Raw genomic sequence first — 57,671 nt, 5'->3', positions numbered from 1 at the left:
CGCAGGATGGTCGTCCACGAGGGACCGGATGCCTCGGTGAGCGCCCGCGTCGCGAGCAGACGCGCCGTCATGTCGGTGCGCTCGATCGCGCGGCCGAGCGTCAGGAACTGCCATGCCTCGTCCCGGCTCGTCGACGAGTCCGTCACGCCGATCGCGAGTGCGGAGCGCTCGCGCACCCACTGGAAGAACTCGTGCGCCTTCTCGTTGTTGATGCGCCGCGGCATCCGCGAGTACGTCGTGTTGAGCGTCTCCCAGATCTCCGTCGAGACGATCTCTCGCGCGCGGCGCGCGTTCTCGCGGGCAGACTGCAGGGCGTAAGCGATGCTCGACGGGTTCGTCCGATCGACGGCGAGGCTCGTCAGCACGTCACCGCGCGTGACCTCGACGTCCGCGGGCGGCGGGAACGAGCCCATCACTCCCATGAGCGAACGGCAGGCGGTGTCCTCGTCGATCCAGGGGTCCTCGAGAAGCAGCTGCAGGTGCACGTCGAGGATGCGCGCAGTGCCGTCCGCGCGCTCGATGTAGCGCCCGATCCAGAACAGGCTCTCCGCGATGCGGCTCAGCATGCCGTCACCCCCGACTGCTGCTGCTGCTCCTGCTGCTCCGAGAGCGGACCGGCGTCACGGGGTGCCTGGTCGGGCGAGGCCTGCGCGTCGTAGATGATCGGAATCGCCTGCGTGACGGATGCCTGGTCGGCGACCAGGCCCGCAAGTCCTCCCGGCTCGTGCGGACCCCGGACGCTCCGCTGCGGTGCGTCGCCGCCGACGATCCAGGTGTCCTTCGAGCCGCCGCCCTGCGACGAGTTCACGACGAGCTGTCCCTCCGGCAGGGCGACCCGGGTGAGGCCGCCCGGCAGCACCCAGATGTCGTCGCCGCTGTTGACGGCGAAGGGACGCAGGTCGGCGTGCCGGGGACGCATGCCGTCCTCGACGAGGGTCGGGATGGTTGAGAGCATGACCACGGGCTGGGCGATCCACCCTCGCGGATCCTTGATGAGCTTCTTCCGCAGCTTCTCGAGTTCGGCGGGCGAGGCATCCGGTCCGACGACGAGCCCCTTGCCGCCGGAGCCGTCGACGGGCTTGACGACGAGCTCGTGCAGCCGGTCCAGCACCTCTTCGAGCGCAGCCGGCTCTTCGAGGCGCCAGGTGTCGACGTTGCCGAGCAGCGGTTCCTCGGAGAGGTAGTACCGGATGAGATCCGGGACGTACGTGTAGAGCAGCTTGTCGTCGGCGACGCCGTTTCCCACCGCGTTCGCGATCGTGACGTTGCCCAGCCGTGCGGCGAGCATGAGTCCGGGCGCGCCGAGCATCGAGTCGGCGCGGAACTGCAGCGGATCGATGAAGTCGTCGTCGACGCGACGGTAGATGACATCCACCCGCTTGGGACCGCGCGTCGTGCGCATGAACACCTTGCCGCCCAGGCACTGCAGGTCGCGCCCCTCGACGAGTTCGACGCCCATGAGGCGGGCGAGCAGCGTGTGCTCGAAATAGGCCGAGTTGTAGACGCCGGGCGTGAGAACCACGACGTTCGGGTCTTCGACGCCGGGAGGGGCCGAGTTGCGCAGGGCGTGCAGCAGCTTGTTCGGGTAGTCGCCGACCGGCTGCACCCGCATCGAGTGGAAGAGCTCGGGCAGCGTCTGCGCCATGACGCGTCGGTTCGAGATCACGTAGCTGACGCCCGACGGCACGCGCACGTTGTCTTCGAGCACGCGCATCTCACCGTGTTCGTCGCGGATCAGGTCGATGCCGGCGACCTGGATGCGCACGCCGTTGGCGGAGTGGATGCCGGCCGCCTGCCGATAGAAATACTGCGACGATGCGATGAGAGCGGCCGGGAGCACGCCGTCACGCACGCAGTACTGGTGACCGTAGGCGTCGTCGAGGAACGCCTCGAGCGCGCGCACGCGCTGCTTGACGCCCGCCTCGACGCGCGACCACTCGTCGAAGTCGATGACGCGGGGCACGGCGTCCAGGGGGAATGGCCGCTCCTCGCCCGCGAAGTCGAACGTCACGCCCTGCGCAAGATACGAGCTCGCGAGCGATTCGGTGCGGCCGCGCAGCTCTTCCTGCGTGAGCTGCGCGAGCGCCTGATAGAGCTCTCGATACGCTGCCCGGGACGGAGCCGCCTCGCCCGCACGCACGGGATGCTCGAACATCTCGTCGAACGCGGGAACGCCCGACACCGTCTTGCGCGGCGCCAGCGTGGAGCCGTAGCCGTCGAACAGATCGCCCATGCAGTGAGCCTAGTCGCGGGCGTGTTTCCGGAGTGTGTCGGGATGCCTCGGCACCGCGAGGTTCACACCGGACGCTCACCCGGCGGCTCTAAGCTCCGCACGTGGACACCGATGCACGCACCGCACCGGCGAGGCTGGGAGCCCTCGCAGGCGTCGCGGCGGTGATGCTCGGAGCGGGCCTCGGCGAGCTCACGGCACTCGCCGTCACGCCATCGTCGAGCCCCGTCGCCTCGATCGGAGGCGCCCTGATCGACGCCGCCCCGGGCTGGGCCAAAGACGCCGCGATCTCCCTCTTCGGCACGAACGACAAGGCTGCCCTCCTCACGGGGATCGCGATCGTCCTGTGCGCGGTCGCCTGCGCCGCCGGATGGCTCGAACTGCGGCGACCGCCGTGGGGTCGCATCCTCGCCCTCGCCCTCGGCGCGATCGGCGTCGCGGCCGCCGTCACGCGCGCCCAGGCATCCATCCTGTGGGCGCTCCCTTCGGTGGTCGCGGGCGTCGCAGCTGCGGTAGCCCTCGGCGCTCTCGCGCGACGTGCGCGCGGCGCCACCGGCACGGATGACGGGACCGGGGCGGATGCCGCGAGTGGCGCCGACCGCCGGACGTTCCTCGTCTGGTCCGGCGTCGCGACCGTCGCCGGAGCGCTCGCGCTCGTCGGCGGGGGGCTCGTGCGCGCGGGCAGTCAGGCGGCATCCGCCGTGCGCAGCGCGATCCGCCTGCCGCAGCCCGTCGCTCCCGTCACGGTGCCCGCCGCCGCGGAACTGGGTCTTCCCGGTCTCGCCGCGTACGTGACGCCGAACGATCGCTTCTACCGCATCGACACCGCGCTGGTCGTGCCCCAGATCGACCCCTCCGAATGGCGGCTGCGCATCCACGGCCTCGTCGCGCAGGAGGTGACGCTCACGTGGGACGAACTGCTCGCGCTCCCGCTCGAAGAGAGCGTCGCGACCCTCGCGTGCGTATCGAACGAGGTCGGCGGCGATCTCATCTCGAACGCGGTGTGGCTCGGCTGCCCGATCAGAGAGCTCCTCGCCCGCGCGGAGCCGGCCGCGGAGGCGGACATGGTGCTCTCGACGTCGATCGACGGGTTCACGGCATCCACCCCTCTCGAAGCGCTCACCGACGACCGAGCGGCGATCCTCGCGGTCGGCATGAACGGCGAGCCCCTCCCCGCCGAACACGGCTTCCCGGTGCGGATGGTCGTGCCAGGACTGTACGGCTACGTTTCGGCGACCAAGTGGGTCGTCGATCTCGAGGTGACGCGCTTCGCGGATCGCACGGCGTACTGGACCGACCGAGGCTGGTCGCCGCTCGGTCCGGTCAAGCTGCAATCGCGCATCGACGTCCCCCGCGCGGGAACGCGTGTGGATGCCGGTGACACCGTCATCGCGGGCGTCGCCTGGCAGCAGCACGTCGGTGTCGCGGGGGTCGAGGTGCAGGTCGACGACGGCCCCTGGCAGACGGCTGCTCTCGCGTCCGCGGTCTCAGGCGACACCTGGGTGCAGTGGTCGCTGGCATGGCGGGCGACGACCGGCATCCACACGATCCGCTGCCGCGCGGCCTCGGCGACGGGAGAGACGCAGACCGGCACAGTCACGGGCGTCGTGCCCGACGGCGCGACCGGCTGGCACGAGGTGCGGGTCGAGGTCGGCTGATCGCGCCGCGCTCAGCCCGCGAGCACGAGCCGCAACTGCTCGACGGCCCAGTCCAGTTCCGTCGCGCGGACGACGAGCGGCGGAGCGATGCGGATCGTCTGCCCGTGCGTGTCTTTCACGAGCACGCCGCGGGCGAGGAGCTTCTCGGCGATCTCGCGACCCGTGCCGACCGCCGGATCGATGTCGACGCCCGCCCAGAGGCCCGCGACGCGGATGCCGGTGACGCCGGCGCCCACGAGAGCCTGCAGCGCCGCCTCGAGGTGCTCCCCGAGGGCGTGCGCGCGAGTCTGGAACTCGCCCGACGCGAGCATGTCGACGACCTGACGCCCGACGGCGCACGCGAGCGGGTTGCCGCCGAAGGTGGATCCGTGCTCGCCGGATCGGATGACCCCGAGAATGTCGGCGTTCGCGACGACCGCCGAGAGCGGCACGATGCCGCCGCCGAGCGCCTTGCCGAGCAGGTACACGTCGGGGACCACGTCCTCGCGGTCGCACGCGAACGTCGTGCCGACGCGCGCGAGTCCCGACTGGATCTCGTCGGCGATGAAGAGTACGTTCCGCTCGTCGCAGATCTCGCGGATGCGGCGCAGGTACCCCTCCGGCGGGATCACGACGCCCGCCTCACCCTGGATCGGCTCGACGAGGACGGCCGCCGTGTTCTCGTCGATCGCTAGGGCGAGGGCCTCGGCATCCCCGTACGGCACCGAGACGAAGCCGGGCGCGAAGGGGCCGAACCCGTCCCGCGCCTGCGGGTCGTCGCTGAAGCCCACGATCGTCGTCGTGCGACCGTGGAAGTTGCCGTCGGCGACGACGATCGTCGCCTGTCCCTCCGGCACGCCCTTGACGCGATACGCCCAGGCCCGCGCCACCTTGATGCCCGTCTCGACGGCTTCGGCGCCCGTGTTCATGGGCAGCACCATGTCCTTGCCGCACAGCTCCGCGAGCGCCGTGGCGAACGGCCCGAGCTGGTCGTTATGGAACGCCCGACTCGTGAGCGTCACGCGCCCGAGCTGCGCCGTCGCCGCGGCGATGAGGGCGGGATGCCGGTGACCGAAGTTGAGCGCGGAGTATGCCGACAGGAGGTCGAGGTAGCGCTTGCCTTCGACGTCCGTGACCCACGCCCCCTCGCCGTGCGCGACGACGACGGGCAGCGGGTGGTAGTTGCGCGCGAGGTGCGCGTTCTCTGCCGCGATGAGGGTGTCCGTGAGCGCGTCGGTGATCGGGGTCATCGCTTTCCTCGCAGTTCGAGTGTGCAGCACTTGATGCCGCCGCCGCCGAGCAGCAGCTCGGACAGGTCGACGAGAACGGGGTTGTAGCCGCGCGCGCGCAGTTGGGCCTCGAAACCGTTCGCGCGCGGCGAGATGAAGACGTTGTAGCCGTCGGATGCGGAATTGAGGCCGAACACGGCGCCATCCGCGTCGGACACCTGAATGGCGTGGGGGTAGCGCTCGGCGAGAACGCGACGCGACGCGTCGTCGAACGCCGTCGGCAGGTACGCGATGTTCGCCTTCTCGGCGCCGCCCGCCCCTTCGACGGGATCGAGAACCGAGATCGCCGTGTCGAGGTGGTAGAAGCGCGGATCGATGAGGCGCAGCGACACGACCTCTCGCCCGAAGACCTCGGCGACTTCGCGGTGGCTGTCGCCGACGGATCGGAATCCCGTGCCCGCGAGGATCACGTCGCCCACGAGCAGGAAGTCGCCCTCGCCCTCCTGTACCGCGACCGGCTCCACCACGTCGAAGCCGCGGCGGGCGAACCAGTCCATGAAGGGCCGCTCCTCGCCTCGGCGCTCGTCGACGCGGAAGCGCACTCCGAGCGCCGTGCCGTCGATGACGAACCCGCCATTGGCGGTGTAGACCATGTCGGGCAGGCCCGGGACGGGGTCAATGAGCTCGACGTCGTGCCCGAGCGCGACGTACGTGTCGTAGAGCGTCTGCCACTGCGCGACGGCCTTGGCCGTGTCGGTGGGGTTGCGCGGCTCCATCCACGGGTTGATCGTGTAGCTCACCGTGAAATGGTCCGGCCGGCACATCAGATAGCGTCGGTGCTGCTGAATGCGCTGCGGTGCGGGCTCAGCCTGTCGATCAGTGGCCATCTCGCTCCTCATGTCCTCGGGGCGGGCGCGCGGCATCCATTCTGTCAGACGCGACCTCCCCCGCGCTGAGCTCCGGAGAGTAAGTTTCTTCTGTATGGGGCGTCGTTCGGGAGACGAGACCCGCGCACTGCTGCTGCGGGTGGGGATGCAGATGCTGCTCGAACGCGGCGTGTCGGCAGGGGTCCAGCACATACGCCTGCAAGAGGTGCTGCGCCGGGTGGGCCTCACGACCGGCGCCGCCTACCGGCTCTGGGGTGACCAGGAGGACTACCAGCGCGATCTCGCCGTGGCGATGGTGCAGCTGCGCCTGAGCGGTCCGACGGACTACGTGCGGGCAGCGGTCGACGACCTCATCGCAGCCGGCGCCCCCGGCAACGACGTGATCCGCGCCGCGGCGGACGCGCACGTGCGCACCACGTTCGCCGACGCGGACGCAGACGACCCCGCGACCGCCCTCGACGCCCAGCAGTTCCTCATCTCGCTCGCTCTGCGCACGACGGCGCGGACGTGGCCGGAGCTCCGGGATGCCGCCAACGAACGCCACCGCGAATCCATCGCCGCGTTCGCGGAGTTCTACGCGTATCTGATGGAGGCGTACGGGCTGCGGATGAAAACGCCCCTGACGATCGCCGACTTCACCGAGGCAATGGCGGCGATGGGCGAGGGCTTCGCCATCCGCGCCCTGGAAGGGCTGGAGCACCCGCGATACACCTGCACGGACGGCGAAGAGGTCCCCACAGGCGAGTGGACGCTGTTCGCGTTAGGGGTCCGAGCCCTGGTGAACGAGTTCATGACGCCCGTCGGGGCGGGGGCGGCTCGCACCGCAGGCTGACGGCGGGCGGGCGGGAGCTCTGGAGCCGAGAACCCCCAACCCCAGAGCGACACTCCCCCCGGTGTGTCAAACGACAGCGGATCAGGGACTCCGCGATGCGGTCGTCCAACTGTCGCCATCGGCGCTCCCCAGATGCGCCACTCACATGCTGACTCCCGTCGGACGCCCACGCCAGAAAGATAAGTTCTTTCTTCTATCGGCGTCTTGCTGCACCGCATCCATCAACCCGCAGGCGTCAGATGACCGCCTCGCTCCACCGATCCGGGTTGCCGAAGCGATGCGCCGTGATCGACACGGACTGCTCGTGCAGGAAGGGCAGCAGCTCGAGGCGACCGGCGGTCGTGACCTCGTGGGCGTACAGCGCGAGGTCGGGGTCGCCCCCGGTCGCGGCGGCGAGCGCCTCCTGCAGCGCCTCGGACGTCGCGGGCGCACCCGCACGCCCGACGACGCGCACGCGACCGGTGCCCCCCGCGCTGCGCTCGTGGCGCACGCGGGCGATCCACTCGTCGTCGGTCTCGACGAAGACCGGCGCGTCGAGTTCTCCGAGCGCGCGTCGCACCGGGCCGGGGAGGCCGACGGGAGCGCTCAGGCTGAACTGTCCGCCCGCACGCACACCCGCGACAACCACGCGCAGGACGGACTGCCATGTGGCATCGGCCGTGGCCCGCACCGCGACCGGCACGGATCGGTACCGGAAGAGATTCCGCTCCACCCCGAGCCGCGACACGTCGCGCACGCGACCGAACTCGCGGTCCCACATGACGGCATCCGACAGCGCGCCGCGGCGCAGCCACTCGAACCCTTCGTAATCGAGTGAGGGCTGCGCCGCCTCGATGAGGTCGGTGATGCGGGTGTCGAGCCCACGCAGGTGCAGCGTCGATGACGGCGCCCCGCCCGACGTCGCCCGCCACGAACCGAGGCCGATCAGGTAGTTCGGGCCGCCCGCCTTGGTCCCCGCGCCCACCGAGGAGCGCTTCCATCCGCCGAACGGCTGGCGCTGCACGATCGCCCCCGTGATGCCGCGGTTGACGTAGAGGTTGCCCGCCTGCACCTCATCGAGCCAGAGTTCGAGGTCGGCCGGGTCCTGCGTGTAAAGCCCCGCCGTCAGTCCGTACGCGACTGCGTTCTGCAGGTCGATCGCCTCCGCGAGCGACGACGCGTGCATCACACCCATGACGGGGCCGAAGAACTCCTCGAGGTGCATGCGCGAGCCGGGCCTCACCCCCGTGCGGATGCCGGGGCGCCACAGCCGCTCGGAGTACTCGGCGGGCGCGCCGTCGACGAGGCGCGGCTCGACGAGCCATTGCTCGCCCTCATCGAGCGTCGTGAGCGCCCACGCGAGCTTGCCCTGCGGCGGCTCGATGACGGGGCCGACCTCGCTGCGCGGGTCGGAGGGCGGGCCGACGCGCAGCGACTCGGTGGCATCCACCAGCTGCCGCGCGAAGCGCGCGGAGCGCGCGACAGGCCCGACGAGGATCGCGAGCGACGCCGCCGAACACTTCTGGCCCGCATGCCCGAAGGCGCTCTTGACGAGGTCGGATGCCGCGAGGTCGAGATCGGCCGACGGCATGACGATCATCGCGTTCTTGCCGCTCGTCTCGGCGAGGAGCGGCAAGTCGGGGCGCCACGAGCGGAAGAGCGCCGCCGTCTCCCACGAGCCGGTGAGGATGACGCGGTCGACCCTCTCGTGGGCGATGAGCTGGCGCCCGAGCTCGCCCTCGTCGATGTCGACGAGGGCGAGGACGTCGCGCGGGATGCCGGCGGCATCCAGCGCCTCCCAGACCGCCTCGGCGACCACGGCGGCGCAGCGTCGCGCCGGCGGCGCCGGCTTGAACACGACGCCCGAGCCCGCCGCGAGAGCAGCCAGCACGCCGCCGGCGGGGATCGCGATGGGGAAGTTCCACGGTGGCGTGACGACCGTGAGGCGGGCGGGAACGAAGACGGCGCCGGGCACGCGGTCGAGTTCCTTCGCCGTCGCGGCGTAGTAGGAGGCGAAGTCGACCGCCTCGCTCACCTCGACGTCGGCTTCGGCGAAGACTTTGCCCGTCTCGGACGCGGCGACCTCGATGAGCTCACCGCGACGACTCTCCAGCGCGCGGGCGACGGCCTGGAGGACGGCGCTGCGCTCGGCGGCGGGGCGCGCACCCCACCCCTCGGCGGCGTGGCGCACGCTCTGCACGACCTCCTCGAGCGATTCCTCGCTGTCGACCCGCGCCGCGGCGATCGTCTCATCGCCCGCCGTCGAGGTCTCGACGCGCGCGAGGATCCGGGCGGACCACGCCCGGTTCGCGGGAAGAGCGGGGTCGCTGTCGGGTGCGTTGGCGAAGCCGACGGCGCCGGATGCCACGGCTCCGGATTCGCGCGCCGAGAACACCGCGGTCTCCACCCAGTCGTCACCGAAGCCGGCGGGCTCGTCGGCGTCGTCCTCGTCCTCGCCGCGCGCGGCCGCGCGCGCGATCGACAGAACCGCCTGCGTGAGGTCGCCGTCTTCGGCGCCGGGGCGGGTGAGGGCGGGCGCAGCAGCCTCGGGCACGGCGGTGCGGTCCTGGCGGCGGTTCGGCTCCGCCGGCAGCGACGGGTCGTGGGCACGCGCGACGGAGGCGAGGAAGCGGTCGCGCTCCCGCGCGAACATCGCCTCATCCGTCCCGAGCTCGAACACAGCGGAGAGGAAGTTGTCACTCGACGCGTTCTCCTCGAGGCGCCGAACGAGGTAGCTGATCGCGACGTCGAACTCGTCGGGCCGCACGACCGGAACGTACAGCAGAACGTGCCCGACCTCGCGCGCGACCGCATCGACCTGCCCCTGGGCCATACCGAGCAGCATCTCGAACTCGATCGCCTCCCGCACGCCGCGCTCCCCCGCGAGCAGCCACGCGTAGGCGATGTCGAAGAGGTTGTGTCCGGCGACGCCGAGACGCACCGCGCGGGTGTGCTCGGGCCGCAGCGCTTCGTCGAGGCAGCGCAGATAGGAGGCATCCGAGTCGAGCTTGGACGCGTGCGTCGCCTGCTCCCAGCCGTGCATCACGGCATCCACGTGTTCCATCGCGAGGTTCGCGCCCTTCACGAGGCGCACCTTGATGCGGGCGCCGCCCGCGTCGACGCGCTCCTGTGCCCATGCCGTGAGCCGGCGGAGCGCAGGCAGGGCGTCGGGGAGGTACGCCTGCAGCACGATGCCCGCCTCGAGGCCCGTGAGGCGCGGGTCTTCGAGGATGCGGGTGAAGACCGCGATCGTGAGGTCGAGGTCGCGGTACTCCTCCATGTCGAGGTTGAGGAAGGTGCCGTCCGACGCCGCGGTCAGGTAAAGCGGGAGCAGGCGTTCGACGACGGCATCCACCGTCTCGTCGAAGGCCCACATCGAGATGTGGCTCACGATCGCCGAGACCTTGACCGAGACGTAGTCGACGTCGCTCCGCCGGACGAGGTCGTGGATGCCGTCGAGGCGGCGGCGCGCTTCCTTCTCGCCGAGCACCGCCTCGCCGAGGAGGTTGAGGTTCAGTCGCGCACCCGACTCGCGGATCGTGGCGAGCGCGGGGCCGAGCTTGTCGGGTCGGGCGTCGACGACGAGGTGCCCGACCATCTCGCGGAGCACGCGGCGGGCGATCGGCACGACGGGGGCCGGCAGCACCGGCGCGACGGCACCGCCCGTGCGGACGGCGGCGCGAAGATACCACGGCAGGAAGTCGGGGACGAGCGGAGCGACGCGCTGCAGGTTGGATGCCGCGGCGGCGAGCGACTCGGGGCGCATGACGCCGTCGACGAAGCCGATCGTGAAGGGCAGACCGTTCGGATCCTTGAGCACCCCGGCGAGTCGCTCCGCGGCGGGGTTCACCGGCGCGTCCGCCGACTCGGTGACCCAGCGCTGCGCGAGCGCGACGGCCTGATCGGCGAGGTCGGGGGCGGCGTCGTGTGGGGTCACGGTCCCAGACTGCACTGTCGTCATGCGTTCAGGATGCAGCACGCGTACAGTTCGACAAAAGCGACCTTTTATAACCAGTATTGTTCGTTCTCACCAACGTTTCGAAGAGGGTCAATGTTCGAACTGCGCCGCCTCCGCCTGCTCCACGAGCTGGCACTCCGGGGTACGCTCGCCGCCGTCGCCGACGCGCTCTCCTACAGCCCCTCGACGATCTCGCAGCAGCTCGCGTTGCTCGAGCGCGAGGCCGGCGTCGCGCTCCTCGCACCCGACGGACGTCGCGTGCGGCTGACCGCGCACGGAGCGGCGCTCGCCGAGCACGCCGCGCGCGCTCTCGACGCCGACGAGAAGATCCGCGCAGACCTCGAACTGCTGCAACCGGGCATCGCGCCCGTGCGCGTCGCCGTTCTCCAGACGGCGGCGCGCACGATCATCCCCGCCGCGCTCACGCTCCTCGCCGAGCGCGCCCCCGCTCTGCGGGTCGAGTTGTCCGAGGTTCCCCCCGAGGAAGGCCTCTTCGAGCTGTCGGCGCGTGGCTTCGATCTCGCAATCGCCGAACAGTATCCGGGCCTCACGCGCGCGCACCGGCCCGACCTCGAGAGGCATGTGCTGGGCAGCGACCCCATGCGGCTCGCGACCGCGCGCGGGACCGCCGCACGGATCGGTGACCGCGCACCGCTCGCCGCACTCGCGGGGCATCCATGGGTCATGGAGCCCGCAGGTACGGCGGCGCGGGACTGGGCTGTGCAGCAATGCCGCGCTGCAGGGTTCGAGCCCGAGGTGCGTTTCGAACTCGCCGACCTCGGCGCGCACGTCGCCCTCATCGCCGCGGGACGCGCCGTGGGGATGCTGCCCGACCTCCTGTTCGTCGGCACGCGTTCGCCTCTGGCGCTCGGAGCGCTGCCGGGTGATCCCGCACGCGAGATCTTCACCGCGACCCGCCGCGCGAGCGCTGGTCGACTCGGCATCCAGCTCGTGCAGGAGGCGATCGAGGAGGCTTTCGCCGCCCGGAGCTGACGGCGGGCTCGGCGGTCGGCTACTCCCAGACGCTCGGCGCGGGAGCCTTCGTGGAGGGGAGGGCGGAGCCCGCGGCCCAGTCGCTGATCCAGTCGGGCAGCGGAGGCGTGTCGTCGGGGCGGCCGAGCGCGGCGAAGAGTTCGTCGGTGTTGACGACGCCGCCGCTCTTACGCAGGAACCGGGCGCGCACGATCATCTCTGCGTAGACCTCGCCCCCGACGACCGCACGGTGGATCTGGTAGACGGCCTTGTCGTCGTGTCCGAGGATGCGGGATTCGACCGTGAAGCGCTGCCACAACTCGAGCGACTTGCGGAAGGTGACCGACTCGCTCGCGACGACGGCGTACCAGTCGCGCGCATTCATCGCGTCCCAGATTCCTGTGCGGATGAGCAGGTCGAAGCGCCCCAGATCGAACAGCGACGCGTAGCGCCCGTTGTTCATGTGCATGAGCAGATCGATGTCGGTGGGGAGGGTCGTGAGCCGCACCCGCCCGACGGAGTGGGGCGCGATCGGGCCGCGGCGACGCAGCAGGGTCTTCGCGCGCCAGATCGTCAGGAGAGTCCGCCACCACACATTCACTCGCCGGAGACTAGCCGATTTGGCGTGCGCGCGGGCCGGACGTAGAGTCTGGCCATGGAAGCCGAGCTGAAGACCGACATCGTCGTCCGTCCCGTTCGCGACGTGGATGCCGAGGCCCTGGGGCGCGTGCACGCCACCTGCTGGCATGAGACCTACGACCACCTGATCAGCAAGGCGGCCCTCGAGAACGTCTCGCCCAAGCGCCTCGCCGAGCTCTGGACCCACTGGGCCGCGCAGGGCCCGGAGTTCAAGATGTTCGCCGCGCTGTCCGACGGCGAGATCGTCGGCTTCGTCGGGTCGGGTCCCGCGCGCGACCGCGACGCCCTGCGGGGGCGCGAGCTGTACTTCATCTACCTGCTCGACGCGTTCCACGGCACGGGCACGGGGCAGCGCCTGTTCGATGCCGCCGTCGAGAAGGACGAGCCCGTCTACCTCTGGGTCGCCGACGACAACCCCCGTGCGCACCGCTTCTACACGCGCAACGGCTTCACCCTCGACGGGGCGACCCACACCGAGCCGTTCCTCGGCGAGACGCTGACCGAAGTCCGCTTCGTTCGCTGACGCGCTGTACTCCGCAGAATCGCACGTACTCCGCAGCAGGAAGGGATTCCGCTGCGGAGTACGTCACATTCTGCGGAGTTGAGACGTCCTCAACGGCCGCTGACCGTGCCGAACAACCGCGCGATCGGCGCGAGCACCAGCGGACGCGCCGCGATCCACCCGCCGGCGATGACCGCGAGGGATGCCACGAACATCCAGAACCCCGTCCAGTTGTCGGCATAGGCGACACCGTCGACCGAGCCCTGCGCGGCATACATGTGGTTGAGGTTCCGGAGGGCCCCGGTCGCCAGGACGAGCGCCACGTGGATGATGATGAACACGACGAAGTAGAGCATCACGGGGAAGTGCACCTTGCGCGCCCACTCGATGGGGTACGCGGCGCTGAGCTTCGCATTCTGCTTCGGCCACAGGCCGCTCATGCGGAATCCCGTCGCGATTGCGAGGGGCGCGGCGAGGAACACCGTGGAGAAGTACGCGATCTGCTGCAGCGCGTTGTAGTTCACCCAGCCGTTCTCGGTCGGCCAGTCGAGAGAGACGTACTGCAGGGCCGCTGACAGCGCGTTGGGGAAGACTTCCCAGCTCGTCGGAACGATCCGCATCCACTGCCCGGTCGCGAACAGCAGGACGACGAACACCGCGCCGTTGACGATCCAGAGCAGGTCGAGAGACTGGTGGAACCAGATCGTGAGGCTGACTTTCCCCTTCTTGTCGCGCCGCGGCGTCCAGAAGACGGCGGGCCGCTTCTCGGCGCGGATCGTGAGGCCCGTCCGGATGATCAGCACCATCAGGAACACGTTGAAGAAATGCTGCCACCCGAGCCACGCCGGGATGCCGACAGGGGCACCCTCGGGCAGGTGGTACTCGCCGGGGTAGGTCACCAGGAAGTCCTGCATGAACGAAAGGCTCAGGAACCAGCGGACGAGCACGACCGCCATGCCCGCGGCGAAGAGCAGCCCCGCACCGCCGACGATGACCGCACCCGCCCACTGCCCCTTCGTGAAGGGCCCGTAACGCTTCGGCTCGGGCGCGGCCTGCGGACGGTGCGTCGCCGCCCGCCCCGGCCACACCGTACGCGTGAACGGCAGCGGCGCCCGCGGCCCCTCCGCCACAACCCCCGAGGGTGCGCTCGTTTGAGCCGAGGGTGCACTCGTTTGAGCCGAAGGTGCACTCGTTTGAGCCGAAGGTGCACTCGTTTGAGCCGAAGGTGCATTCGTAGCAGTGGAGGCGGTGCCGGCGGGCGGCCACGGGTCTCCCCCCGCGAGGCGCGGAAGGCCCCGACGCAGTTCGGCGCCCGCCGCTTCGGTAGCGGCGTTGTGCGGGTGAGTGGCCGCGGCACCCACGGTTCGGCGGTTCTGAGCGGAGGACGCGGCATCGCCGGAGGCTTCGATCGCGGCGTCTTGCGGGTGCGTAAGCGTCGCACCCGCCGTTTGGCGCGACTGAGCGGATGCCGGGGCGCCAGCCCCCGCAGCCCGTAGAGCCGGCGGCCACGGCTCCCCGCCCGGCATCCGCGGCAGCCCGCGCCGCAGCGCGACCGGCGATGCACCTTCGGGGGAAACGGATACACCCTCGGAGAAAACAAGTGCACCCTCGGGCGGCGCTTGCGGCGCTTGCGGCGCTTGCGGCGCCTGCGGCGCCTGCGGCGCGGGCGGCGCTTGCGGCGCGGGACCGGTGCCGGCGGGAGGCCACGGATCGCCGCCGGCGGTGCGCGGCAGCCCGCGGCGCAGACTGGACGAGAACGTCGCCACAGGCGTCAGCCCTTCTTGGCGTTGAGGGCGGCGATCAGCTGGGGCACGACCTGGAACACGTCGCCCACGATGCCGTAGTCGGCGATCTCGAAGATCGGGGCATCGCCGTCCTTATTGATCGCGACGATGGTCTTCGCGGTCTGCATGCCCGCCTTGTGCTGGATCGCACCCGAGATCCCGAGCGCGACGTACAGCTGCGGCGCGACCGACACGCCGGTCTGCCCGACCTGGTGCGAGTAGGGGATGTAGCCGGCATCCACCGCCGCACGCGACGCGCCGACCGCGGCGCCGAGCGCATCGGCGAGTTCCTCGACGAGCGCGAATTTCTCCGCGGAGCCGAGTCCCCGCCCGCCCGAGACGACCTTCGCCGCTCCGCGCAGTTCGGGGCGCGACGAGGTCGCGACCTCCGCCGTGAACGACGCGATCCGCGCCGCCGGCATGCCCGAGGCCGTCACCTCGAGAGCTTCGACGACGGGGGATGCCACGGCCTCGGCCCGCGCGTCGATCGCACCCTGGCGCACCGTCACAACGAGAGCGCCGAACGTCGGCGCCGAGGTCGCGTTGAACGCCCCGCCGTAGACGGAGTGCTGCGCGAGCACGCCCTCGTCGTCACGCGCGACTCCGACCGCGTCGACCGCGAGCGCAAGCTGTCGCCGGGCGGCGAGCCGCCCCGCGACGTCGCGCCCCTCGATCGAGTTCGAGACGAGCACCGCGTCGGGCTGTACGAGGTCGTAGGCGGATGCCGCGGCATCCACGATCGGCACCGTCAGCGCCTGATCGGCGCCGCCGAGCCCCGCGACGAGCACCGCCCGCGCGCCGAGCTCGCCCGCCGCAGCGGCGAGGGCCGCGTGCGCCTCTTCGGCGGCGACGATGAGTGCGACGGGCGTGCCGATCTGCGCGGCGGCGCCCAGAAGGCCTGCCGACGACGATGCGAGCGCACCATCGGGGGTGACGTCCAGAAGGACGAGAATCGAATCCGCAGCGAACTCCGCCATGGTGTGCCCCTTACGCCAGTCGGTTCTCGATGAGGTACGCGGCGAGTTTCTCGCCGGCATCCCCCTCGTCGGTGATCTTGATGCCGGCTCCGCGGGGCGGCTTCTCGCTCACGGCGGTCATGATCGACTGCGGGGCGGATGCCGGGTCGACGTCGACGTCGAGGTCGGCGAGCGACACCGTCTCGAACGGCTTCTTCTTCGCGGCCATGATGCCCTTGAAGTTCGGGAACCGCGCGTCGGGCAGGGCCTCGGTGATCGAGATGACCGCGGGGAGCGTCGCGCTGACCTGAGCCGTGCCTGCATCCGTTGCGCGCGTGCCCGACACCCCGGAGTCCGAGATCTCGACAGCCGACAGCGCCGTCGCCTGCGCGACGCCGAGGTACTCGGCGAGCATCGCCGGCAGCACGCCGCCCGACCCGTCCGTCGACAGGTTGCCCGTGATGACGAGGTCGAATCCGGCGCGCTGCACGGCGGCGGCGAGCACGCGCGCCGTGACGCCGAGGTCGGCGCCCGCAAGACCCGGGTCGACGACCTGCAGCGCGGAAGCCGCACCCATCGCGAGGCCCTTGCGAACGGTCGCGGCGGCGTCCTCGGAGGCCATCGACACGACCTGGACCTCGGTGCCCGGATTCGCATCGGCGTAGCTCAGGGCGACTTCGAGAGCACGCTCGCCGATCTCATCGAGCACCCGCTCCGACGCGGCGCGATCAGCAAGGCCCGTCTCCAGGCTCAGCTTCCGATCACCGTAGGTATCGGGGACTTCTTTGACCAGCACCACGATCTTCATCGCATCTCCTTCGCGCTGCTCCCATCATAGAAGATGGGACTCGGTTTCACGCAATGCGGGACTGAGGGTCACCGGTTCGTGAACTCCGGCGGACGCTTCTCGCGGAAGGCGGCCATGCCCTCCTTCTGGTCCTCCGTGTCGAAGAGAGCGGAGAACGCGTGCTTCTCGAACCGCAAGCCCTCGGCGAGCGAGCTCTCCAGAGCGGCATCCAGCGCTGCTTTCGCGGCAAAGAGGGCGACGAGCGATTTGTCGGCGATGGATGCCGCGACTTTCTCGGTCTCGGCGAGGAGGTCGGTCGCGGGGATGACACGCGACACGAGACCCGCCGTCGCGGCCTCGGCCGCCGTCAGGAGGCGCCCCGTGAGCACGAGGTCCGCGGCGACGTACGGCCCGACGGCGCGGACGAGGCGCTGCGTACCTCCCATCCCCGGGATCACCCCGAGGGTGATCTCGGGCTGGCCGAAGCGCGCCGTGTCGGCCGCGAGGATGATGTCGCACATCATCGCGAGCTCGCACCCGCCGCCGAGCGCGTATCCCGACACCGCCGCAACGACCGGCGTCCGCACGGCCGCGAACCGCCCCCAGGCGCCGAAATGGTCGTCCATGAGCATCTCGCGCCCGGACTTCTGCTCCATCTCCTTGATGTCGGCGCCCGCCGCGAACGCCCGCTCGCTGCCTGTCACGACGATCGCGCCGATCGCCTCGTCGGCGTCGAACGCCTCGGCCGCGGCGACGACGTCGCGCATGACCTGCGAGTTCAGGGCATTCAGGGCCTCGGGTCGGTTCAGCGTGATCCAGCCGACGCGCCCGCGCGTCTCGACGAGGATCGTCTCGTAGTCGCTCATGTCGCCAGTCTTCCAGCTCGGGCCGGGCCGGTTATGCCCCGACGACGCCGCGGCCGATGACGACACGCATGATCTCGTTCGTTCCTTCCAGGATCTGGTGCACGCGCAGATCGCGCACGACCTTCTCAATGCCGTACTCCTGCAGGTAGCCGTACCCGCCGTGGAGCTGCAGCGCCCGATTGGCGATCTCGAACCCGGCATCCGTCGCGAAGCGCTTCGCCATCGCGCATTGGACGGCGACGTCGGGTGCGTCCTCGTCGATCGCTCGAGCGGCGCGCTCGACGAGCGCTCGCGCGGCGACGAGCTCCGTCGCCATGTCGGCCAGGGCGAACACGACCGACTGTCGTTCGGCGAGCGCCTCCCCGAACGTGAAGCGCTCGTGCACATACCGTACGGCGCGGTCGAGCGCCCACTGCGCACCGCCGAGCGAGCAGGCGGCGATGTTGACGCGCCCGCCGTTCAGCCCTTTCATCGCGATCCGGAAGCCTCCGCCGACTTCGCCGAGCACAGCGGATGCCGGGACGCGCACCTCGTCGAGGATGACCTGACGCGTCGGCTGAGCGTTCCACCCCATTTTGTGCTCGTTGGGCCCGAAGCTCAGGCCCGCGACCTCCGCCGGAACGAGGAATGCGGTCACGCCTTTCGCGCCCGGCTCACCGGTGCGCGCCATCACGACGTAGACGGATGCCTCGCCGGCGCCCGAGATGAACTGCTTGACCCCCGTCAGGACGTACTCGTCGCCGTCGGCGATGGCGCTCGTCGTGATCGCCGCGGCATCCGAGCCCGCACCCGGCTCGGTGAGGCAATAGGCCCCGAGATCGCGCAGCGTCGCAAGCCGCGGCAGCCACTGCTCGCGCTGCGCCGGCGTGCCGTTCCGATCGATCATCCACGCGACCATGTTGTGGATCGTGATGTACGCCGCGATCGTGGGGTCGCCCATCGCCAGCGCTTCGAAGATCGCTGCGGCATCCTCGCGCCGCAGGCCCGTGCCGCCGACGTCCTCGCGCACGTACAGTGCACCGAGGCCGAGCTCGCCCGCTTCGGCGAGCACGTCCCTCGGGAAGTGCTTGCGGCGGTCCCAGTCGAGCGCATTCGGCGCGAGCCGCGCGGCGGCGAACTCGCGGACGGCGTCCAGGATGGCGTCCCGCTCTTCCGCGGAGAGCGCGGCGGGTACGGCAGTCATGCTCATGTAGTCACGTCCTCGTGAGACAAATCGACATCTTCGTCAGCGCCCGGTAGGGCACATTGCTCAGTCTACGCGGTCCCCGCCAGGAATGTGAGAGGGCACGAGTCGCCGGCTGTTCACCACCGCGTCAGACGGTCGCCACACGGCGTGGGTAGTCAGGATCCATCCCCGCCCCACCGATCTGAGGACATCCATGCCTTCGCCTGCTCGACGCCGCGTGCTCGGCGCGGCCACCACGGCCGCACTCGTATGCACGCTCGCCCTGACACCGCTCGTGACCCCGACGTCCGCGCTCGCGGCGGACCCGCCCGCCGTTCCGGTCGTGTACTCCGCCGACGATGCGGCGCTCTCGCTGACCCCGATCGGCACCCACGCGACCGGCGTCTTCAGCGCGTCCGCCGCCGAGATCGTCGCGGCGCACGGCGATCGTCTGTTCGTCGTCGATGCCCAGGCCGGCGCCGTGAGCGTGCTCGACTACTCCGATCCGACCGCTCCGACGAAGCTCTTCGCCATCGCGGCGGACGGCGTCGCCAACTCCGTCGCCGTCCGTGCCGACGGGCTCGGCGTCATCGCGCTGGAGAGCCCTGTGAAGACCGATCCGGGCACGCTCGTCTTCTTCGACGCGGATGCCGGGGCACCCGCGATCCTCGGCAGCGTCGTCGTCGGCGCCCTTCCCGACATGGTGACCATCACCCAGGACGGCCGCTTCGCGGTCGTCGCGAACGAGGGCGAGCCCGCGGCCGACTTCTCGGTCGACCCCGAGGGGTCCGTCGGGGTCGTGACCCTGCCGGCCGGAAAGACCGCGCCGGCGCAGGCGGATGTCCGCATCGCAGGATTCGGCGCTTACGAGGGTGCGAACCTGCCGGCCGGGGTGCGGGTCTTCGGCCCCGACGTCGCCGCGCCCGACCAGGGTGACCGCCCGCTCGCGGACAATCGCGTCAGCCGCAACCTCGAGCCGGAGTACATCACCGTCGACGGGGCCACCGCTTACGTTGCGGTCCAGGAGGCGAACGCGATAGCGGTCGTCGACCTCGCGTCCGCGGCTGTCACCGACCTCTACTCCCTCGGCTTCAAGGATCACGGCGCCGTCGGCAACGGGCTGGATGCCAGCGACCGCGACAGCGCGATCCGCATCCAGACGTATCCGGGCCTGAAGGGCATCTACATGCCCGACGGCGTGAACTCCTACCAGGCGGACGGTCGGACCTACCTCGTCACCGCCAACGAGGGCGACGCCCGCGAATGGGGCTCCTACATCGACGAGGCCCGCGTGAAGGACCTGGGCAAGAAGGGACTCGCCGCCGTGTGCTCCGACAGCCCTCTCGCCGCGCTCAAGGGCGATGCCGACCTCGGACGCCTGAAGGTCGCCACCGACCTCGGTGTCGCGGCCGGTGCCGACTGCTACAGCGAGCTGTACAGCTACGGCGGTCGATCGTTCTCGATCTGGACCACCGACGGTCAGCGCGTCTTCGACTCGGGCGACGGCTTCGAACAGGTCCTCGCCGACGCCGTCCCCGACTACTTCAACTCCGGCCACGACGAGACGGGCTTCGACACCCGCAGCGCGTCGAAGGGCCCCGAGCCCGAGAGCGTCGCGATCGGCGAGGTCAACGGGCGCACCTACGCATTCGTGGGTCTCGAGCGGATGGGCGGCGTGATCGTCTACGACATCACCGACCCCGCGGCATCCGCCTTCGTCACCTACATCAACAACCGCGACTTCTCGGCGGGCAAAGCGCCGAGCGCCGCGTCGCTCGACCTCGGCGCCGAGGGCGTCACGTTCATCCCCGCTGCGCAGTCGACGACGGGTCAGCCGCTCCTGGCCGTCGCCAACGAGGTGTCCGGGACGACCACGCTGTTCGCGATCGACGACGGCATGACCGACGTACGAATCCTCACCGTCAACGACTTCCACGGGCGTCTGGAGGCAGGCTCGGGCGGCGTCGCCGGCGCGGCCGTCGTCGCCGGAGCCGTCGCCGCCAAGAAGGCAGAGAACCCGAACACGCTGTTCGTCTCGGCCGGCGACAACATCGGCGCCTCGACGTTCACGTCGTTCATCCAGCAGGACGAACCGACGATCGAGGCACTGCGTGGGGCGGGTCTGGATGTCAGCGCCGTCGGCAACCACGAGTTCGACCAGGGTTTCGACGACCTGACGGGGCGCGTGCGCACGCTCTGGGGCGGCGGCGACGCAGCCGCCGGCGACCCTTACACGCTCGGCGCGAACGTGTACCTGAAGGGCACGCAGACCCCCGCGCTCCCCGAGTACACCGTCGAGGAGACCGGCGGCGTGCGCGTGGCGTTCATCGGCACCGTCACCGAGGACACAGCGACGATGGTGAGTCCGGACGGGATCGCGAACATCGAGTTCGGCGACCAGCTCGAGGCCGCGAACCGGGTCGCGGCGGAGATCTCCGACGGCGACCTCGCCGACGTCACGGTCCTGCTGACGCATTCCGGCTCGGCGACGTCGGGCGACTGCGCCGCTGTGGCCGCCGACGCGTCCGACTTCGGCGCGCTCATCCGCGGTGCCTCGGCGGACATCGACGCGATCGTCTCGGCGCACACGCACCAGACGTACAGCTGCGAGGTTCCGGTGAACGGCGCGGGCATGACGCGTCCGGTCATCCAGGCCGCGCAGTACGGGCAGTCGATGGGCCAGCTCGACCTGCAGGTCGACAGCGCTACGCACGAGCTGGTCGGCATCTCCAGCTCCGTGTTCCCGCTTGCCGGAGCCTTCCCCGCAGACCCCGACGTGGCGCAGATCGTCCAGGACGCCGTCGCGGTCGCCAAGGAGAAGGGCGCCGTCCGGGTCGGATCGATCACGGCCGACATCCTGCGCGGCGGCACCCCGGCCGGCAGCGACCGCGGCGTCGAGTCGTCGATGGGCAACACGCTCGCGGACATGTACCTGTGGGCGACCTCCGGCGAGGCCTACGCGGGGAGGCCGGCGCAGATCGGCATCATCAACCCGGGTGGTCTGCGCGACGACCTGCGGTTCGGCGCCGACGGCACCGTCACGTACCGCGACATCGCGAATGTCCAGCCGTTCGCGAACACGATCGTCACCGTCGAGCTCACCGGCGCGCAGCTGAAGCACGTGCTCGAGGAGCAGTGGCAGCCCCGGGCGGAGCGCCCCAAGCTCCACCTGGGCCTTTCCAAGGGATTCCGCTACGTCTTCGACGATGCGGCGCCCGCGGGAGGCCACGTGTCCTCGATGACGCTCGACGGCGAGGAGATCGCGCCGAGCGACTCCGTCGTGGTGGCGACCAACTCGTTCCTCGCGGCCGGAGGCGACGGCTTCACGACGTTCGCCGCCGGCGCGGACCGCACGGACACCGGTCAGGTGGATCTGGCCGCATCCGTGGCGTACTTCGCCGCGAACAGCCCGCTCTCGCCGGCGGCGCTCGGCCGCGCCGTCCCGGCGTCGGACGAGGGAACGGATCCGGCGGGCCCGACGGACGAGGAGCTCGGCGCAGCACTCGAGGCGGCGGACATCGACTACGGCTCCGGCCGCGTCGCGGCCGGGGGCTCGTTCACGGTGACGATCACGGGGCTGCTGGCCGGCCAGCAGGTCGCGGCGACGCTCTTCAGCGACCCGATCGTCGTCACGGGCATCCCCGCGGCGGACGCGAGCGGACGCGTGACGTTCGCGGTGAAGGTCCCGGCGGGGCTCGCTCCGGGGGCGCACACTCTCGTGCTCACGTCGGGCACGGGCGAGGTGCGCCTCGCGGTGACCGTCCTCGCGAACGGGACGCTCGCCGCCACCGGCGGATCGTTCCCGATCGGATTCGTGGCGGTCCTCGCGGTCGGTGTGCTCATCGCAGGTCTCGTGATGATGCGGCGCCGCCCCGCCGTCGCCTGACCTCAGACGTGAAACGACCCCCGGATGCCTCGGCATCCGGGGGTCGTTGCGCGCGGCCCGTCGGCGTCAGAGCTCCGCTTCGGCGGCGCGCAGCGCGATCGCCGACGTGCCGACCTCGTCGACGAAACCGTCGATGTGGCGCTCGTCGTGGCCGGTGTACTCCGACAGCGGACGGATGAGGGCGTTGGATGCCGCCTGCTCCATGATGTGCGCCGTCCAACCCACGACCCGCGCCGCGACGAACAGCGGCGTGAAGGTGAGCGTGTCGAAGCCCATCAGGTTGTAGGCGGGCCCCGAGGGGTAGTCGAGGTTGGGGTAGATGCCCTTCCGCTCGACGAACTCGCGCTCGAGCGTCGCGTACAGGGCCTCGACATCGGGACGGTCGTAGTACGCGATCAGCGTGTCGAGCGCCGCCTTCATGGTCGGCACGCGCGAGTCGCCGCGCTTGTAGACGCGGTGCCCGAAGCCCATGATCTTGCGCTTGTGCGCCAGGGCGTCGTCGAGCCACGGTACGACGTTGTCGGCGTCGCCGATCTCGTCGAAGATGTGCAGCACCGCCTCGTTCGCGCCGCCGTGCAGCGGACCCTTCAGCGCACCGATCGCGCCGACGACGGCCGAGTACAGGTCGCTCAGGGTCGAGGTGATGACGCGGGCCGTGAAGGTCGACGCGTTGAACGAGTGCTCCGCGTAGAGGATCATCGACCGGTTGAAGGCGTCCACGACGACGTCGTCGAACTCCTCGCCGAAGGTCATCCAGAGGAAGTTGGCGGCGTAGTCCAGGTCGTCCCGCGGCGCGATGAGCTCCTGCCCACGACGACGACGCTGGCCGTACGCGACGATCGCGGGGAGCGCCGCGAACAGGCGGATGCTGCGGGCGAGGTTGTCCTCGGGCGAGCCCGAGGCATCCAGCACCGACCCGGTGCCGGCGAGGTCGCGCGCACCGAGGACGCTCACGGCCGAGCGGACCTCGTCCATCGGATGCGCATCGAGCGGTGTCAGGTCGATGACGGCCTTGACGTCGCTCTGGAGCGCGCGGTGCTCCCGCTCGGTCGCCCGCAGGGCCGCGAGCTGCGCGGCATCCGGCAGCTCGCCGTTCCAGAGCAGGTACGCAACGGCCTCGGCCGGCTGCGTCGCCGCGAGTTCGTGGACGGGGTAGCCGCGGTAGAGCAGCGAGTTCGTCTCGGGGTTCACCTTGCTGACGGCCGTCACGTCGGCGACGACGCCGGCGAGGCCCTTGTGAATGTCGGACATGCTCACTCCTTCGTGGCGGGGTTCGTGATCTGGAAGGTGAAGACGCTCTGGTCGAAGTGGTTGTACGCCTCGTAGTCGAGCAGGTCGTAGAGATCCGCGCGGTGCTGCATCTCGCCCAGCCGCGACGTGAGGTGACCCTCGTCGTTCAGGGTATCGAGCGCGCGACCGGCCGCACCCATCGCCATCCGCAGGAGCGACACCGGCCAGATGACGATCTGCACACCGGCATCCCGCAGCTGGGAGGTGGAGAACAGGTCGCTCTTGCCGAACTCGGTCATGTTGGCGAGCACCGGCACGTCGACGGCGGATGCCACGGCCTCGAACTCCCCGAGGTCTTTCATCGCCTCGGGGAAGATCGCGTCGGCCCCGGCATCCACGAGCGCCTTCGCGCGGTCGATGGCGGCGTGAAGGCCCTCCACGGCGCGGATGTCGGTGCGCGCCATGATGAGGAAGTTCGGGTCGCGGCGGGCATCCACGGCGGCGCGGATGCGCTTGAGCGCGGTGTCGGTGTCGACGACCTGCTTGCCGTCGAGGTGTCCGCAGCGCTTGGGGTTGACCTGGTCCTCGATGTGGGTGCCGGCAAGGCCCGCGTCTTCGAGGGTCTGAATCGTGCGCGCCACGTTCATCGGCTCACCGAACCCGGTGTCGGCGTCGATGATCGCGGGAAGCTCCGTCACGCGGGCGATCTGCTGCCCGCGCCCGGCGACTTCGGTCAGGGTCGTCAGGCCGATGTCGGGAAGGCCCAGGTCGGCCGAGAGCACCGCTCCCGAGATGTAGACGCCCTCGAAGCCCTTCCGCTCGATGAGCCGGGCGCTCAGCGGATTGAACGCGCCCGGGAAGCGCACGAGCTCCCCCGCGGCGAGCTTCTCGCGCAACAGCCGCCGCTTCTCCGCGGCCGGAGTCTGTGCGTACAGCATCAGAACAGGCCCTTCGGGCTCGCGACGGAGTCGAGGACCCCGGCCTTCGCGACGATGTTGAGCTCCTGCACCTCGGCGGCGGTGAGCTCCGGCAGGCGCTGGGCGAGGTCCAGGAACCGCTCGATCTCCTCGGGCGCGAGCACGGGCTCCGCGAGCAGGCGGAACTTGGCGACGTAGTTCTCCCGTGCGAACGGCCGCGCACCGAGCGGGTGCGCGTCGGCGACGGCGATCTCGTCGGTGAGGACGGTACCGTCCTCGAGCGTGATCTCGACGCGTCCGCCGAACGCCTTCTCGTCGGGGTCCTCAGAGTGGTAGCGGCGCGTCCACTCGGCATCCTCGGCCGTCGTGATCTTGTGCCACAGCGCGACGGTGTCGGGGCGGGCGGCGCGCTCGGGCAGGTACGAGTCGACGTGGTGCCAGCCGCCGTCCTGGAGGGCGACCGCGAAGATGTACGGGATGGAGTGGTCGAGCGTCTCGCGCGAGGCCTTCGGGTCGTACTTCTGCGGGTCGTTCGCGCCCGAGCCGATGACGTAGTGCGTGTGATGCGACGTGTGCAGCACGATCGACGCGACGTCGGCGGGGTCGAAGGATGCCTCGTTATGGAGCTTCCGCGCGAGGTCGATCCACGCCTGCGCCTGATATTCGGCCGAGTGCTCCTTCGTGTACGAGTCCAGGATGGCGCGCTTGGGCTCGCCGGGAGCCGGGAGGGGCACGTCGTAGGAGGCATCCGGCCCGTCGAGCATCCAGGCGATGACGCCGTCCTCGCCTTCGTAGATCGGCGAGGGCGAGGTCTGCCCGCGCATCGCCCGGTCGACGGCCTCGACCGCCATCTTGCCGGCAAAGGCGGGCGCGTGCGCCTTCCAGGTGGAGATCTCGCCCTTGCGCGACTGGCGCGTCGCGGTCGTCGTGTGCAGGGCCTGCGCGACGGCCTGAGAGATCGTCGCCTCGTCGAGATCGAGAAGCGTGCCGATGCCGGCGGCGGCCGACGGTCCGAGGTGAGCGACGTGGTCGATCTTGTGCTTGTGCAGCGAGATGGCGCGCACGAGGTCCATCTGGATCTCGTAGCCCGTCGCGATGGCGCGCACGAGCGCGGCGCCGTCCTTGCCGGCGTGCTGGGCGACCGCGAGGATCGGCGGGATGTTGTCACCCGGGTGGGAGTACTCCGCGGCGAGGAACGTGTCGTGGTAGTCGAGCTCGCGGACGGCCACGCCGTTCGCCCATGCGGCCCACTCGGGGCTCGAGACGGTCTCGTTGGGCTCGCCGAACACGGTCGCGCCGTGGCCGTTCCGCGAGACCGGGTGGTCGAGCGCCTGAGCGCGAGCGGCGACCACGGGGCCGCGGGTGAGCGAAGCCGCGGCGACCGACGCGTTGTCGATGACACGGTTGATGATCATCTCGACGACATCGGCGTCCACGGCGACGGGGTCGGCTGCGACCTGGGCGATCTTGTCGGCGAGCTGATCCTCGCGCGCGAGGTTCTCTTCGCTGCGGTGGACGCGGACGTGGTGGATGACGGTCATGCGGTGGCCTCCGTGGGGTCGGACGTGGGGACGTTGAGGGTGTCGAGGATCGACGTGAGCGCGTTGTGCAGGTGGACGTGCGTGGCGTGTGCGGCGAGCTCCGCGTCGCCCGTCGCGATGGCCGATGCGATCACACGGTGCTCCGCGACGGATGCCGCGAGGCGCTCCGGGTTGTCGCGGGCGAGCCGGCGCACGCGCACGAGGTGGGTGCGCACGTTCTTCAGCGCCGCGGTGAGGTACTCGTTCGCGACGGCGGCATCCAGAGCGCGGTCGAAGCGCGCGATGAGCGCGTAGTACGCGTCGGGGTCCGCAGCGGCATCCGTCGCGGCGAACTCGTCGGCGAGCGTGCGGAAGACATCGCGATCGCCGCGGCTCGCACCGGCGCGCGCCGCGGTCTCTTCGAGTGCGCGGCGCAGTTCGAAGAGGGCCCGGATGTCGCCGGCGTCGATGTCGGTGACGACGGTGACGCGCGGGGATGCCTGGGCGACGAGGCCGTCCGCCGTGAGACGCGAGAGGGCCTCACGCAGGGGCGTGCGGCTGACCCCGAGGCGAGAAGACTGCTCCACTTCGCCGAGGACGGTTCCGGGGCGCAGGTCTCCGGACTGGATCTCGTCCAGCAACGTTGCGTATGCCCGGTCGCTCGCGCGCATCGGTGACCTCCCGAGGAGTCAGTGTATACAAAAATCCCGAAAGTGGCACGTGGTGCGCCACTTTCGACACCTCAGGTATACAAAGACGACAGGACGCGGTCGAGTGCCGCGAGGAACGCGCGCGCCTGGTCGGCGGAGAGGACAAGCGGCGGCTTGACCTTCAGCACGTTCTGCCGTTCGGAGGCGGCTTGCACGATGAAGCCTTCGCGGAGCATCCGCTCGCATACCTCGGCCGCCTCGGCGCGTGCGGGCTCGAGCGTCGCACGGTCACGCACGAGCTCGATGCCCTGGTAGAGCCCGCTGCCGTGAACCGCCCCGATGAGCGGGTGCCTCTCCGCCAGTGCCCGCGCCCCGTCGGAGATCACGGCGCCGACCTCGGCCGCTCGCCGCTGCAGGTCCTCGGCGTCGATGACGTCGAGGATCGCGGCGCCCGCGACGGCGCTCGCCGGGGTGCCGCCGGAGGAGGAGAAGAACGAACCCTCGCGCGCGAGCGCGTCGACGATCTCGCGCCGGGTCAGGACGGCGCCGAGCGGGTAGGCGTTCCCGGCGGCCTTGGCGACCGTGATGATGTCGGGGACGACGCCGTGGAGTTCCGACCCCCAGAACGCCGCACCGAGGCGGCCGTAGCCGACCTGCACCTCGTCGGCGATCATGAGCCCTCCGTGCGCGCGCACGGCGTCGGCGACCGCGGCGAAGTAACCCGCGGGCGGGACCACGCCGCCCGCGTTCCCCAGGACGGGCTCGCAGATGAAGGCCCCGGCCGGGCGTCCCTCGTCGGCGAGGCGCTGCGCAAGGGCGCGCACCTCGTCGGCGTAGCGCTCCCCGGCATCCGGCCCGCGGTGCGCCCCGCGGTAGGCGTTGGGCGCGTCGACGAGGTGCACCCAGTCGGGCCGCGAGGCGGCGGCCCCGGGATTGTCGAACGCGGAGGTCGAGACGGCGTCGGAGGCCGCCGTCCACCCGTGATAGCTCTCACGCACGGCGATGACGTCACGCCGCCCGGTGGCGATGCGCGCGAGGGTGAGGGCGAGGTCGACGGCCTCGGAGCCGCTGTTGACCGGGATGACGGTGTCGAGTGCTGGATCGGGCGCGTGCGCGACGAGCCGCTCGGTGAACTCCGCGTACGCGTCGTAGAGGAAGCGCGAGTTCGTGTTGAGCAGATGCAGCTGCCGACCCACCCGATCGGCGAAGCCGGGGTGGGCGTGACCGATCGCGGTGACGTTGTTGACGAGATCGACATAGGCGCGCCCGCGTGTGTCGACGAGGAGCGCCTGCCACCCGCGCTCGATCTGCGGCGGGTCGGCGTAGAAGCGTTCGGCGGCGGCGCCGATCGCGTTCTCGCGGCGACGGCGCGCACGCCGCTCTTCGCGGATCGGATCAGGGGTGGACCGGATGCCGAGGATCGGGGACGGGTCGGCGGCGCCCGGGCTCTCGTACTCGTCCTCGGGGCCGGCGAAGGGCGCCTCGGGTTCCGCTCCGGCGAGCCGACGGGAGACGACGAGGCGTCCGAGACCGCCCTCGCCCGTTGCTGTCGTGCCGATCAGGGCTCCGGCCGCCACCGGCCCGCTCGCCGCGGCGCCATCCACCCCGCCGACCACCCCGTCGAGGCGGACGACGACAGCGGCATCCCGCAGCTCCACGAACCCGTCGCCGCACGTGAGGACACCTGCGAAGGGGGCATGGATTCCGGCGCCCGGCACCGTCCAGATCTCGACGACCCGGGCGCGCGTGGCTGCGGGGCGGGAGACCTCGGCAGACACCCGGCTCAGCCGCGCCTCTCCGAACCGCGCCGCGACGGCGACCGCGCCGAGATCGGTGAGGGCCTCTGCGGCGAGCGTCGTCTCGACGCCCGGGTCCAGGAACCGTCCCCGGTCGAGCAGAGGGCTCGTGATGCCGAGGTCGAGCACGGTCGGAGGAGAGGATTCGACACCCTCCCCCGCGACGACGAGCCCCGCGTAGACGAGTCCGCGGCGGTGGGGCCGGCCCGCCGCGAGGCGCAGCTGCAGCTCGGCATCCGCCGATGCGACCTGCCGCGCGGCGTCGAACACGCGCCACTCGTGCTCGACGCGCTCGCGCGCGTAGTCGTTGCCGGGGTCGATGCGCAACTGACTCCACCCGCTGACGGCGAGCACCGCTCCGCGCAGCACGACGAGCGGCCAGAGGGCCTGCAGCTCGTCGTCGGTGAGGGGTGAGATCCGGTCGAACCCGGCGACCGCACGACCGACGAGCGTGAGGTCGCCCGTCCGACCGTAGAGATCGGCGCACAGCACCGCGAGCTCGGCGACCCGCCACGACACCGCGGTGTCGCCGAGGTCGATCACCCAGTGCCGGCCGCGACGATCGCGCATGACGTTGTCGGCGGTCACGTCGCCGTGGATGATCTGACGCGGGAGCGACGCCGCGACCGCGGCGAGATCGGCAGCCGCGCCACGGGCCGCCGTGAGGCACAGTTCGCGCCGCTCCTCCGGCAGGTCGCCGATGAGCTGCTCGACGACGGCGAGCGCGTTGCCGAGCTCCCACTGGAGATTGCGGTCGGCTCCCGTCTCCGGAAGCGCGGCGAGCGCGGTGTCGACCTCGGCGGCGAGCTCCCCGAGCTCCTGCGCGTACGCGCCGTCGACCGCCGCGACGTCCGACAGCGGCGCCCCGTCGACGATCTCGAACGCCGCGACCTGCGCCGTCGCGGCGCCGTCGCAGGCGATCTCGGTGGTCCTCGCCCCCGACGCCGTCGCGATCACACGCGGTGTCAGGATGCCGGCCTCCCGCAGGCGATCGGATGCCGCGAGGTACAGCTCGACGGCCTCCGCCGGCACCGAGGGGTGGAAGATCTTCAGCAGCACGCCCGCGCCCGTGGCATCCCGCACGAGGAAGTTGCGGTCCTGCTGGCTGCCGAGCTCGTGCAGCTCAGCGTCCACCCCGTACGCGCTCCGCGCGAGCGCGCGCGTCTGGTCGAGGTCGATCTCGGGCCGGGCCAGCAGCCATGCGTCGGTCATGCGCGTCAGCATAGAGCGCGCGGCCTCAGCTGAGGATGCGCGCGTCGACGACCTCTCCCCCGCGGATCGACAGGCCGGCGGCCAGCGACGGGTCGGCGGCGAGCGCCGCATCGACGCCCTGATCGGCGAGGGCGATCGTGTAGCGCAGCGTCGCGTTGGTGAGCGCGAGTGTCGAGGTCAGCGGCACGGCGCCGGGCATGTTGGCGACCGCATAGTAGATCGCGTCGTGCACGGGGTACGTCGGGTCGGAGTGCGTCGTCGCGTGCGTGCCCTCGAAGCATCCGCCCTGGTCGACCGCGATGTCGACGAGCACAGACCCGGGACGCATCCGCTCGACCATGTCGAGGGTGACGAGCTTGGGTGCCGCGGCACCCGGCACGAGCACCGAACCGACGACGAGGTCGGCGTCGGCGACGAGGTCGGAGATCGCGCTCCGCGACGACACGCGGGTGTCGACTCGCCCGCCGAACTGCTCGTCGAGCACGCGCAGGCGCGGAATCGACACATCGACGATCGTCACATGCGCGCCGAGCCCGACGGCCATCTGCGCCGCGTGCGTGCCCGCGACGCCGCCGCCGATGACGACGACACGGCCGCGCGGCGTGCCGGGCACTCCGCCGAGGAGGATGCCGCGGCCGCCGGCGGGACCGAGCAGCTGCTGCGCGCCGACCTGCACCGACAGGCGCCCCGCGATCTCGCTCATGGGGGCCAGGAGCGGCAGGGAGCGGTCGGGCAGCTGGACGGTCTCGTAGGCGATGGCGGTCGTCCCGGCATCCAGCAGCGCCTGCGTCAGCGCGGGCGCCGCGGCGAGGTGGAGGTAGGTGAAGAGGGTGAGGTCGGGGCGCAGGTAGCCGTACTCGGGAGCGATGGGCTCCTTGACCTTCACGAGAAGTTCGGCGGCGCCCCAGACAGCGTCGGCCGTCGGAACGATCTCGGCGCCCACGGCGCGGTAGGCCTCGTCCGAGAACCCCGATCCGGCACCTGCCCCCGACTCGATCAGCACGCGGTGACCGCGCGCGACGAGCTCGTCGACGCCCGTCGGGGTCATGCCGACGCGGCGTTCACTGTCCTTGATCTCTTTCGGGACACCGATGATCATGTGCGCGCTCCTCCGCTCCGCGCGGCCTCCGTTGAGGCGGCGCGGCGAAAACGATGACAGGCGCGGGTGTCGGCGACAAGGGCCTCCGCAGAATCGGTGGAACCCGCCGCCTCGAGCGAACTACGATCGGCTCATGGCACAAGAAGCGATGAATTCTTCGATGGATGCCACCGATCTCCGACTCGTCGACGAGTTGCGCGCGGATGCCCGACAGCCGCTCAGTCGCCTTGCGGAGCATCTCGGGGTCGCCGCCTCCACCGTGCACGCGCGGATCGCTCGGCTCGTCGCGCGCGGGGTGATCCGTCGGTTCACCGTGGACGTCGACCCTGCGGCCCTCGGCTATCGCACCGAAGCGCTCGTCTCGGTCCGCATCCGCCCGGGGGCCCGCGCGCAGCTCACCCGCTTCGCGGAAGAGCTCAAGGCGCACCCCGACGTCGCGCAGTACTTCTACGTCGCGGGCGCCGAGGACTTCGTCATCCACTTCCGGGGCCGCGACAGCGCCGACCTGCGATCCTTCGTCACCGACCACCTCTCGACGCACTCGATCGTCGCCGCAACGAACACGAGCCTCATCTTCGAACGCACCGACGGCCTCCGCGGCGTCTGAGCCTCCCAGATGACCCTCCGGGGCTCGAGCGCGCGCAGCATCCGAACCATTCGTCCGCATCGACCGCCCTCACCGGTCGAACCGTCCGGACATCGCCGTGCGCCGTCATCCGGTGAGACACGAACGCTACACATCCGAAACGCGGCGCCCCTAGTGTTCGATCACCCGACACCTTCGCGCACCGCGCCGTCGCCCATGGAGGTCATCACGAACGAGTCACTCGCCGGCACCGCAACCGCCCGCCGCACGCCCAATCTCGCCCGCACGCTCGGTCTCTGGTCGATCGTCGGCCTCGGCCTCGGCTATATGACGCCGACCGTCATCTTCGACACCTTCGGCAACGTCGCCGTCGAGACGAACAACGTCGTCCCCGCCGCGTATGCAGTCGCCCTCATCGTGATGGGCTTCACCGCGATCAGCTACGGCAAGATGGTCGGCGCGATTCCGAGCGCCGGATCCGCGTACACCTACGTACGCGAATCGATGCATCCGAGCCTCGGCTTCCTCGTCGGCTGGACCTCGCTCATCGACTACCTGCTCCTGCCGCTCGTGAACGCCCTCATCCTGCGCAGCTACATGGAGGCGTTCTTCCCGGATGTCCCCGGCTGGATCTGGGTCGTGGTGTTCACGGCGGGAGTCACCGCCATCATCTACATCACCATGCGCGGCACCTCGAACGTGAACATGATCCTGCTGGTCTTCTCGATCATCGTGATGACGGTCTTCGTCGTGATGGTCATCGTGCAGCTCCTGCAGGGCGCGGGAGCGGGAACCATCGCATCGGTGCGGCCGTTCATCCACCCCGAGGTGTCGTTCGGTGCGGTCCTCGCGGGCGCCACCGTCGTCTGCTTCTCGTTCATCGGCTTCGACGCCGTGACGATGTACGCCGAAGAGGCCAAGACGCCGAAGATCATGCCGCGCGCGATTCTGCTCACGGTGCTCGTCGGCGGGGCGATCTTCCTCGTGGCCGCCTACTTCACGCAGCTGCGCTTCCCCGACCATTCCGCGTTCCCGCCCGAGGCGATCGCCGACTCGACGCTCCCCGAGATCGGCTCGCAGGTCGGCGGACTGTGGCTGCAGGCTGTCCTGACCGCAGCCGGGTTCGCCGCGACGCTGGCATCCTGGCTCGCCTCGCACGCCTCCGTCGCACGCATGCTGCTCGTCATGGGCCGCAACGGCGTGCTCCCCAAGAGGTTCTTCGGCTACGTCAGCCCGCGCACGCACACCCCGGTGTTCACCGTGATCCTCACCGGAATCGTGTGCCTTGCGGCGATCGCCTTCACCCTCGACCAGATCGTCGACTACATCAACTACGGCGCGCTCATCGCGTTCACGTTCGTCAACATCTCGGTGATCGCGTACTTCGCGGTGCGGGGCGGGCGCCGCAAGACGCCGAAGGACGTCTTCACCTACATCGTGATGCCCGCGATCGGCATGCTGCTGACAGGTCTGCTGTGGGTGAACCTCGACGACCACGCCCTCACTGTCGGCCTCATCTGGACGGGCCTGGGCCTCGTTTACCTGCTCTTCCTCACGCGCGGGTTCCGCAGGCCGATCGCCTCCTTCGACGAGAACCAACCGGTCACGGGCTTCAACAAGATCATCGAACCGGGGCCGCGCTCGCAGATCTGAGTCACGCGGCGTCATCATCGCGAAGAGCCGGGGATGCCGGGGGCTGGGGCCTCGGCATCCCCTCTTCCTTTCACGCCTGATCGCGTCGCTTTTCACGCCAGATCGCATCGCCGTCTCCGGACGCGCCCACACGTAGCGTTCGGTGCGGCATCCTGAGGAGATGAACGAAGCCGTCATCGTCGACGTCGTCCGTACCGCCTCCGGAAAGGGCAAGCCCGGCGGCGCCCTGTCGGGAACGCATCCGGTCGATCTGCTCGCCATCGTCCTCGAAGCCCTCGTCGCGCGCACCGGAATCGACCCCGCCCTCGTCGACGACGTCATCGGCGGGTGCGTCGGACAGGTGGGAGAGCAGTCCACCAACATCACGCGGCAGGCGGTGCTCGCGGCGGGTTTTCCCGAACACGTCCCGGCGACGACGATCGACCGGCAGTGCGGGTCGAGTCAGCAGGCCGCCACCTTCGCCGCGCAGGCGATCATCTCCGGTTTCCAGGACGTCGTCATCGCGTGCGGCGTCGAGTCGATGAGCCGCGTGCCGATGGGGACCCCGACCCTCGGGCACGACTTCTCGGGCCCGAAGCTCCACGCCCGCTACCCCGACGGCCTCGTGAACCAGGGCATCTCGGCCGAGCTCATCGCGGCGAAGTGGGGCTTCTCGCGCGCCCAGCTCGACGACTTCTCCGCCCAGTCGCACGCGCGGGCGTCGGCCGCTGAGCGCGACGGGCTGTTCGCCGATGAGATCGTCCCGATCCCCGTGCTGGATGCGGCCGGCGGCACACGCGCGCACACGGTCGATGAGACCGTGCGCGCGACGACCACCGCCGACGGCCTCGCGGGCCTCAACCCCTCGTTCTACAGCGAGACCTACTCCCAGCGGTTCCCGCAGATCGCGTGGGCGATCACGCCCGGCAACTCGTCTCCGCTCACCGACGGCGCCTCGGCCGCGCTCATCATGTCGGCGGAGAAGGCGAAAGCGCTGGGCCTGAAGCCGCGCGCCCGCTTCACCTCTTTCTCGGTCGTCGGCGACGACCCGCTGTACATGCTCACGGGACCCATCCCGGCGACGGAGAGGGTCCTCGCCCGCACGGGACTGAGCGTGCGCGACATCGACGCCTTCGAGGTGAACGAAGCGTTCGCCCCCGTCCCGCTGGCCTGGCTCGCCGAGACCGGCGCCGACCCCGCGAAGCTCAATCCCCGCGGCGGCGCGATCGCCCTCGGGCACGCGCTGGGATCGTCGGGGACGCGGCTGCTCGCGACGCTCGTGAATGAACTCGAGGCGACCGGTGGGCGGTACGGCCTCCAGACGATGTGCGAAGGCGCGGGCATGGCCAACGCCACCCTCATCGAAAGGATCTGAGAACGCCCCGATCGGCGCCGCGGCGGCGTATCGTCGGCGGCATGACGAGCGTCATCCGCACGAGTGCGCTGCGCAAGCTCTACGGCCGGGTCCACGCGCTCGACGGACTGGATCTCAGCGTCGAGAGCGGGCAGGTGCACGGCTTCCTCGGTCCGAACGGCGCGGGGAAATCGACGACGATCCGCATCCTCCTGGGACTCGCCCGTGCGACGAGCGGAAAAGCGCGAGTCTTCGATGCGGATCCCTGGCGCGTCGCACCCGAGCTGCACCGCCGTCTCGCCTACGTACCGGGTGACGTCAGCCTCTGGCCGAACATCTCCGGCGGGGAGGCGATCGACCTGCTCAGCCGCCTGCGCGGCGGAGGCCGCGGTGCGGACTACGCGGCCTCCGTGCGGCGCTTGAACGACGCGTTCCAGTTCGACCCCCGCAAGAAGGGCCGGGCGTACTCGAAGGGCAATCGCCAGAAGGTCGCACTCATTGCCGCGTTCGCCGTCCCCGCCGACCTCTACATCCTCGACGAGCCGACCAGCGGGCTCGACCCGCTCATGGAGGTCGTCTTCCGCGCTGAGATCGAGCGGGTGCGCGCCGCCGGCGCGACGGTTCTGCTGTCGAGCCACATCCTTTCCGAAGTCGAGTTGCTGTGCGATCGCGTCTCGATCATCCGCGCCGGGCGGATCGTCGAGTCGGGGACCCTCGCCGACATGCGCCACCTCACCCGCACCGAGGTGTCCTTCGTCGCGACACCGACGGCGACCGTCCCCGCCGCGGAAACGCTCCCGGGCGCTGCCGATGTCGTCGAGGATGCCGGGCGCATCAGCTTCACTCTCCCGAGCGACGCGGTCGCGGCATCTCTGTCTCGTCTCGGCGCGCTCAGTGTGGAGGGCCTGCGGATCGCGCCCCCCTCGCTCGAGGAGCTGTTCCTGCGGCACTATGGCAACCCCGCCGGCGATCGCATCGAGCGATGAGCATCGTCCGGGACCTGTGGCGCCAGCGTCTGCGGCGTGATGCGCTGGAGCTCATCCTCTGGATCGGCGGTACCGCGGCGCTCGCGGCATCCGGCTTCGCGGGCGTCGTCACGTCGTACGGCGGCGAGCAGGAGCGCGTCGCGCTGCTCGCGACGGTGATGGCGAACCCCGTCATCCTGCTCTTCCGGGGCCTGCCCTCAGGTGCGAGCGAATCGCAGATGGTCGTGTTCCTGCTCCTGCCGTGGCTGCTGCTGCTCGCCGCGCTCATGAGCTCCTTCCTCGCGGTGCGGCACACCCGCGGCGACGAGGACGACGGCCGCCTCGAGCTCCTTTCGGCGACACCGGCGGGACGACGGATGCCGTTGCTCGCGACCGTGCTCCATGGGGCGGGCGCGAACATCGCCCTCGGCGCTCTCGTCGCCGCCGCGTTCGTCGCGAACAGCGCGGCCGTGGTCGGGTCTGCACTCGTCGGCGCCTCGTGCGCGTTCGTCGGCATCGTCTTCCTGGGGGTCGGACTCGTTGCCGCGCAACTCATGCCGACGGCGCGCGGCGCCAACGCGGTCGCAGTGTGGATCCTCGTGGTCACGTTCGTCCTCGCGGGCATCGGCAACGCGCTGGGCACCCCGAACAGCGATCTCACCCGCATGCAGAGCTCGTGGCCGACCTGGCTGTCGCCGTTCGGCTGGGCGGAGAACGTGCGCGCTTTCGACGCCGACGCGGCAGGCCCGCTCGCGCTCCTCGCCGTCGCAGCGGCGGCGTCCCTCATCGCCGCCGCCGTGCTCCAGTCGCGGCGCGACATCGGTGCATCGTTCGTCGCCGAACCCACCGGGCGGGCGCGGGCACGCGCCGAATTCGGCTCGAACTTCGCACTGGTCGCACGCCAGTCGAGCACATCGCTCGTCGGCTGGGTCGTCGCCGGACTGCTCGCCGGAGCGCTCGCCACGTCGCTCGGCGCCGTCGCGAACCAGATCGGGGGACAGAACCCCGCCGTCGCCGACGTGCTCGACAAGCTCGCCGGTGGTGGCGACCTCGAGCGGGGCATCGTCGTCGTATTCTTCGTCATGCTCGGCATCCTCGCCGCGTGCGCCGGGGTGCAGACCGCCGTCCGCGCGCGTCAGGACGAGGCGCGCGGTACCGCGGAGAGCGTGCTCGCGACCTCGATCTCGCGTGTGCGCTGGCTGACCGACTACCTCGTCGCTGCGGCGGCGGCCGCAGCGCTCGTCCTGATCGCCGGCATCGCGGGCGCCGCGGTCGGCGCACTCATGACCGACGACACCGACACTCTCGTCCGCGACGCGGCGATCGCCGCCCTCGGCCAACTGCCGGCGGCGTGGGTGTTCGTCGGGATCACCGCGCTCGTGTTCGTCCTCGCGCCCCGTCTGACGATCGCCGCGAGCTGGCTGCTCGTCGTCGTCGCCGCGATGATCGGGTTGTTCGGCCCGCTCTTCGGCCTGGCCGAGGCAGCGACCGAGGCATCGCCGTTCGCGGCAGCGCCGACCCCGACAGCCGACGGCGTGGACGCCGGCGGACTGTGGTGGATCGGCATCGTGCTCGTGGCGTCCGTCGCGGCATCCCTCGGTGTGATGCAGCGGCGTGAGCTCGCGCCGGCGGGATGAGCGAGACGCCGGCACTGCGCGCATCGACTACCGTCGAGGGGTGAGCGAGACCCCCGACACCTACACCGTGGCCACCGACGGCGCTTGCAAGGGGAACCCCGGGCCGACCGGGTGGGCGTGGGTCGGCGAGGACGGCCAGTGGGCGGCGGGCGCGATCCCCGTCGGCACCAACAACATCGGCGAGCTGATGGGACTGCTGAAGGCGATCGAGGATCATGCCGGCACTGCGCACCTCGTTGTGCAGGCCGATTCGAAGTACGCCATCGACACGTACTCCTCATGGATGGATGCCCACCGCCGACGTGGGTGGAAGACATCGACCGGCGCTCCGACGAAGAACCGCGATCTGCTCGAGCAGCTCATCGCCGCGCGCGACGCGCGGCGGCAGGCGGGGTTGCCGGATGTGGTACTCGAACATGTCCGCGGCCACCGCGGCCACGTCCTGAACGAGTGGGCAGACGAGCGCGCCGTGCGCGGTGCCGAGCACGCCGCGAAGGGTACGGCGAGCGCATGGTCGAGCCTCGGCGGGCTGCACGCGGTGCTCGACGTGTCGGCGGCGCCCGCGAAGAAGCGCTGACCCGCTGACCGCGCCTCCGGACGCTCCGCTCCGAGTGCTCGCAAGAGGATCAGGACGCCGCGATCAGCTGTTCCAGCTTGTCGAGGGCGGCGCGTTGGCCCGCCACCAGGCGCGTCCGCACCTGGGCGAGAGGCATCCATTCGACGCGGTCGACCTCGGGGAACGACTGGCGGCGGCCCGAGCGCGGCGGCCATTCCAGTTCGAACTCGCCGAAGACGAAGTCGGCGTCGGTCGCCGCGAAACCCGACCCGTCGGCGACGAACACGGTCACACGCTTGCCGGACGAGTAGGAGAACGTGCCGAGCTCGGCGTAGCCGCCGGCGGGAGGATCGATGCCGAGCTCCTCGCGGAACTCGCGTTTCGCGGCATCCAGCGCAGCCTCGTTGTCCTGGTCGTACTCCCCCTTCGGAATGGACCAGGCGCCCTCGTCTTTCGTCGCCCAGAACGGGCCGCCCATATGCGCGACGAGCGCCGACACCCCGCCGTCCGGGTCGATCCGGTACAGCAGGATGCCGGCGCTCGTGACCGCCATCGGCGGATCAGGCCGGACGGCTCTTCGGCGAGACCGTGTACGTCTCGGCGCCGTCGGTCACCGCGACGCCGCTCAGCGCATCGTTGACCGCCTGGTAAGTGGCGTCGTCGAGTGTGATGTCGGATGCCTTGACGGTGTCCTCCAGCTGCTCGGGGCGCGACGCGCCCACGAGCGCCGCGGCGATGTTGGGGTTGTGCAGCACCCACGCGAGCGAGAGCTGCGGCACCGTGATGCCCGCGTCGGCGGCGATGGGCCCCAGCTTCTGCACGGCCGTGAGCACGTCGTCGTTCAAGAAGCGCTTGATGAAGTTCGCGCCGCTCTTCTCGTCGGTCGCCCGCGACCCTTCCGGCACGGGCTGGCCGGGCAGGTACTTGCCGGTGAGCACCCCCTGCGCGAGCGGAGACCAGACGATCTGCGACATTCCGAGCTCTTCCGAGGTCGGGATCACCTTGTCTTCGATGACGCGCCACAGCGCGGAGTACTGCGGCTGGTTCGACACCAGCTGGAACCCGAGCTGCTGGGCGAGCGCATGCCCTTCGCGCAACTGCTCGGCCGTCCACTCGCTGACGCCGATGTAGAGCGCCTTGCCCTGACGCACGATGTCGGCGAACGCCTGCATCGTCTCCTCGAGAGGCGTCTCGTAGTCGTAGCGGTGCGCCTGATACAGGTCGACGTAGTCGAGCTCGAGGCGCTTCAGCGAGCCGTGGATGCCGTCCATGATGTGCTTGCGCGACAGGCCCGTATCGTTCGGGCCCTTCTTGCCGATCGGCCAGTAGACCTTCGTGAAGATCTCGAGGTTCGCGCGCTCCTGGCCCTTGAGAGCCTTCGCGAGTACGACCTCCGCCGCGGTGTTCGCGTAGGCATCGGCGGTGTCGAACGTCGTGATGCCGAGGTCGAGCGCCTTGTGCACCGTCGCGATCGCGGCGTCGTCACCGACCTGCGAGGCGTGCGTCACCCAGTTGCCGTAAGTGATCTCCGAGATCTTGAACCCGCTGTTGCCGAGGTACCGATAGTTGACCATGTCTCCACGCTACTCGCGCACGAGAGGGTGCGGCGATGCCCCTTCCGTCCCGCCGCGGACGTTGGTAAAGGTGGAAGGGTGCGATGGACAGACGAGCTCGGCGCCTGGGCGGCGCGTCAACGCTGGTATGCGGGGAAGAGCCATGAACCCCGCTTCCGGCTGATCGATCAGCAGCCGGTGCCCGGTGCGACCCGCTTCCTCGTGATGGACGACGCCGGAGAGCGCCCGACCCTGTACCAGGTGCCGATCAGCGCGCGCGACCCGGCCGGCGGGAGCGTGCCGGAAGACGCCCGCATCGCCGAGCAGGACGACGCGCTTCTCGTCGATGCGGCGCGCGAGAGCGACTTCACCCTCGGCATCCTGACCGAGATGGGCATCGACGCGGGCGGGGTGACCGGTTCGCGAGTCCTGTCCGGAGAGCAGTCGAACACGTCGATCGTGTACGACGTCTCCGGTCGTCCGGAGATCATCGTGAAGCTGTTCCGCACGCTGCACCACGGCGAGAACCCCGACGTCACCGTGCAACGGGTGCTGAGCGAATGGGGGTCGCCTTTCGTGGCGCGCTTCTACGGCAGCCTCGACGCGGACTGGCCGGACGTCGGCCGCCCGACGGGAACGTCGCGCGGCACGGTGGCATTCGCGCAGGAGTTCCTCGCCGGAGCGCGCGACGGATGGGAAGCAGCCCTGGGCGCCGCCCGCGTCGCGGAGGACTTCACGGAATCCGCGCGTGATCTCGGCATCGCCGTCGCGGGCGTACACGTTGCCCTCGCGGAGGCGCTGCCCACCGTGTCGACCACGGATGCCGATGTCGATGCCATCTCCGGCGCCTGGAGACGGCGCCTGCGCATCGCCTGCGCCGAGGTGCCCGCCGTCGCGGAGCGGGCCGACGCCATCACCGATGCCTATTCCGAGGCCCGCGGGCGGCCGTGGCCGGACCTGCAGCGCATCCACGGTGACCTGCACCTCGGCCAGGTGCTGTCGGTGCCGGACGGCGGATGGCGACTGGTCGACTTCGAAGGCGAGCCCTTGCGCCCGATGGCGGAGCGGACGGCACCCGATCTTCCGCCGCGGGACGTCGCCGGCATGCTGCGCTCTTTCGATTACGCGGCGGCCGTGGGTGAGGGCCCTCAGCCCGCAGCATGGGCCGCGGCGTGCCGTTCGGCGTTCCTCGACGGCTACGCGATGGGCTCGTCGGCGGCGCTCGACCCCGTGCTGCTGCGTGCTCTCGTGCTCGACAAGGCTGTCTACGAGTCGATCTACGAGGCGCGCAACCGCCCGGCCTGGCTGCCGGTGCCCCTCTCCGGGATCGACACCGAGCTCGCCTGAAGCGGGTCAGTCGGCGGGCGGAGCCGACAGCAGGAAGAACCGCGCCCCGTACGGAGGCAGTGAGACGCTGAAGCTCTGCAGGTCGTCGACCCGGCCGGTCTCCTCTTCCGTCTCGGCATCGACGACCACGCTGTGCGGGATCAGCTGCTCGGATCGCACGGTGCCCTCCGTGGGCTCCGCTCCGAAATTCAGCACGGTGACCTGCATCGGCGCTTCGCCGCGCGGGTCGCCGTCGTCGAGGCGGTGAACGAGGACGAGCATGCCGGGATGCGCGACCTCGGGGATGTCGACCTGCGTGGCCGTGGCGATGCCGTGCCGTCGCCGCAGCTCGAGAATGCGCGACAGCCGAGACGCGAACGATCCCGGATCGCGCAACTGCTCCGGCAGCGGGCCGTAGAGCGCCCGGCCGCGCGGCATCCCGGCCGCCGAACGGGTCGCCTCGGGATCGACCCCCAGCAGATCGTGCGCACCGCGCTCGATCCAGCGCGTGTCGCCCGCACGGAGCAGGTCGGCGATCTCTTCGGCGGGCACCGTGAGCATGCCGACGAGATCCCATCCCGACAAAGCGAACACACCGGGCTGCCAAGCGTTGTAGGCGCACAGCAGCAGATGCGCCTCGCGGATGGTCGGCACGTCGGCGTCCGTCACCTCGTCGAGGCGACTCACGCCCCGCGTCGCTGCGATGAGCGACGCGGTCGTGCAGGCGATGCCGTTCTGCGTGAACACCCGGTTGAAGTCGGCGGCCCCGGTGAGACGCTCGGTGAGGTCGGCGCGCACTTCTTCGGCGAGTTCGCCACCGGTGATCTCGCGCCCGCGGAAGCGGTAGATGTCGTCGCCGTGACGGGTGGCCCAGTGCACGAGTTCGTAGGTGAGCTCGTCGTGGTTCTGCAGTCCGTGCACGAGCTGCACGGGCTGCACTCCGAGTTCCAGCGACGAGGTCAGCGCGAGGCGCAGGAACTCCGTCTGACCGGTGGCCAGCGCGTGGTGGTAGCCGGGCCTGCCGATGAAGTCGTAGGAGAGGTCGGCGCCGACGGCGCCGGTGTCGCGGATGTCCTCGATCGTGAGGTTGAGCTCTTGGAAAGTGAATCCGCCGACCTTGCGGACCATGCCCGCGATGATGTGGTTCGCCGCGTGCGAGAGCGGGTGACCCTCGGACCACGCCGGAAGGCCCTCCGCGCTCTTCTCCACCCCGAGGAATCCGTTCGCGTCGAGGCGCAGCGCGCCGGCGCCCAGCTCGCCGAGCGAGTGCAGGGCGTCGCCGATGACCAGCCGCATACCCGCGAACGTCGGGTCGAGCCAGTTGATCGACGGTTGACCCTGCTTGAAGTAGTGCAGGTAGACCCAGCGCCGCGAGACCCCATCGGGACCCGTCACGGGTGCTGTCGCGCTCCAGTTCGTCTCCTTCACGCCCGGGGTGTAGAAGATGACCCGCTGCAGCGCTCCGATGATGTATCCGCGTTCAGAGAGCTCATGTTCAGCAGCCGGATCGAGATTCACGTTGTCTTCGCCTTCGGGCACCTCCGGGAGGAGCGCCCAGTCCTCGGGCGGGATCTCGACCATGTGGTAGATGCCCGGATAGTCCTTGTACCCCATCTCGGCCAGCCGGAAGTCGGCGCCCTTGCCCGTGTGTCCGGGCACGATGTCGTCGATCACGCTGCCGCCGTGCGCGTCGGCGACGTCGCAGAGCGTGCGGAACTCGTCTTCGGTGCCGAACGCCGGATCGATCGCCGTGCTGATGCGGTCGAAGTGGCCGTCGACGCTCGGCGTCTCACTCCACCCGACGATGCCGCCCGCGCTCTTGACCGGACCGGTGTGAATGGCTGTGATCCCGATCCTCTCGAACGCCGACCACAGAGCATCGTCTCCGAGCGCAGCGAGGAAGGACTGCCCGGGACGGGTGATCAGTGAGATCGGGTAGGCCGTGAACCAGACATCGGAGGTCGCGATGGCGCGACGGGCATCCGGTCGGGCATAGGGGTTCCGCCACATCGACGGCTGCCCGGAAAGCTGGCGCGCGAGCACATCGGCATCCTTGAGCATCGAGCGGCGCACGAGCCATTCGATGTACGAGGGGTTCGTGCCGTTCGCGGTGCGCGGATCCGTCGTGTTGCGACGTACGCTGCCGCGGCGGAACTGATCCCGCGGTCGCAGACGGCGCGGCCGGGCGGGGTAGCGCTGCTCGTCGTAGCTGATCTCGGGCGCATCGATGTCGGGCGCATCGTCGCCATCCGCCGGTTGAGCCGAACCGGGCAGGGTGATGGGGGCGGTGTACAGGTTCTCCGACCGGTCGTCGTCGCGCAGCATGCTCCTACGCTAGAAGATGGACCGGGTCGAAACGAGGGGTCGCGGAAGGATCTCGCGCGCGGAGTGCCGCGTGAGGCATCACTCGACGAGGACGGCGGCCGCGACGGCGCGGTCCTCCTCGGTGGCGACGAGCTGTCCGCAGGCACCGTCGATCTCCTTGCCGCGGGTGTCTCGGAGGGTCGTCGGGATGCCGGCTTCGTTGAGCCTGCGCACGAACTCGCGCTGCACGTCCTTCTCCGATGCCGTCCACACCGAGCCCGGAGTCGGGTTCAGCGGGATGGGGTTGACGTGCACCCAGCCATGGCCGCGCGCGTTGAGCTTCTGGGCGAGCAGATCGGCGCGCCACGCGTGATCGTTCATGTCCTTGATGAGGGCGTACTCGATCGAGACGCGGCGCCCCGTCTTCTCGAAGTAGCGGTGCGCGGCATCCAGCGCCTCGTCGACCTTCCAGCGCGAGTTGATCGGGATCATCTCGTCTCGCAGGAGGTCATCGGGTGCGTGGAGGGAGAGGGCGAAGGTCACCGGAATGTCCTCGGCCGCCAGCTTGTCGATCGCCGGGACGAGTCCCACGGTCGAGACGGTGACCCCGCGCGCGCTCATCCCGAGACCGTGGTCCTTGTCGACCATCGTCTTCACGGCCTGGATCACGCGGGTGTAGTTGGCGAGAGGCTCGCCCATGCCCATGAACACGATGTTGGTGACCCGCTCGTCGGGGTGCTCGGCGGGCCCCAGCTCGCCCGCGCGGATCGCGGCGTTCGCGCGCACGACCTGGTCGATGATCTCGCCCGCCGACATGTTGCGGGTGAGCCCCGCTTGACCCGTCGCGCAGAACGGGCAGTTCATGCCGCAGCCGGCCTGACTCGACACGCACAGCGTGATGCGGCCCGGGTAACGCATGAGCACCGACTCGACGAGAGCGCCGTCGTGCAGCTTCCAGAGGAACTTGATGGTGTCGCCGCGGTCGGTCTGCAAGCGCCGCACCTCGGTGAGCAGGTGCGGCAGAAGGCCTGCGACGAACTCGTCGCGGCCGGATGCCGGCAAGTCGGTCATGTGCGCCGGGTCGGCCGTGTAGTGCTGGAAGTAGTGCTTCTCGAGCTGCTTCGCGCGGAAGGCGGGGAGCCCCGCCTCCTTCACCTTCTCGACGCGCTGAGCCGGAGTGAGGTCGGCGAGGTGCGTCGGCGGCATGCCTTTCTTGGGTGCCGCGAACTGCAGGAGAGGTTTGCCCTCGGCATCCACCCTCTGCGTCCAGCCCTCCGTGCGCGGGCGCACCTGGCGGGGCTTCGTCGTGCGTACGGGGGTGGGCTCGGTCATGATTCCAGAGTACCGAGGCCGCCTGGGCGTGCGCCGTCCGCGAAGGCGGTGAAGGCCGCGTCATCGACGAGAGCGCGCGCCCGACCTCGTCGACCCCAGACGAGCGTGATGAGGAATGCGATCACCCCGCTCGCAGCGATCGCCGCGAGATAGGCGAGCCCCGAACCGGCCGCAATGGAGGCGACGCCGACGACGCCCGCCGCGCCGAGGGTCACCGCCTCGACATCGAAGGTAGCGAGCACCGCCCCGCCCAACGCGGAGGCGATCACCGCGGCAATGAAGGGGAAGCGCAGTCGCAGGTTGATGCCGAAGATCGCGGGCTCCGCGATCCCGACGCACGCCGGCACCGCGGCGCCCACGGCGAGTGCGCGCAGCCGCGTGCGGCGGCGGGCGAGGACCGCGACGGCGGCGCTCGCACCGGCCTGCGCGAGATTGGCCGCACCTGCGGCGGGGAAGATGAAAGAGCCGCCGGAGGTCAGGAGGCCGAGTTCCAGAGACACGAGGCTCTGGTGCGTGCCGGTGAGGACGAGGAGAGGGTACAAGGCCCCGAACACCGCTCCGCCGATCGGACCCGACGCGTCGTACACGGCGGCGATCAGCTGCGCGAAGCCGTCGCCGACGAAGCGCAGAACCGGGCCCACGACCAGGAAGGCGAGGACGCCGCTCAGCAGGAGCGTGACCATCGGGACGACGAGGAATCGCGCGGATCCGCGGAGCACCGCGCGAAGCCCCCGCTCGACGAGTGTCATCAGGTAAGCGATCACGATCATCGGGATGACGGTGCCGCGGTAATCGATGCCGAGCACGTCGACCCCTGCGATCGCCCAGCTCCCGCCGCCGTCGACGTGGAGAGAGGGGAACACCCCCGCGTCCACGACGAAGGGTGCAGCGACCAGGGCGGCGCCCATCGCCGCACCGAGATACCCGTTACCCCCGAACCGCGTCGCCGCGGAGTGGCCGACGAGGACGGGCAGCAGCGTGAACACACCGACGCCGAGGATGCCGATGAGCGCGGAGATACCCTCGAGCCAGGGATAGGTTTCGGCGACGGACGTCGGACCGAACACCCCGGGTGCACTCAGGATGTTGTGAAGCGCCAGCAGAAGTCCCGCGGCGACGAACGCAGGAAGCAGCGGCGCGACAATATCCATGAGTGTGTAGAGCGGGCTGAGCACGGGCCGTCGTGACGTCGGCGGTGCCGCCGACCCGAGGTCGCTCCGCGCGACGGCGTCCGACTCGGCCAACGGCGCGGGCCCTTGCGTGGTCGAACCGTCGCGCAGCGCGCGCTCGAGCTCCGCGTGCACCCGGGCGACCTCGTGGGGGCCGATCACGATCTGGATCTGCTCCCGCATCGCGGCCACGCCGATCACGTCGCCCGCGTCCGTCAATGACGCGATGTCGACGCGCTCGGCATCCACGACCGTCACCCGCAGCCGCGTCGCGCAGTGGGTGAGCGAGACGACGTTCGCGGCGCCGCCGAGCGCCGCAGCGATGTTCGCCGCGGCGTCCGAACCTTCCGCCATCGCGTCGATGACACCCCCTCGCCCCCGCCAGGTTACCCACTGGCACGGGCCGGCGAGGGGACGGACGGCACCGCGATGCCGATGGCCCCTGCGCCGCGACCATTCGATCGTGGCGCAGGGGCCGTCGCTGCGGGCCGGGCGACGTGACTCAGCGCACCGGTCGCACGTCCGGCGTGGAGGTGACGTCGTGCGCGTACCCCGAGGGGATGTCCGCCCACTGGCCGAGACCATTCGTGCCGTAGGTGCGGTCCACCGTCACGTTCGCGCCGTCGATGTCGACCTTCACCGTGGGGGCGAGGGTGCCTCCGCGGACGAAGTCGGCGCTCGTGCCGATCGTGTCGATGAAGGACTGCACGAGCCCACCGGGCATGACGTAGTGCGAGTATGCCTGGAACTGGCCCGGGTGCTGGTTGTAATCCGGAGCGAACGGGGTACCGGCCGCGAAGTTCAGGTTCGCCGGACTTCCGAGGGCCAGCCCCGAACCCCGGTTGACGGGCTCGAAGTCACTGCGGATGCCGTCGCCGACGAAGCCGTAGACACCCTCGGGGCCGTCGATACCCGCCGCGTAGGTTCCGCGATGCGTGATGGTGAACAGGTAGTACTTGCCGTCCTTGATGTAGATCTGGGGACGCTCGGTTTGGTCGTTCACGCAGTTCGCGGAGAGGATCGGCGGGAGAAACGTCCACTCGGTGAGCGCGGCGTTGTCGGCCACCGCGAGACCCACGTTGGCGAGCTGATAGTGCGCGCCGCGGTCCATCACTTCATCGGCGGTCTCGGTGTAGGGGTCGCCGGGGCGGTAGCCCATGTCCTCTTCGGTGCAGATGCGCTCGCCGCGGGGTGCGGCTGTGTTGCCCTCGAAGACCATGTAGGTCTTGCCGGGGTGGGCGGGGTCCTCGAACGTGAACGGGTCACGGAAGTTGAAGAACTCGTTCTGGGCGCCGGTCTGGTAGTAGGTGCCGTCGGCCTGCAGCATGTCGTGCTGGTCGCGGAACCCGGTCAGCCACACGCCGTTCTCGTCGGCGAAGATGCGCCCCTCGCTCTGCACGATGCGCGGGTCGTAGGGCTTGCGGTTGGTGCCGTCCTCGTTCCGGTAGAACGCGACAGCGGTGTAGAAGATCCGCAGCTTGTTGCCGTCGAAGATGCGCGTCGAGCCCGACCATTCGGTCTGGTGGCTGAAGGACTGGTCCTCGAAGATGGCGCCGGATGCCCCGTCGGGGAAGACGAGTCCGCCGTAGGTCCAACCGCCGTTCTCCGGGCGCTCGGCGACATTCGCCTTGCGGTAGAAGTAACCGAGGCGCGCGTAGGTGTGCCGGTCGTCGAATCCGAGGGTGCGGTCGGCCACGAGCGAGAAGACGACCTCCCAGCCCTTGAAGCTCGGCTGGGCGGCGGTCTCGTCGGTCAGGGTCCAGCTGTCCCAAACCCAAACCTGCTCGTCACTCATGTCGGGGAAGTCCTGAGGCACCGTCGGCATGGTGTATCCCTCGGGCATCGAGTTCGCCCGGGAAGGCGCGGCGGGATCGCTCATCGCCGCGATCTGGCGGGCGTCCGCTCGGGTCCACTTCGCGGTGAAGTCGTCCGTGGGATCGTAAGCCCGCTGCGAGTGCTCCGTCGGAGCCGGGAAACCGGGAACGGCGTCGGGTTCATCGGCCGCCGTCGCGGGGGCGGCGGCGATGAGCGTCGCGGCGAGTGCCGCAGCGGTCGTGAACCCCGCGACGCGCAGGCGTCGGCGGAACCGGCCGGGGATGTGGGTGGTGGTCACGTCTGTCAGCTTTCTGGGGGGCGGAAGGCGTGGATCTTCTCTCGCGACAGAGGCTAAAACACTCAATGCCGATCTGTCAAACGTTTGACATATCCGCCACGATCATGTTCACTGTGTCGTGGATAGCCTCACCGGCATCCCGTGGTTCGACTCTCCGGGCAATCGCCCACACCGCCCCTCCTCGCATCGACGCGCGCCATCCGGTCCGTGCCGGGGGCGCCGCCGGGCGCACCGACCGCACCAGGGAGTGCCATGTTCCGTTTCCACCCGACGCGTGCCGACCGCCGCGTCCTCGCCGCCGGCGTCGCCGTCGGCATCTTCGCCTCGGCATCTACGCTTGCCGCCTCCACGGCATTCGCCGCCACCGACGTCCAGACGTTCGAGTCCGCGAGCGCGGAATCCGCGGCGCAAAGCCTGATCGGCGCTAATATCACGCTGGTGTCCGCGGCCTTCACCCATGGCCGGCCCGTTCAGGCGGCGATCTTCTCGGGCGCGACCCTCGATCCCGCGATCGGCTCCGGCGTCGCCCTGTCGACGGGCGCCCTACGGGACGCCGACCCCGCGTCGAGCGCCGACGTCGATTTCTCATCGTCGGCACTCGCCGGCCCCAATCGAAAGCTCACCACGACGGGTGACCTCGGCGGTCCAGGCTCGGACGAGTTGACCACCCTCGTCGGGAGCACCACCTACGACGCCGCGCAGCTCGCGCTGACGGTCGTTCCCGCGGGCGACACTCTGTCAATCGTTTATCAGTTCGGGAGCGAAGAGTACGGGGCGTGGGCCGCCAAGGACTACACCGACGCCGTCGGGATCTACGTCGACGGCGAGCTGTGCTCGACGGTGGACGGCCAGCCGGCGGGCATCTCGACCGTCAACGACACGGTCAACTCCGCCTCGTTCGTCTCGAACGTCGACGGGAAGCAGCCCTCCGCCGCGCACGACACCGAGATGAACGGCTTCACGACGGCGCTCACCTGCACTGCCGCGGTCACCCCCGGCACGGAGGCGACGATCGTGGCGGCCGTCGCCGACACGCTGGATGGTCAGCTCGACACGACCCTTCTCCTCGCGAAGGCAGGGATCACCTCTTCTGCCCCCGCGGCCCCTGCGCCGGGCGAGTCCCCCGGCACGAGCCCGTCGCCCGTAACCGGTGCCCCCGCCGGCGCGGCCGCCTCCACGGGCGGCAAGGCGAGCGGCTCGCTCGCCCGTACGGGTGGCGACGCGAACACTGTCGTGGGCGCGATCCTCGCCGGCGCGGCGCTCGCCGCCGCCGGAGCGGGTCTCGTGCTGCGCGCCCGCCGTCGTGGCGCCGAGGCGGTGGAGTCCGAGTGATCCCCGCAGCGGCCCGCCGGCGCACAGCGCGCGTGGGCATCACCTCCGCACTGGTCGCCGGGGCCGTCGCGTCTCTTGCCTGTGGCACCCCCGCGTGGGGTGCCACAGGCACCGATCTCCCGTCCACTGTCGCGACCCGGAGCGCACCCGGAAGCATCGTGTCCGACGTGACGTGGACGCTCCCGGCATCCGCACGCTCCGGCGATAGCCTGCGGCTGTCGCTCCCGGAGCACCCCGCGGGCGTGCTCCGGGACGGCCCCGTCGTCGCTCACAGCGGCGTCATCGTCGGCGTCGCTGCCCTCGACACCGACGGTCAGCTGACTCTCGTTCTGAACGACGCCGCCGACGATCCCGGCAACCGCACTGGAGAGGCCATCGTGACCACCACTGAGACGACGACGCCCGGCGCTCCCGAGTCGTTCTCGTTCCCCGCCGCAGGCCGTCTCGGGGCCGACGACGTTCCAGGGGCGTTCCACGGCATCGCCGACCGGAGCCTCGCGAACAAGTATGGGCTCTGGATCGAGAGCGAACCGGCGACCGTCCGGTGGACGATCGAGACGCCGCGCGGACCGTGGGATGTCATCACGGTCGCCGACGCTGCTCCGGCCGGACAGTCGTTCGACTGCACCGCTGGGGTAAGCGTGCGCTCGACGACCCGGACCGATCCAGGCACCGGGTATCTCATCGATCTCGAGCGCGTGCCGGACGAGCGGGTGAGCGTGACGTGCGGTGAGAGCGAGCTACGCGTGGACGTCACCGCCGTCGGTGACGGCGAGATCGTCGAGGTCGCTTTCGACGGCCTCGTGGAGGGCGGCATCCGGGATGTCGAGAACACCGCGACCGTCACCGGCACACGGATCGGCGCCCCGACGGTGATCCGTCACACCACACTCGAGTCGCTCGTCGCGCCACGGCCCGTCCCGAGCGAGACGACGACGCCGCCCCTGCCGACCGAGACGACGCCCCCGATGCCTGACCGCCTCGCCGCGACCGGCGGCTCCCCCGCCGTCGCAACCGCGGGCGTGACGCTCGCCGCGCTGTGCGCGCTCCTGGGTGCGGCGGCGCTCGGCATCGCCCGACGCGGCCGACACCGCCGGAGCGGCGCATGAGCGACGACCTCCGCCCCCGGCGCACGCGCACGATCGCGGGTCTCGCGATCACGGCTGCGACGATCCTCATCGTCGCAGCCGTGATCATCGTGCTCACCCTCCCCCGCGAGGCCTCACCGACCCCCACTCCGACGCCGTCGGGCCCCACCGCCTCACCCTCGCCCGATGCGCTCAACTTCGACAGGCCAGCCGACTGGTCGGCGTATCGTCCGGGCTTCCACCTCACTCCCGCCGCGCACTGGATCAACGACCCGCAGCGACCGTTCTTCGCGGCGGGCAAGTGGCACCTCTACTACCTCTACAACGCCGACTATCCGCACGGAAACGGAACCGAGTGGTACCACGCGACTTCCGACGACCTCGTCACCTGGCACAACGAGGGCGTCGCGATCGAGAAGTACCGCAACGGCCTGGGCGACATCCTCACCGGAAGCGCCGTCGTCGACGAAACCGGCAGCGCGGGGTTCGGCGCGGGAGCCGTCGTCGCGATCGTCACGCAGCAGGACGACGGCGTCCAGCGCCAGTCCCTCTTCTTCTCCACCGACGGTGGCTACACGTTCCAGGGCTACGAAGGCAACCCGATCATGGAGAACCCCGGCGTCGTCGACTGGCGCGACCCCAAGGTCATCCGCGACGAGACGAACGAGCGGTGGGTGATGGTGCTCGCCGAGGGTCACCGTCTCGGCTTCTACGTCTCCGATGATCTTCGCGACTGGCGCTACGTCTCCGACGTCGCCACCGACCAGTGGGGGCTGTTGGAGTGCCCCGACCTGTTCGAGATGGTCGATCCCCTCTCGGGGCGGCGCACCTGGATCCTCGCGGCGAGCGCCGACGGCGCGCGCGAGGACCGCACGACGGGCCTCGCCTATTGGACCGGCGCATGGGACGGCGAGCGCTTCACCCCGGATGCCGTCGACCCGCTCTGGCTCGACGACGGAGCCGATTTCTACGCCGCCGTCACGTGGGACGACCCCCGCCGTGACGCCGACGCGCGACTCACGGAGCGCTACGCGCTGGGTTGGATCAACAATTGGGCCTACGCCCGCGACCTTCCGACCGACGACTGGCAGGGCGGGGCGCTGTCGGTGACACGCAGCATCTCGCTCGACGAGGTCGACGGCCGGCTCGAACTGCGGTCGCGCCCGATCGATGCACTGCGCGGGCTGGAGGGGGACCCGATGTCGGCCCCCGCGCAGACGATCGCACCGGGCGCGATCGCGCCTCTGTCTGTGCAGCCCGACGCCGTGTCGTACCGCCTGCGCGCATCCGTCGATCGGCGGGATGCCGGGTCGTTCCGCCTGCGCCTGGGAGGAGGCACGGGCGAGGTGACGATCGGCTATGACGCGGCTCAGGGCACCGTGTTCGTCGACCGATCGCACGACGCCCTCGCCGCCGGACTCCCGGAGGCCTACCGCGCCGTGCGCATGAGCGCTCTGCCGCCGGGCGATGTCCTGGACCTCGACATCCTGGTGGACGCGGCCAGTGTCGAGGTGTTCATCGGCGACGACTCAGCCCTCACGATGGCCGTTCACCCCGGCGCGTCGGCGGTCGCCGCCCCGGTCACCTTCGAGGCCGTGGACGCGCCCGTGCGGCTGCGCTCGCTGTCGGTCGCTCCGCTCGCCGTCATCGATCCGCAGCGCGCGGGCTGACGCCCTCAGCTCGTCCAGCCGAGCCGCAGTTCCACGGGGAGCGGCGGCTCGGCTTCGCCCGCCGGCGCCCCTGCGCCGTCGACATCATCGGCGCTCTCGATGCGAGAGACGACCATATCGGCGGCGCGCGCGCCGAGGCGCGCGATGGGCTGCTGCACGGTGGTGAGCCCCGGCATCCCGAGTCGCACCGCCGCCGATCCGTCGTAGCCGACGATCCGCATGTCTGCCGGCACGGAACGACCCGTCTTGTGCGCCCATTCGAGCACCATCAGCGCCGTCAGGTCGTCGGTCGCGAAGACGCCGTCGGCGCCTGTCTCGGCCAACCAGGTTTCGATCAGTGCCCGCCGCTCGGGCAGCGGGGTCGCGTACCCATAGGCACGCACGAGCGGCGAGATACCCCGGGCGCTCACGACCTCGCGGAACGCGGCCGCCCGATCGTTGCCGGCGTGGTCGGTCGCGGTGATGAGCAGGGGGATGCGCGCGCCGCGGGCGAGGAGGTGCTCGGTCCCCAGACGCCCGCCGGCGCGATTGTCACTGCGGACGCTCGGGATATGCGCCCCGATGCGCCGGTCGACCGCGACGATGGGGAGGTCCACCTTCTCGTACCCATCGACATCGCGATTGTGAGTCGACGTGATGATCCCGTCGACGCGGTTCGCTTGGAGGAGGTCGAGGTACTCGGCCTCGCGTCCTGCGTTCTCCTGGCAGTTGCAGAGCATCACCTTGTAGCTCCGCGCCGCGAGCGCGTTCTCGATCGCGGCGACGAGCTCGCCGAAGAAGGGGTCGGCGACCGTGGGCACGATGACGCCGACGATGCCCGACTTGCGACCGATGAGCGAGCGGGCGATGCCGTCCGGGCGATAGCCCAGCTCAGCGATCGCGGCATTGACCCGCGCGCGCACGTCGTCGCTGAGATACCCGCGATTGTTCAGCACGCGCGAGACCGTCGTCACCGAGACGCCGGCGCGCGCGGCGACGTCGTGCAGCTTCGGCCTCGCCATGCCCATCACCCCCGGGTCGATGCGGGCACCGGAAAGACGCCCGCATCGACGCTATCGGATGGATACCGCGGTCATCGCGCTCCGTCGCTCAGCACGATGTGATCGACCATCACGTGCCCCCATGCCCCCGTCGCATCGTCGAGGATCTGGAACTGCGCCGTCCGGCCGGAGAGGTCGCGCACATCCCACGACACCGGCCGCAGCTCCGCAGAGTCGTCACCGGTCGCGGTGCGCACGGGCGCGCCGTCGACGAGGAGCTGCACCGACGTCGCAGGCTCGACGCCGAGCGGATGCCTCCCGCCGGCGATGAGGAAGTGCAGCGTGTCGCGATCGATGATGAACGGCGCCGAGGTGACGACGCCGGTCGCGGCGTCCGTGCCCGCGAACGTGTCGGCGACGCGCCGGCCCACCTGACCGCGGAGGTCAGAGGTGACCGGACCGATCGCGGCGAGATCCCCCGACGCGGTCCACCCCGCCGGCCAGCCACTGCTCTCGAAGTCGGCGAGGACGCGCGCGGGCCGCTGCTGGACGCTGCCGAACTCGGTGATCGTGAGGTCCCGCAGCACGGCGGCTCCGTCGCTCGCGTACAGCGCAAGGCCGCGGTCGGATGCCGGGGCGAACACCTGGCTGGACTGCGTGTACCGTCCGTCGCCGACGAAGAGCTCGATGCTCGTGCGATCCACGAGGATGCGGAGGTCGACGAGGCCATCCGACGAGTCGGCCGTCTCGACGGGTGTGCGGCTCTCGGTCTTGTGCGTCGGTCCCGGATGCCCGGTCTGACCGCGGTTCACGTAGGCGTACGAATCGGTGAGTCCGACATCGGCGTGCCGCGATCCGTCGGCAGACCGCCGCAGCTGCAGCCCGACGTTGGTCGCGGTCTGCCGATCGACGCGGGCGGTGATCTCGTATGCGTCGCCTTCGTAGTCGAGCACACGGAACCCGTCGACGGTCACGTCCCCCAGCCGGAGCGTGCGCGTGGCATGTTCGGCAAGCGCCGCGACCGGGTGCGAGAGGAGGGCATAGCCGGCGCCTCCCGTCCGCGCGAGGCGCAGCTCGCGCGTGATCGAGTCGGTCCCGTTGAATCCGTCGCTCGCCCACGTCGGGGTGTTATGCGCGTAGTCCCAGTTGTTCAGCCACGCGACCGCGTACCGATGGTCGAGGGGTGCCGCGGCGTCCTCCCAGGTCACCGCACCGTACCAGTCGAAGCCGTGATCGAGCCATTGGGGGCGCGGGGCATCGGCGGTGAATCGGATGCCGTCGAAGGCTCCTGTCCAGTACGCGAAGGTGGCCGGCTCGTCGGTCGCGAAGCCGTTGGCGCTGACGCCGAACACCCAGTGCACCGTGCCGTCATCGGCTCGCATGCGGAACAGGTCGGGGCACTCGATCGTGCCGATGCCGGGGTCGACGTATTCGGACTGCCGGGTCCACGAACGGAGGTCCGGCGAGGTGTAGAAGCTCACCCGATCGCGCTCGGCGATGAGGGCGACCCACCGCCCGCGCTCGTCGTCCCACACCACCTTCGGATCACGGAAGTCGCGTCGTCCGTCACCGGGGATGACGGGCTCCTCCCCGTCCGGGCGGAACGTCCGCCCGCCGTCCGTGGAGTACCAGAGGAACTGCGCCTGCTGCCCGGACGCGTCGAGCTTCTGCGCCGCGGTCGGGTGGTCCATCTGCGTGACCAGCATGACAACCGCCCCCGCTCCGAAACCCGCGGTGTTCGCCTGGTCGACGACCGCCGACCCCGACCAGAGGTCGTAGTTCGCGTTCGTGCCCTTCGGCGCCGCGATGCCCTGATCGGCGTACGCAACGGCATCCGCGCTCGTCGCGAGCCGCCACGCGGTGCCGAAGTTCGCCGACGGATCAGCGTCGTAGTCGGCGTTGTACAGGTAGTAGTAGTGCAGCACGCCGTCGATCACCACCGGCCGCTGCGGGTCGTTCTTCCAGTGGTCCGGCACCGTGAAGTGGTACTGCGCTCGCAGACTCGCGGCATCCGCGGAGCCCGGCGGCGTGTCGCCGGTCGGCGGGGATGCCATCGCGCCGACCGGTACGCCGAGCGCCGCCACCGCGCTGGCGATGCCGATCATCGCGATCAGCGCCGCGGCGCGGCGTGGTCGGACGGAGGGGACAGGATGCGTCATCGGATCCTTCTTTCTCGTAGGGCCTCAGGTCGAGGTGGCGGCGACTCCTCGCACGATCGGCTCGGCGGTGTCGTCGTCGGCGGTGAGTCGTCCGTCCCGCCAGGCGACGGGCATCGGGTCCGTCACGCCCCCGACGAACGCGCCGCTGTCGTCGGCGTTGCGGAAGGCGAACAGCAGCCACTGCCCGTCCTCGCGGCGCTGGAGCAGACGCCCCACGTACAGGCGCTCGTCGGTGATCGGGTACGCGGCGTCGATGTCGAACGGTCCGAGCAGGCTCTCCGCAGGCACCACCCACGTGCCGCCTCGGCTGCCCGCTCGCGCCGGGGTCGCGTGTTCGGAGAGGCAGGAGAACAAGAGCACCGGCCGCCCGTCGACGACCTCGACCTGCATCACTTCGAGCTGGCCGAATCCGTCGGCACTCGGCACCGACAGCGGCGGGCGCAGTTCCCACGACCGCAGGTCCGCCGACCAGGCGTGCCCGACGACCCCTCGCCCGAGCACAGGCCCGTCGGACGCGCGGGCGGTCACGAGCATGTGCCAGCCCTCACCGTGCGGGTCGCGGAACACCCACGGGTCGCGGAAGGCCTCGTCGTGCCACGCGCCGGATGCGAGCGTCTCGTACCAGGGACCCTGCGCGCGCAGCGCGGGGCCGGGCTGCTTTGTCCAGGTGATGAGGTCGGTGGAGGTGGCGTACCCGATCGTCTGGACGTTCTTGCCGCCTGCGGCGAGCGTCGACCCGGTGTAGAAGAGGTACCACGTGCCGTCGTCGCCCCGGACGGTCGACCCCGTCCACGTCGCGAGATCGTCGAAGGCTCCGGCGTCGCCGCGAACGAGCGCATCCGGCACCTGCGTCCACGTGACCAGGTCGGTCGAGACCGCGTGGCCGACGGATGCCCGGTAATGGCGCGCGTCCGGATCGTGCAGCGCCCGTGAGGCATAGAGGAAGAAGAGGTGGTACGTGTCGCCGTCGTCGGCGAACCAGTAGTCCCAGACCCAGGAACCGGGAAGATCGAACATGCGCGTTACCCTTTCACGCCGCTCGCAGCGATGCTGCTGACGAACGCGCGCTGGAAGACGAGGAAGACGAGGAGCACGGGGAGGGTGATGAGCGACGTGTACGCCATCACCTCGCCCCAGGCGGTGTTGAGTTGGAAGAAGTACTGCATCCCGACCATGACGGGGCGCAGGCCCTCCTTCTGCACGACCATCAGCGGCCAGAGGTACTGGTTCCAGGCGGGCAGGAAGGTGAGGATCGCGACCGTCGCGAACGCGGGCCCCGACAGCGGGACGATGATCCGGCGGTAGATCGTGAACCAGCTTGCGCCGTCGATGCGCGCGGCCTCGTCGAGTGAGGAGGGAATCGTGGAGAAGTACTGCGCGAACAGGAAGATCGAGAACGCGTTCGCGATGAACGGCACGATCTGCACCTGGTAGGTGTTGAGCCATCCGAAGTCGTACTTGAGGACGCCACCCTCCATGACGAGGGTCGGCAGCTGCGAGACCCAGTAGACCATCGGCACCGCGATCGTCTCGAACGGGACGATGAGGGTCGCGATGATGAGCGCCATCACGACGAGGCGTCCCTTCCAGCGCAGACGCGACAGGGCGAAGCCTGCCATCGAGTTGACGATGAGCCCCAGGCCGACCGTCAGCACGGTGACGAGGACCGAGTTGAACATGAACTGCGCGACGGGCACGCGGTCGAACACCCCGAAGTAGTTGTCCAGGCTGATGTCGCCGACCGGAAGGAATGCCATCGGCGAATTCACGTCCTGCAGGATCTGGCTGTCGGGCTTCAGACTCGAGACGAACATGAACACGAGTGGGAAGAGGAAAGCCACCCCGAACACGGTCATCGCGAGGTAGTAGAACAGCGAACCGATACGCCGGCTGCGGCGCTGGCTGGTCGGGCGCCGACGTGCGGAGGACGGGGCACGCCGAGCCTCACGCGGAGCGACGAGGGTTTGTGTCGCGGTCATGAGTCAGTCCTTGTCTCGCGTGAGGCGGCGCTGGATGAGGGCGATGATGAGCACCGCGACGAAGAAGATCAGCGAGATCGCCGCCGCATAGCCGATCTCCTGCTGCTGGTAGCCCTTGCGGACCGCGTGGTAGACGATCGTGGAGGTCGAGCCGGTCGGGCCTCCTTGTGTCATCACATCGACCTGGACGAAGAGCCCGAGCGCCGCGATGGTGATCGTGATGAGGACGAAGATCATCGTGGGGCGCAGCCCCGGCCACGTGACGCTCGTGAACTGGCGCCACGGGCTCGCTCCGTCCATGCGAGCGGCCTCGTAGAGCTCCTCGGGGATCGTCTGAAGACCCGAGAGCCAGATGATCATGTGGAAGCCGACGGCCTGCCAGATCGACAGAACGATGATCGCGGGCAGTGCCGTGGAGGGATTGTTGAGCCAGTCGACGCTCTGCCATGCCCCGAAGGTCAGGGTGTCGATGAACGAGTTGATGAGCCCGTCCTTCTGGTACATGAACTTCCAGAGGATCGACACGACGACGATCGACGTCACGACCGGGATGAAGAAAATCACCCGGAAGGCAGTGACGCCGCGCATCCGTCGGTTGACGAGCACGGCGAGGAGGAGCCCCAGCCCCGCCTGCACCGGGACCACGACGAGTGCGAACAGGAACGTGTTCCACGCCGACTGCAGAAACATCGGGTCGGCGCCGAACGCGCGGGCGAAGTTGTCGAGCCCGACGAACCGCGGCGGGTTCGGTGAGATGAGGCGTGCGTTCGTGAACGAGAGCCCGAACGCGAGCAGCACCGGGATCACGAGGAACAGGACGAGGAGGAGGGCGGCGGGCGCGATCATCGCGAGGCCCGCCCACGTTTCGCGTCCGCGGGTGGAGCGGAAGCGGTGGAGCGCGCGCCGCGGCTTCTCAGCGGCGACGACGGCGGAAGACACAGTCATGAGAGCTCTTCTCGAGTCGATTCGAGGAGCGGGTGGAGGGGATGCCTCCACCCGCTCCGGTGTTACTTCTTGAACCCGTACCCGTCGTTCGCCTCGATGTTGGCGTCGATCTCGGCGACGGCCTGATCGAGCGAGGACTTCACGTCCGCGCCGTTCATGATGTCTTTCGCCGCTGTTTCGAACGTCGTCGAGATCACCGCGTACGCGGGGGTCTCGGGCCGCAGCACCGCGAACTTCTGAGACAGCTCGACGAAGGGG

Annotated in this window: 44 protein-coding genes (2 of these 44 only partly in view); 15 read left to right on the top strand and 29 right to left on the bottom strand. The window is 70.1% G+C overall.

Annotation, left to right across the window (positions count from 1 at the left end):
- On the bottom strand, positions 1 to 566 hold the 5' portion of the coding sequence (locus tag WFI52_RS10460) for an alpha-E domain-containing protein (RefSeq protein WP_336626366.1). Its footprint begins 367 nt before the window's first position; only the first 566 of its 933 coding nucleotides appear in the window; it begins with the start codon at positions 564 to 566; the stop codon falls past the left edge of the window.
- The gene (locus WFI52_RS10455) at positions 560 to 2,233 is read right to left on the bottom strand and encodes a circularly permuted type 2 ATP-grasp protein (RefSeq protein WP_336626367.1); all 1,674 of its coding nucleotides are present in this window, start codon (positions 2,231 to 2,233) and stop codon (positions 560 to 562) included. Before WFI52_RS10455 ends, WFI52_RS10460 begins: the two co-directional genes overlap by 7 nt.
- A gap of 164 nt (positions 2,234 to 2,397) precedes the next feature.
- On the opposite strand from WFI52_RS10455, the gene WFI52_RS10450 reads away from it, so the two are divergent.
- Positions 2,398 to 3,888, top strand: coding sequence for a molybdopterin-dependent oxidoreductase (locus WFI52_RS10450; protein ID WP_336626511.1), 1,491 nt, complete (start codon positions 2,398 to 2,400; stop codon positions 3,886 to 3,888).
- A gap of 11 nt (positions 3,889 to 3,899) precedes the next feature.
- Here WFI52_RS10450 and rocD read toward each other — a convergent pair whose 3' ends face one another.
- Both rocD and ddaH read right to left on the bottom strand, forming a co-directional pair.
- On the bottom strand, positions 3,900 to 5,117 hold the full coding sequence (gene rocD / locus WFI52_RS10445) for an ornithine--oxo-acid transaminase (RefSeq protein ID WP_336626368.1): 1,218 nt from the start codon (positions 5,115 to 5,117) through the stop codon (positions 3,900 to 3,902).
- Positions 5,114 to 5,983, bottom strand: coding sequence for a dimethylargininase (gene ddaH / locus WFI52_RS10440; RefSeq protein ID WP_336626369.1), 870 nt, complete (start codon positions 5,981 to 5,983; stop codon positions 5,114 to 5,116). The genes rocD and ddaH overlap by 4 nt, the downstream gene beginning before the upstream one ends.
- Positions 5,984 to 6,077: 94 nt before the next feature.
- Here ddaH and WFI52_RS10435 point away from each other — a divergent pair, with 94 nt between their 5' ends.
- On the top strand, positions 6,078 to 6,815 hold the full coding sequence (locus WFI52_RS10435) for a hypothetical protein (protein ID WP_336626370.1): 738 nt from the start codon (positions 6,078 to 6,080) through the stop codon (positions 6,813 to 6,815).
- 235 nt (positions 6,816 to 7,050) lie between these two features.
- Here WFI52_RS10435 and WFI52_RS10430 read toward each other — a convergent pair whose 3' ends face one another.
- Positions 7,051 to 10,755 (bottom strand): proline dehydrogenase family protein, encoded by a 3,705-nt coding sequence (locus tag WFI52_RS10430; RefSeq protein WP_442927743.1) that lies wholly within the window; start codon positions 10,753 to 10,755, stop codon positions 7,051 to 7,053.
- Positions 10,756 to 10,845: 90 nt separating this feature from the next.
- On the opposite strand from WFI52_RS10430, the gene WFI52_RS10425 reads away from it, so the two are divergent.
- Positions 10,846 to 11,745 (top strand): LysR family transcriptional regulator, encoded by a 900-nt coding sequence (locus tag WFI52_RS10425; protein ID WP_336626372.1) that lies wholly within the window; start codon positions 10,846 to 10,848, stop codon positions 11,743 to 11,745.
- Positions 11,746 to 11,764: 19 nt separating this feature from the next.
- On the opposite strand, the gene WFI52_RS10420 is transcribed toward WFI52_RS10425, so the two are convergent.
- On the bottom strand, positions 11,765 to 12,325 hold the full coding sequence (locus tag WFI52_RS10420; protein ID WP_336626373.1) for an acyl-CoA thioesterase: 561 nt from the start codon (positions 12,323 to 12,325) through the stop codon (positions 11,765 to 11,767).
- 54 nt (positions 12,326 to 12,379) lie between these two features.
- On the opposite strand from WFI52_RS10420, the gene WFI52_RS10415 reads away from it, so the two are divergent.
- Entirely contained in the window at positions 12,380 to 12,886 is a 507-nt protein-coding gene (locus WFI52_RS10415) for a GNAT family N-acetyltransferase (protein ID WP_336626374.1), read from the top strand.
- A gap of 89 nt (positions 12,887 to 12,975) precedes the next feature.
- On the opposite strand, the gene WFI52_RS10410 is transcribed toward WFI52_RS10415, so the two are convergent.
- The 5 genes from WFI52_RS10410 to WFI52_RS10390 form a co-directional block, all read right to left on the bottom strand.
- On the bottom strand, positions 12,976 to 13,995 hold the full coding sequence (locus WFI52_RS10410; RefSeq protein WP_336626375.1) for a cytochrome b/b6 domain-containing protein: 1,020 nt from the start codon (positions 13,993 to 13,995) through the stop codon (positions 12,976 to 12,978).
- 641 nt (positions 13,996 to 14,636) lie between these two features.
- Positions 14,637 to 15,626, bottom strand: coding sequence for an electron transfer flavoprotein subunit alpha/FixB family protein (locus tag WFI52_RS10405; protein WP_336626376.1), 990 nt, complete (start codon positions 15,624 to 15,626; stop codon positions 14,637 to 14,639).
- A 10-nt stretch (positions 15,627 to 15,636) separates the two neighbouring features.
- Positions 15,637 to 16,413 (bottom strand): electron transfer flavoprotein subunit beta/FixA family protein, encoded by a 777-nt coding sequence (locus WFI52_RS10400; protein ID WP_336626377.1) that lies wholly within the window; start codon positions 16,411 to 16,413, stop codon positions 15,637 to 15,639.
- 68 nt (positions 16,414 to 16,481) lie between these two features.
- Positions 16,482 to 17,258: an enoyl-CoA hydratase-related protein gene (locus WFI52_RS10395; RefSeq protein ID WP_336626378.1), complete on the bottom strand. Its 777-nt coding sequence runs from the start codon at positions 17,256 to 17,258 to the stop codon at positions 16,482 to 16,484.
- 31 nt (positions 17,259 to 17,289) lie between these two features.
- Positions 17,290 to 18,447 (bottom strand): acyl-CoA dehydrogenase family protein, encoded by a 1,158-nt coding sequence (locus tag WFI52_RS10390; protein WP_336626379.1) that lies wholly within the window; start codon positions 18,445 to 18,447, stop codon positions 17,290 to 17,292.
- Between the two features lie 190 nt (positions 18,448 to 18,637).
- On the opposite strand from WFI52_RS10390, the gene WFI52_RS10385 reads away from it, so the two are divergent.
- On the top strand, positions 18,638 to 22,309 hold the full coding sequence (locus tag WFI52_RS10385; RefSeq protein WP_336626380.1) for a choice-of-anchor I family protein: 3,672 nt from the start codon (positions 18,638 to 18,640) through the stop codon (positions 22,307 to 22,309).
- 66 nt (positions 22,310 to 22,375) lie between these two features.
- On the opposite strand, the gene WFI52_RS10380 is transcribed toward WFI52_RS10385, so the two are convergent.
- The 6 genes from WFI52_RS10380 to ald form a co-directional block, all read right to left on the bottom strand.
- Positions 22,376 to 23,560 carry a bifunctional 2-methylcitrate synthase/citrate synthase gene (locus WFI52_RS10380; protein WP_442927742.1) on the bottom strand — a complete coding sequence of 395 codons (1,185 nt, stop codon included), beginning with the start codon at positions 23,558 to 23,560 and terminating at the stop codon, positions 22,376 to 22,378.
- Positions 23,561 to 23,562: 2 nt separating this feature from the next.
- The gene (gene prpB, locus WFI52_RS10375) at positions 23,563 to 24,477 is read right to left on the bottom strand and encodes a methylisocitrate lyase (protein WP_336626382.1); all 915 of its coding nucleotides are present in this window, start codon (positions 24,475 to 24,477) and stop codon (positions 23,563 to 23,565) included.
- Complete coding sequence (locus WFI52_RS10370) at positions 24,477 to 25,997, bottom strand: MmgE/PrpD family protein (RefSeq protein ID WP_336626383.1); 1,521 nt, start codon at positions 25,995 to 25,997, stop codon at positions 24,477 to 24,479. The genes prpB and WFI52_RS10370 overlap by 1 nt, the downstream gene beginning before the upstream one ends.
- On the bottom strand, positions 25,994 to 26,647 hold the full coding sequence (locus WFI52_RS10365; RefSeq protein ID WP_336626384.1) for a GntR family transcriptional regulator: 654 nt from the start codon (positions 26,645 to 26,647) through the stop codon (positions 25,994 to 25,996). The genes WFI52_RS10370 and WFI52_RS10365 overlap by 4 nt, the downstream gene beginning before the upstream one ends.
- 71 nt (positions 26,648 to 26,718) lie before the next feature.
- A complete protein-coding gene (locus tag WFI52_RS10360) occupies positions 26,719 to 29,634 on the bottom strand; it encodes an aminotransferase (protein WP_336626385.1) in 2,916 nt (971 codons plus the stop codon).
- Positions 29,635 to 29,659: 25 nt separating this feature from the next.
- Entirely contained in the window at positions 29,660 to 30,733 is a 1,074-nt protein-coding gene (gene ald, locus WFI52_RS10355) for an alanine dehydrogenase (protein WP_336626386.1), read from the bottom strand.
- A 133-nt stretch (positions 30,734 to 30,866) separates the two neighbouring features.
- Here ald and WFI52_RS10350 point away from each other — a divergent pair, with 133 nt between their 5' ends.
- From WFI52_RS10350 to WFI52_RS10325, 6 genes are all read left to right on the top strand, one after another.
- Positions 30,867 to 31,340 (top strand): Lrp/AsnC family transcriptional regulator, encoded by a 474-nt coding sequence (locus tag WFI52_RS10350; RefSeq protein ID WP_336626387.1) that lies wholly within the window; start codon positions 30,867 to 30,869, stop codon positions 31,338 to 31,340.
- A gap of 195 nt (positions 31,341 to 31,535) precedes the next feature.
- A complete protein-coding gene (locus tag WFI52_RS10345) occupies positions 31,536 to 32,972 on the top strand; it encodes an APC family permease (RefSeq protein WP_336626388.1) in 1,437 nt (478 codons plus the stop codon).
- A 160-nt stretch (positions 32,973 to 33,132) separates the two neighbouring features.
- Positions 33,133 to 34,326: a thiolase family protein gene (locus WFI52_RS10340; RefSeq protein WP_336626389.1), complete on the top strand. Its 1,194-nt coding sequence runs from the start codon at positions 33,133 to 33,135 to the stop codon at positions 34,324 to 34,326.
- A 41-nt stretch (positions 34,327 to 34,367) separates the two neighbouring features.
- Entirely contained in the window at positions 34,368 to 35,291 is a 924-nt protein-coding gene (locus WFI52_RS10335) for an ABC transporter ATP-binding protein (RefSeq protein WP_336626390.1), read from the top strand.
- The gene (locus WFI52_RS10330; protein ID WP_336626391.1) at positions 35,288 to 36,907 is read left to right on the top strand and encodes an ABC transporter permease; all 1,620 of its coding nucleotides are present in this window, start codon (positions 35,288 to 35,290) and stop codon (positions 36,905 to 36,907) included. Before WFI52_RS10335 ends, WFI52_RS10330 begins: the two co-directional genes overlap by 4 nt.
- A 40-nt stretch (positions 36,908 to 36,947) precedes the next feature.
- The gene (locus tag WFI52_RS10325; RefSeq protein ID WP_336626392.1) at positions 36,948 to 37,484 is read left to right on the top strand and encodes a ribonuclease H family protein; all 537 of its coding nucleotides are present in this window, start codon (positions 36,948 to 36,950) and stop codon (positions 37,482 to 37,484) included.
- Between the two features lie 49 nt (positions 37,485 to 37,533).
- Here the strand turns inward: WFI52_RS10325 and WFI52_RS10320 are convergent, their stop codons facing one another.
- Both WFI52_RS10320 and WFI52_RS10315 read right to left on the bottom strand, forming a co-directional pair.
- Positions 37,534 to 38,016 (bottom strand): NUDIX domain-containing protein, encoded by a 483-nt coding sequence (locus WFI52_RS10320; protein ID WP_336626393.1) that lies wholly within the window; start codon positions 38,014 to 38,016, stop codon positions 37,534 to 37,536.
- Between the two features lie 7 nt (positions 38,017 to 38,023).
- Positions 38,024 to 39,037, bottom strand: a complete 1,014-nt coding sequence (locus tag WFI52_RS10315; RefSeq protein ID WP_336626394.1) for an aldo/keto reductase family protein — start codon at positions 39,035 to 39,037, stop codon at positions 38,024 to 38,026.
- 78 nt (positions 39,038 to 39,115) lie between these two features.
- Here WFI52_RS10315 and WFI52_RS10310 point away from each other — a divergent pair, with 78 nt between their 5' ends.
- The gene (locus tag WFI52_RS10310) at positions 39,116 to 40,363 is read left to right on the top strand and encodes a maltokinase N-terminal cap-like domain-containing protein (protein ID WP_336626395.1); all 1,248 of its coding nucleotides are present in this window, start codon (positions 39,116 to 39,118) and stop codon (positions 40,361 to 40,363) included.
- A 6-nt stretch (positions 40,364 to 40,369) separates the two neighbouring features.
- On the opposite strand, the gene treS is transcribed toward WFI52_RS10310, so the two are convergent.
- The 4 genes from treS to WFI52_RS10290 form a co-directional block, all read right to left on the bottom strand.
- Positions 40,370 to 42,667, bottom strand: a complete 2,298-nt coding sequence (gene treS, locus WFI52_RS10305) for a maltose alpha-D-glucosyltransferase (RefSeq protein ID WP_336626396.1) — start codon at positions 42,665 to 42,667, stop codon at positions 40,370 to 40,372.
- Positions 42,668 to 42,745: 78 nt separating this feature from the next.
- Positions 42,746 to 43,978 carry a 23S rRNA (adenine(2503)-C(2))-methyltransferase RlmN gene (gene rlmN / locus WFI52_RS10300; protein WP_336626397.1) on the bottom strand — a complete coding sequence of 411 codons (1,233 nt, stop codon included), beginning with the start codon at positions 43,976 to 43,978 and terminating at the stop codon, positions 42,746 to 42,748.
- Positions 43,975 to 45,501 (bottom strand): PTS transporter subunit EIIC, encoded by a 1,527-nt coding sequence (locus tag WFI52_RS10295; protein WP_336626398.1) that lies wholly within the window; start codon positions 45,499 to 45,501, stop codon positions 43,975 to 43,977. The genes rlmN and WFI52_RS10295 overlap by 4 nt, the downstream gene beginning before the upstream one ends.
- 148 nt (positions 45,502 to 45,649) lie before the next feature.
- The gene (locus tag WFI52_RS10290; RefSeq protein ID WP_336626399.1) at positions 45,650 to 47,260 is read right to left on the bottom strand and encodes a glycoside hydrolase family 68 protein; all 1,611 of its coding nucleotides are present in this window, start codon (positions 47,258 to 47,260) and stop codon (positions 45,650 to 45,652) included.
- 252 nt (positions 47,261 to 47,512) lie between these two features.
- Here WFI52_RS10290 and WFI52_RS10285 point away from each other — a divergent pair, with 252 nt between their 5' ends.
- From WFI52_RS10285 to WFI52_RS10275, 3 genes are all read left to right on the top strand, one after another.
- Positions 47,513 to 48,592, top strand: a complete 1,080-nt coding sequence (locus WFI52_RS10285) for a choice-of-anchor L domain-containing protein (RefSeq protein ID WP_336626400.1) — start codon at positions 47,513 to 47,515, stop codon at positions 48,590 to 48,592.
- Between the two features lie 167 nt (positions 48,593 to 48,759).
- The gene (locus WFI52_RS10280; RefSeq protein ID WP_336637409.1) at positions 48,760 to 49,701 is read left to right on the top strand and encodes a hypothetical protein; all 942 of its coding nucleotides are present in this window, start codon (positions 48,760 to 48,762) and stop codon (positions 49,699 to 49,701) included.
- Positions 49,698 to 51,350 (top strand): glycoside hydrolase family 32 protein, encoded by a 1,653-nt coding sequence (locus WFI52_RS10275; RefSeq protein ID WP_336626402.1) that lies wholly within the window; start codon positions 49,698 to 49,700, stop codon positions 51,348 to 51,350. The genes WFI52_RS10280 and WFI52_RS10275 overlap by 4 nt, the downstream gene beginning before the upstream one ends.
- Before the next feature lie 5 nt (positions 51,351 to 51,355).
- Here the strand turns inward: WFI52_RS10275 and WFI52_RS10270 are convergent, their stop codons facing one another.
- From WFI52_RS10270 to WFI52_RS10245, 6 genes are all read right to left on the bottom strand, one after another.
- Positions 51,356 to 52,351: a LacI family DNA-binding transcriptional regulator gene (locus tag WFI52_RS10270; RefSeq protein WP_336626403.1), complete on the bottom strand. Its 996-nt coding sequence runs from the start codon at positions 52,349 to 52,351 to the stop codon at positions 51,356 to 51,358.
- 71 nt (positions 52,352 to 52,422) lie between these two features.
- Positions 52,423 to 54,489 carry a glycoside hydrolase family 32 protein gene (locus WFI52_RS10265; protein WP_336626404.1) on the bottom strand — a complete coding sequence of 689 codons (2,067 nt, stop codon included), beginning with the start codon at positions 54,487 to 54,489 and terminating at the stop codon, positions 52,423 to 52,425.
- Positions 54,490 to 54,513: 24 nt separating this feature from the next.
- Positions 54,514 to 55,506 carry a glycosyl hydrolase family 32 gene (locus tag WFI52_RS10260; RefSeq protein ID WP_336626405.1) on the bottom strand — a complete coding sequence of 331 codons (993 nt, stop codon included), beginning with the start codon at positions 55,504 to 55,506 and terminating at the stop codon, positions 54,514 to 54,516.
- A 5-nt stretch (positions 55,507 to 55,511) separates the two neighbouring features.
- The gene (locus WFI52_RS10255) at positions 55,512 to 56,468 is read right to left on the bottom strand and encodes a carbohydrate ABC transporter permease (RefSeq protein WP_336626406.1); all 957 of its coding nucleotides are present in this window, start codon (positions 56,466 to 56,468) and stop codon (positions 55,512 to 55,514) included.
- A gap of 3 nt (positions 56,469 to 56,471) precedes the next feature.
- The gene (locus WFI52_RS10250) at positions 56,472 to 57,413 is read right to left on the bottom strand and encodes a carbohydrate ABC transporter permease (protein WP_336626407.1); all 942 of its coding nucleotides are present in this window, start codon (positions 57,411 to 57,413) and stop codon (positions 56,472 to 56,474) included.
- Between the two features lie 62 nt (positions 57,414 to 57,475).
- Positions 57,476 to 57,671, bottom strand: partial view of a sugar ABC transporter substrate-binding protein gene (locus tag WFI52_RS10245; protein WP_336626408.1) — the 3' portion only. The gene runs 1,100 nt beyond the window's last position; 196 of the gene's 1,296 nt are visible here — the last part of the coding sequence; its start codon lies beyond the right edge, outside the window; the stop codon is at positions 57,476 to 57,478.

Origin of the sequence: Microbacterium sp. MMO-20, from assembly GCF_037147735.1 — a bacterium.
In the GTDB taxonomy this organism is placed as follows: Bacteria; Actinomycetota; Actinomycetes; order Actinomycetales; family Microbacteriaceae; genus Microbacterium.
Note: the sequence above shows the minus strand (reverse complement) of the source record. Positions and strands in the feature narration are given on the sequence as shown.

Bases quoted from the DNA above. Each gene is read 5' to 3' on its own strand.
- WFI52_RS10455 (WP_336626367.1), bottom strand. From the start codon at position 2,233: ATGGGCGATCTGTTCGACGGCTACGGCTCCACGCTGGCGCCGCGCAAG.
- WFI52_RS10450 (WP_336626511.1), top strand. From the start codon at position 2,398: ATGCTCGGAGCGGGCCTCGGCGAGCTCACGGCACTCGCCGTCACGCCA.
- rocD (WP_336626368.1), bottom strand. From the start codon at position 5,117: ATGACCCCGATCACCGACGCGCTCACGGACACCCTCATCGCGGCAGAG.
- ddaH (WP_336626369.1), bottom strand. From the start codon at position 5,983: ATGGCCACTGATCGACAGGCTGAGCCCGCACCGCAGCGCATTCAGCAG.
- WFI52_RS10435 (WP_336626370.1), top strand. From the start codon at position 6,078: ATGGGGCGTCGTTCGGGAGACGAGACCCGCGCACTGCTGCTGCGGGTG.
- WFI52_RS10430 (WP_442927743.1), bottom strand. From the start codon at position 10,755: ATGACGACAGTGCAGTCTGGGACCGTGACCCCACACGACGCCGCCCCC.
- WFI52_RS10425 (WP_336626372.1), top strand. From the start codon at position 10,846: ATGTTCGAACTGCGCCGCCTCCGCCTGCTCCACGAGCTGGCACTCCGG.
- WFI52_RS10415 (WP_336626374.1), top strand. From the start codon at position 12,380: ATGGAAGCCGAGCTGAAGACCGACATCGTCGTCCGTCCCGTTCGCGAC.
- WFI52_RS10405 (WP_336626376.1), bottom strand. From the start codon at position 15,626: ATGGCGGAGTTCGCTGCGGATTCGATTCTCGTCCTTCTGGACGTCACC.
- WFI52_RS10400 (WP_336626377.1), bottom strand. From the start codon at position 16,413: ATGAAGATCGTGGTGCTGGTCAAAGAAGTCCCCGATACCTACGGTGAT.
- WFI52_RS10395 (WP_336626378.1), bottom strand. From the start codon at position 17,258: ATGAGCGACTACGAGACGATCCTCGTCGAGACGCGCGGGCGCGTCGGC.
- WFI52_RS10390 (WP_336626379.1), bottom strand. From the start codon at position 18,447: ATGAGCATGACTGCCGTACCCGCCGCGCTCTCCGCGGAAGAGCGGGAC.
- WFI52_RS10385 (WP_336626380.1), top strand. From the start codon at position 18,638: ATGCCTTCGCCTGCTCGACGCCGCGTGCTCGGCGCGGCCACCACGGCC.
- WFI52_RS10380 (WP_442927742.1), bottom strand. From the start codon at position 23,560: ATGTCCGACATTCACAAGGGCCTCGCCGGCGTCGTCGCCGACGTGACG.
- prpB (WP_336626382.1), bottom strand. From the start codon at position 24,477: ATGCTGTACGCACAGACTCCGGCCGCGGAGAAGCGGCGGCTGTTGCGC.
- WFI52_RS10370 (WP_336626383.1), bottom strand. From the start codon at position 25,997: ATGACCGTCATCCACCACGTCCGCGTCCACCGCAGCGAAGAGAACCTC.
- WFI52_RS10365 (WP_336626384.1), bottom strand. From the start codon at position 26,647: ATGCGCGCGAGCGACCGGGCATACGCAACGTTGCTGGACGAGATCCAG.
- WFI52_RS10360 (WP_336626385.1), bottom strand. From the start codon at position 29,634: ATGACCGACGCATGGCTGCTGGCCCGGCCCGAGATCGACCTCGACCAG.
- ald (WP_336626386.1), bottom strand. From the start codon at position 30,733: ATGATCATCGGTGTCCCGAAAGAGATCAAGGACAGTGAACGCCGCGTC.
- WFI52_RS10350 (WP_336626387.1), top strand. From the start codon at position 30,867: ATGGCACAAGAAGCGATGAATTCTTCGATGGATGCCACCGATCTCCGA.
- WFI52_RS10345 (WP_336626388.1), top strand. From the start codon at position 31,536: ATGGAGGTCATCACGAACGAGTCACTCGCCGGCACCGCAACCGCCCGC.
- WFI52_RS10340 (WP_336626389.1), top strand. From the start codon at position 33,133: ATGAACGAAGCCGTCATCGTCGACGTCGTCCGTACCGCCTCCGGAAAG.
- WFI52_RS10335 (WP_336626390.1), top strand. From the start codon at position 34,368: ATGACGAGCGTCATCCGCACGAGTGCGCTGCGCAAGCTCTACGGCCGG.
- WFI52_RS10330 (WP_336626391.1), top strand. From the start codon at position 35,288: ATGAGCATCGTCCGGGACCTGTGGCGCCAGCGTCTGCGGCGTGATGCG.
- WFI52_RS10320 (WP_336626393.1), bottom strand. From the start codon at position 38,016: ATGGCGGTCACGAGCGCCGGCATCCTGCTGTACCGGATCGACCCGGAC.
- WFI52_RS10315 (WP_336626394.1), bottom strand. From the start codon at position 39,037: ATGGTCAACTATCGGTACCTCGGCAACAGCGGGTTCAAGATCTCGGAG.
- treS (WP_336626396.1), bottom strand. From the start codon at position 42,667: ATGCTGCGCGACGACGACCGGTCGGAGAACCTGTACACCGCCCCCATC.
- rlmN (WP_336626397.1), bottom strand. From the start codon at position 43,978: ATGACCGAGCCCACCCCCGTACGCACGACGAAGCCCCGCCAGGTGCGC.
- WFI52_RS10295 (WP_336626398.1), bottom strand. From the start codon at position 45,501: ATGGCGGAAGGTTCGGACGCCGCGGCGAACATCGCTGCGGCGCTCGGC.
- WFI52_RS10285 (WP_336626400.1), top strand. From the start codon at position 47,513: ATGTTCCGTTTCCACCCGACGCGTGCCGACCGCCGCGTCCTCGCCGCC.
- WFI52_RS10275 (WP_336626402.1), top strand. From the start codon at position 49,698: ATGAGCGACGACCTCCGCCCCCGGCGCACGCGCACGATCGCGGGTCTC.
- WFI52_RS10270 (WP_336626403.1), bottom strand. From the start codon at position 52,351: ATGGCGAGGCCGAAGCTGCACGACGTCGCCGCGCGCGCCGGCGTCTCG.
- WFI52_RS10265 (WP_336626404.1), bottom strand. From the start codon at position 54,489: ATGACGCATCCTGTCCCCTCCGTCCGACCACGCCGCGCCGCGGCGCTG.
- WFI52_RS10260 (WP_336626405.1), bottom strand. From the start codon at position 55,506: ATGTTCGATCTTCCCGGTTCCTGGGTCTGGGACTACTGGTTCGCCGAC.
- WFI52_RS10255 (WP_336626406.1), bottom strand. From the start codon at position 56,468: ATGACCGCGACACAAACCCTCGTCGCTCCGCGTGAGGCTCGGCGTGCC.
- WFI52_RS10250 (WP_336626407.1), bottom strand. From the start codon at position 57,413: ATGACTGTGTCTTCCGCCGTCGTCGCCGCTGAGAAGCCGCGGCGCGCG.